Origin of the sequence: Vibrio sp. 1CM2L (assembly GCF_023161695.1) — a bacterium.
Taxonomy (GTDB): Bacteria; Pseudomonadota; Gammaproteobacteria; order Enterobacterales; family Vibrionaceae; genus Vibrio; species Vibrio coralliirubri.
This window is the reverse complement of record NZ_JALNTT010000004.1, coordinates 239,072-296,742: the sequence shown is the minus strand read 5'-3', so window position 1 is coordinate 296,742 and position 57,671 is coordinate 239,072. Positions and strand designations below refer to the sequence as shown.

Here is a 57,671-nt window from a genome sequence, read left to right as displayed (position 1 = left end):
CTTTCTGACTTACTCGGTTTTGCTCGCTATGCCATTGATGCAGCTTGGCAGAATCGCGACCATTTATCAGCGTGGCATGGTAGGTATTCAGAGTGCACAGACCATTCTTAATGCCAAAGTCCCGCAGCTTGATGAAGATAAGCTTACTGAATTAGATGTTGAATCGCTGAAGGGAAAAACGTTTTCCGTTCGCAACCTCAGCTTCAGCTATTCAGGTGAAGAACGCGTGATTCTCGATGACATTAGCTTTGATATTCCAGCAGGTAAGAAAGTGGGTGTGTTAGGCGGGATCGGAGCGGGTAAAACGACATTAGTGAACTGCTTAAATCATCACTTGGATGTTCCACAAGGTTCGGTTTTCCTTGGTGAAAGAGATGTCACTAGCTTCTCGCGCAGTGACTTGCGCCGTTACGTGAAAACCGTAACTCAGGACCCTTACCTGTTTTCAGCAACCGTCGAAGACAATATCCGCTTTGGTAGCCTAGATACCGATTTGGCAAAGAGTCAGGTTGATGAAGTGCTAGAGCTCAGCCAGCTGGCCAGTGATGTGACACGTTTTGAACACGGCGATCAAACCTTAGTCGGTGAGAAAGGGATCATGTTGTCTGGTGGCCAGAAGCAGCGTTTAAGTATTGCGCGCGCTTTATTGCAACCCACCGATCTGATCATCATGGATAACGTTCTATCGGCTGTCGACTATGAAACAGAACGTAAGATCTTGGAAGGCCTGTTTAAGCGTTTAGAAAATCAATCGGTTCTTGTGGTTTCACACCGCGTTAATGCCCTTGAATATATGGATGAAGTCATCGTGTTGAACGAAGGTAAAGTGATCGCGAAGGGCGACCACGCCACGTTATTGAAAACCTGTGATTATTATTACGATACATGGCAGCTACAGCAGAATGAAACGGAGGCAGCAGCATGTTAAAAGGTGTTGATCTCAAGTACCTCAAGCACTTTTTTAAGTTTGCTAAGAAATACAAAGGCTCTGCGATTCTGGGCATCGCTATGCTCCCTCTTTCTGTCATCACGAGCTTGTTGTTCCCTTGGCTGATCATTCAAGTGATCGATGTTCACCTGAGTCACGGGGATATGGATGGACTGCTCGAATACGTCTTCTATCTCGTTGCCGTGCTGGTGGCGAGTTATGTGGTGGATACCACCTATTCGTACAACCTGCGTAAAACCGGGCAATACACGATAACTGACATGCGCTCAGTGTTGTTTGCTCGCGTGCTCAAACTGCCGCGCAGCTATTTTGATAACACACCGATTGGGGTAACGCTCTCACGATTAACCAGTGACTTGGAAACCATCGGCGAGACGTTTGTTCAGTCGGTTGTCGGGCTAGTTAAAGACAGCATCAATACCATTGCTCTGTTGGTGATGATGTTCTTCATTGATTGGCGGTTAACGATGATTGTATTGATCATTATGCCACCTGTGATGTATTTGACGGTGTATGTGAGAAACCGACTTCGTGCTTTGTATAAGGTGACTCGTTCTTCGCTGGCTCGCGGTATTGGCTTTTTACAAGAAGTCTTATTTGGCATGAAAACCGTTCAGATGTACCGAGCGGAAGAGCAAGTCGAGCAACGCTACCAAGGCTATACCGATGAGTTTTTAAGAGCGCAGAAGAAGATCAATAAATACGATGCGATTTTGTTCTCGTTTATCTCCGGCATCACCTCTATCACCATCGCAATTATGATCTGGTATGGCTCGGAGCAAGTGATAGAAGGGGCGCTCACCTTGGGTGTGCTGATTGCGTTCATCAACACCTTAGAGAAAGTGTTTGTGCCGATCCGTGACTTTACTTCGCAGATCGCTTCTATTCAGAGTTCATTTGCAGCGTTTGACCATATTGAAGAGTTGTTTGTTGAGCCGACTGAAGAAGAAGGGCGCAACCTGCTGCCATCTAACAAGGTTGAAAAACAGCTCGAACAGTTTGTGAGCCTTGAGTTTAAGAACGTGAGCTTCCGTTACAAAGACGACTCTCCATATGTTTTAAAGAATGTCTCGTTTGTATTAGATAAAGGGCATCAAATCGCGCTTGTGGGTTCGACGGGTTCGGGCAAGTCGACGATTCTGCGTCTGATCTCTAAAACCTACCAAGACTATGAAGGCAGCATTTTGTTGAATGGAATAGAGCTGTCACAGATCTCAAGCGAAGACTCTGCTCATTTGTTCTCAATGATGATGCAAGACGTGCACTTATTTGAAGAGACCATCCAATTCAATATCGCGCTGGGCAAAACGCATCTATCTAGAACTGAGGTTGAACAGGCGGCGCGCTATGTTTATGCCGATAAGTTTATTGAACAATTGCCACAGGGTTATGACTTCCACTTGGAAAAAAACGGATCCAACTTGTCTGTAGGGCAAACGCAGCTCATCTCGTTCGCTAGAGCGGTTGCACAGGGTGGTCAATTGATGATGCTTGATGAGGCGACCAGTTCGGTAGATTCAATCACTGAAGACCTGATTCAAAAAGCAATGCAGCGCCTTTTTAAGGAAAAAACCGTGATTGCGATTGCACACCGTTTGAGTACCGTTCGTCACTCAGATACGATTTTGGTGTTGGAAAAGGGTGAAATTGTTGAGCAAGGTAATCATCAACAGCTGGTGGCGCACAATGGAATTTATGCTGGCTTGTTACAAGAATCGATTGTAGAAACGGGTGGTTCTCAAGCTACGGTAGCCTGATTGCCTCAAATCAGGCGGTTGCTTTCGAAAAGACGAATTGGTCTTGTCTATGCTTCACCAGTTTCTATTGTTTTCTAATATTCCCAATAGGTTAGGGAAATTAAACATATTTTTCGATTATTAATATGTTATGATCTCCCTACTACTAAAGGGGTGTCTTCGGGCATCGGGATGTATGCGAGCAAAACGTAAGTGCTTGTGTCAGTCACTTTCTGGCGAATATGGAATCGAAAATGTTGTTGGAAGAAGTTGTAGAAATTATCGAATTAACCGACTCAGACCATTTATCTCAAGCAATGGAACTGTTTAACGAGCATGGTTTTGTTGATGCTGAGTCTTTACCTTTTATGAATGTTGTTTTTGAAACAGCACCAGATCAACTTGCGAAGAAACTGTCGCAGATTGGTTTTAAAGGTTTAGTGCAAGTCGAAAAGAATGAAGATGCATCTGGCTTCACCATTATTGATGCTGACCGTGTTCTGCTAAAAGATTCTGCTTAGTTGAAAGGCTTTGCTTAGCTGCAAGATTCTTCTTAATGACAAGAATAAGATTCAGCTTAGTGAAAAGACTCTATCCAGTTCAGTAACACCCGTTATGATTATTTGAGGTTAACACAGTGACAACAGCAACCGTTTCATCAACAGAACAACACATTTCCAACGAACATGCGCTTTTAGGTGCATCGTTATTAGCGTCTCAAAAAGTTGAGTTGGCTCTGTTCAGTGTGATCTCTAAATTAGTTAAAGCCCTATCAAAAGAGCAGCAACAGTCATTAGGTTTGGATTTGGATACCTTTTTAAGGGAGAAGCCAAGTGAACAAGCCTCGACTCTGAGCCGCTACGAAAATACGTTTGGCGAGCAACTTCCTTTGAAGGCCAATGAACTCAACGATTTTATTTATCATCGAAACTTGGTCACTCGTGGATTTTGGCGTGTGACTGGGGCTGATGTTAAAGGCGGTGAGAAGCTTGCTAACCCAGAGCTTTATTTAAAAGAGTTCTTGGCCAAGTGTGAATACTGGCAAGTGATGATAGATACTCACAGCAAGTAATTAAATTGAAATAAGAAAGCCATAGCGAACATGCTATGGCTTTTTTGTTTGTGCAACCCGTCTTGAACTCTCTGAATCTAGAGCATCATCTTCAATACATAGTTCCTAGAGACAAAGTGATGTTTAAGTGCGGCACTGATATGAAGCACAATTAAACAGGCTAGGGCAATACAACTGGCACGATGTAAATAGAAAAAGAAGCCGTTGATTGCAGAGTCGGTAATTAGATTATTTACACTCACTAACCAAAATAAAGAGTACGGTTCTTTTAGCATTAAGTAGCCGGTACTGAAAACCATAAACATCACAAGATACATCAAAGAGTGTGCAAGCTTGGCAACGCATTTTTGCCCTTCAGGCACAGAAGTTGGCATGCTTGGCGATGAGCGAAAGTGGCTCCAGATATAACGAACCACAAGCAATGGTGTCGCAACGGTCGCCAATGACATGTTGAGCACTGACAGAAAAGAAAACAGCTCTGGATGACTGGTGACATAGTGCATCACATACCCTGCGATTGTTGCATAGATGATTACAGAAGCCATTACCCAGTGCAGTACACGGCTTACTAAATCGTATCGTGGATTATTCAAATTAACCTCGTTCTGATCGTTATTAATATAAGATTCATCTCGATGCAATAAATCAATTCTCGGTATATTCGCATCGCGAATTAATTATATAGAACAGTATTACGCGGTATTTTTATAATTTAGAAATTAATGATGTTGCTTCAGGTGTTTTATAATTATCAATGATGTTTTAGAGTGTTAATTCCAATATGGACATAGCAAACTTGTCGACTTCCTAGCTTGTATGCCTATTACGAGATACAGTTAGTCTAAAGATAAATATATAAGGAATGTATAATGCTTCGAATCTTATTGATTGCAGTTATCTCGGTGTTCAGCACGATGAGTTTTGCAAGCGAAGAGGTTAAGTACTCGGAACAAGAGTATTTGGATAGACCGCTGATGGAACGCTATATCTTGGATGAGTTGAAGCAGCTTCGAATGGAACAGCAGGATCTTGAAAGACGCTTGACCATTCAGATGACTGACCGGGAACTGACTGTGGCAGACAAGTCTCTGAATTACGCCAATGTAACCGTAACCTACTTCTTCTACATTATTGCCGGTGTTGCCTCCCTAATTGCACTGGTGGGTTGGCAATCGCTAAAAGAGTTGAAACACACCACTAAAGAGATGGCAGATCGACGACTCAATGACATTGCCCAAGACTATGAGAAGAAGTTTAACCTTCTTGAAAGGGATCTTAAGCGCAAGACTCGAATCATCTCAGAGAACAACCGAGAAATCGAAATCATCAATGAGATTCACAACTTGTGGTTGAGGGCTCAGAATGTTCAAACTGCCGAGCAAAAAATTGAAATCTACGATGAGATCTTAAAAGTCCGCCCGGGTGATTTGGAAGCACTAACTTACAAAGCTGATGCCGCAATGGACATGCAGGAATACCACTGGGCGATGAGCTTATGTAATCGCGTGTTAGAAGTGGACGATCAAAACGCTCACGCCTTGTACCAACGTGCTTGTGCTTACGCAAAGTTAGGTGCTGAAGGCCAAGCGATCGATGACTTAGAGCGCTCTATCGAAGCCAGTGGTTCAATGCGAGAGCTATTGGCTGATGAACCTGACTTTGAGATGCTGCGCGGCTTAGAACGCTTCGAAGCACTTCGTGAAGAATAATGCTAGATAAAGAGTAGTGTTAACTAAGATGGTGGGCCTTGCATGCCCACCATATTTTCACGCCTATCGCGCTGCGGTTTCTTACATTTCATTTATTTCTTTGAATTAATTGTTATGTTATAACACTTTCTAAGTTCCTCGTTATAACCGCTAAGTATTTTATGAAGTTCCTCCGTATTGGCCTGATCGTTATTGCTATCAGTGCATTTTCCCTTGCTGCTTTGCTCTCTTTTCACTCCGAACCAGCACCAGAAATCTCTATCAAAATAACACCTTATCAGGGCCCTCAAACGAATGATGAGGGAGCCATCGACTCGCAAGCGACTCCCAACTCTTTGGTTAAGGTCCATTATTTTGTGAAAGTTGGCGATACGCTAAGCAACATCTTTTCGTCATGGCAACTGCCTTATGGAACCGTTCAAAAGGTGATGGAAGCGGATCTGGAGTCTTTGAAACTCGACACAATAAAGCCTGGTGACCATCTAGAGTTGCTTTTGGATGGTGACTCTAAACAGCTTGTGGAGCTGGTTTATCACGAGAGTCTGGTTGAGCAAGCTGCCTTTACTCGAAACGATGATGGTAGCTTCACCTATAAATTCCACGAGATCCCAGGCGAATGGAAAGAAAAACTCTATGCGGGTAGTGTCCACGGTAGCTTTTCAACGTCAGCCTACAAAGCGGGGTTAACTACTAACCAGATAGCCAACATCACCCGCACACTAAAAGACAAAGTCAACTTCGCTCGAGAGCTGAGAGCTGGTGACAGCTTCAATGTACTGGTCAAAGAGCAGTACACGGATGATCACCTAACGGGCAAAACAGAAATTCAAGGTATCTCAATTCAATTAAGAAACCGAGAAGTGGCAGCTTTTCTAGCACCAGATGGTCTTTTTTATGACAGAGAAGGAAATAGTCTAGAGCAAGCCTTTGATCGATACCCAGTCGACAGAAAATTCCGAAGAATCACTTCTTCGTTCAATCCGACACGAAGACACCCAGTAACTGGGCGAATCTCACCGCACAATGGTACCGACTTTGCGACACCTGTTGGTTCACCTATCTACTCAACAGGTGATGGTCGTGTGGTGGCACTTCGTGACCACCCGTATGCTGGTAAATATTTGGTGATTGAACACAACAGCGTATATACGACGCGTTATCTTCACTTGAGCCGCTTCTTAGTTAAGAAAGGTCAGCAAATTAAGCGAGGTCAGAAAATTGCGTTATCGGGTGCTACTGGTCGTATTACTGGCCCGCACTTGCACTTTGAGGTATTGGTTCGTGGTCGCGCCGTCGATGCGATGAAGGCTAACTTACCAATGGCAAGCTCAATTATGCCTAAAGATAGAAAAGAGTTTTTGGCTCGAATTGCCTCTTTTGATGCCATGCGTTCTGAGCACACAGATCGCGCGAGTTAGAGATATTTAAATCTAACTTGGCAACGCATATAATCACGCCCCTTAGTTAGCGATTTAGCTAAGGGGCATTTTTAGAGAATCACACGATTAAGCGAATGAATCCGTTATTCGATGGATAGAGCTATTGAGCGATGGGTTTGCCACTGGCTAAGCAACCACCACCGCAGTGCCACTAGCAGACACCATCAACATGCCATTACCTGTACCCAAGACTTCATAATCGATGTCGACACCCACCACCGCGTTGGCACCTGCTTCAATCGCTTTCTGTTCTAACTCTTTGAATGCGTAGTTACGTGCTTTTTCCAGTTCTTTCTCGTAGGTGCCAGAACGCCCACCCACAAAGTCACGAATTCCTGAAAACATATCTTTGAAAACGTTCACCCCTAGAATGGCTTCCCCGGCAATAACTCCTTTGTAATCGACAATGCGCTTGCCTTCGACTGATTGTGTGGTGGTAATAATCATAATGGCCTCTTGTAAGCTTGCTGAGCTGTCACTCGCTTATTGATTGATAGTTTGGTCTTGTTCCTGAATGTCATCGTTCAGTGCTGTCTCTGAGCGTGTGAATTCATGTCTTAACCATGTTCTCAGTTTTAGCACACTTTCTTGTTTTAATTTGTTTTTCGGGCAAACAAAGTAAAAATCTTGGTGCGGGTTAGCAACCGGTTTACCCAATTCGACAAGCATCCCATGGCTGATGTCATCTTTCACAAACAAGCGATGCGTTACTAGTACGCCTAACGAACGAATTGCAGCTTGCACCGCTTGAATGGAGACATCGAACGTCAGATTGCTATGGAATGTGGGCATTGGGATTTGGTAATTGTCGCACCACACTTGCCAGTCGTGTTGTCGCCTGAGGTTAAAAACGCCAATGGTTGGGTTTTGTTTGACGAGTTGCTCAACGCTCAATCCGGCCTGGTTTTTTAATAGAGTAGGGCTGCACACCAAGACCAAATCATCGTCGCCCAGTTTCTCGCTGTAATATTGCTCCCATTCGTTGGGTTTGCCATGTACGAGCGCAACATCGACCCCTTCCTGCTCAATATCGAAAGGGCCTGTTAGCGTCGAAATACGGATATCAAGTGAGGGAGCGAAGGCTTGGAAGTCGGGAACTCGTGGGATCCACCAGTGCATCGCGAGCGAATTGACCATGTTGAGGGTAATGCGGTGGTCGTTAGGCGTTCTGGCAAGCTCTTCGGTCGCCTCTATCACTTGCTCTAGTGCGGGCGCGACTTTTCGGTAATATCGCTTACCTGCGGCATTCAGAACAACACGACGACCGACTCGTTGAAACAGAGGCTTGTTGACCAGTTGTTCTAACGACTTGATCGCTTGGCTTACCGCAGAGTGACTGACGTACAGCACCCGAGCGGCGTCGGTCATGCTGCCAGTCTCAGCGACAGCAATGAAAGCGTAAACGGATTTAAGCGGAACGAGTTTTTTCATTGGTAAGTTTTCCTTACAGTTATGGTTAATATTACTCGCTATTTTTCATTACGTCACGCCTCTAAAATAGATGTCATAGGAGGTGATAATTATGTCTGATATTACCAAGGCGACGACTTTCATGTTGTTGTCGACGTTCAGTTTGTCTTTAAGCGGCTTGATGGCAAAGTATCTATCTGAAGTGATGCCCACTTCGTTACTCAGTTTTGTGCGTTTTTTGTTACCCAGTCTGTTCTTATTTCTTTTTCTGACTTTTTACAAAATCAGCAAGCCGACACTAGAAATGTGGAAACCTTTGGTGATGCGGGCGATCTTTATGGTGGCGTGTCAGTGGTGTTTCCTTACTTCACTGCAAACCTTAACGCTGGTTGAAGGGGTTGTGTTGTTCAGTACGGGTCCTCTGTTTATTCCATTGTTAGAAAAATTAATATTTTCTACCAAGATTCATACAACGACGATCGTGTGTTTAGCTGTCACCTTTGTTGGCGTAGTGATGATGGCGGGGGATTGGTCGCAGTTTGAGTTGGGTTCGGAGTTCTTTAGACCTGCGCTTCTGCTTGGGCTTCTCGCTGGGGTATTTAATTCTGGCTCGCAAGTGAGCTTGTACCGAGCGTCTAAAACCAGCCTGACTCCAGCAGAGCTTAACGCGTGGACCTTTTTAGTTGCGGCAATCATTGTGATTCCAATGGTGGTGTTTACTTCAGTTTCTGCGGTTCCTGATGTTCTTGAAAGCGCTGAAAAAGGCTTCTTGTCGGTGTTGTTGTCTTTTGATGATTTACGCTGGATAGTTCTCGGAGCACTTGGTCTTGCATTGTTTACTATCAATACCCAAATCTTCCGTTCTAAGGCGTATAAGCTGGCAGACAGCGGTTCCCAGTTGGCACCACTGATTTTTACTAACATGCTGTTTAGCGCCTTATGGCAGGGTTTGTTCTTTGATGATGTGTTTTCTACTCAGCAGATGATTGGTATTAACCTGATTGTCGTGGCGAGCATCACCAACACGCTACTAGCGAAAAGACACAGCAAGACGAAAGCCAACCAGAAACCGCACACCACAGTGGCTGTAGCGACTGTAGTGGACGTTGCGGTATTGGACTCGGCAGCTAAAAGCTAACCATTGAGCTATGGCTTATCCTCTGAATGGTTAGCTTAAAACTTAGAACAATGAGCGTATGTACTCTTTTACTCGGTCGATGTGTTCGTGCGGGTCAATCTCGCAGCGTTGGTTCATTTCTAGGAATCGCTCAGCGTATTTGTCATAGATTTTGTTTTCCAAAAACAATAAATACAACTTGGGATCGATATGACCGCTGGTGGCCATGTTGGTCATGATGTTGAGTGATTCGCTTAAGAGTTTGCCTTTCTTATAAGGGCGATCACTAGAGGTCAGCGCTTCAAAGACATCAGCAATTGCCATTGCTCTGGACGGCAGTGGCAATTGGTCTTCGCTTAAGCCTCTTGGGTAGCCCTTACCGTCGATACGCTCGTGGTGTCCGCTAGCGATATCCGGAATGTTTTGAAGGTAAGGCGGGTAAGGCAGCTTGTTGAGCATGGTGAAGGTTTGGATAATATGATCGTTGATCATAAAACGTTCTTCATCGTTTAACGTACCACGGCGTACTTTCAAATTGTGCAGTTCACCTTGGTTGTATTTAACTTCTCCTGGCTTAAGTACAAATGCTTCTTGCCATACATCGGCAGGGTTAAATCCATTGTCCCAAGGTATTTTATGTTCCGGTTTGTCGGCAAGCAGAGGTTCCATGACAGGCAAACCCTCATCCTGACTTGTTGGCTCCGTTCTCTCTTTCTCAACCTCATCTTTTGGAGTGTTGAACCTCTCTTTTTCAGACCAAGACAAACCCAATTGATCATCCAGTGTGCGTTTCCATTGGCGTTTGGCTATTTGGTCTAAGCGTTTTAGCTGCTCTTTCGTCATAGATTCGCCACCAAGGTTACACTCCGCAACAAAGGCAAACTCCTCATCCAGTTCAGACAGGCTTTGTTCGAGTATTTTGAGTTGTTCTTCTTGTAGCGCACCGTTCGCTATGGCTTTCCAATAATCGGTTTCCGCTTGCTGTTTCAACAACTCAAAACGCATTCGCACTTCGTGGATTCGGTCGTAAATGGTTTCCAGTTTTGTTGCCTTGTCTACCACATATTCAGGCGTGGTCACCTTGCCGCAGTCATGAAGCCAAGCGGCGAGCATCAACTCTTCCCACTGTTTGCTATCTAATGAGAATTGCGGGTAATAGCGGTCATCATCTATGGTCGCTTGAGTTAGCCATTTGGTGAGTTCAGGCACTCGCTGGCAATGCCCGCCCGTGTAAGGTGACTTGGTATCAATCGCCGACGCAATCAGCTCGATAAAGGCATTAAGCATGTCTTTTTGTTGCTGCATTTGGTCGATGTTGTCTTTCGCTATTTCCGCAAAGCTGAGCAGCTCTCGTAAAAAGGCGTGCTTATCGGCCTGCATCTTGGTGATCGGTCTTTCATAGCCAATTGCCACAATCCCTACCAACAACTTTTCTCTGTTTAATAATGGAAACAGGTATAGGTCTGAATTGAAGATCGAATCTTGGTAATAGTTGAGAACATTGTCTTCTCTGTTCAAATGGATCGTCTCACCAGACTTAAGCTGACACAGCAACCAAGGGGTATGTTTGATGAAGTCATTGATGTCGGCTTTAAAAGGGAGAATGGCAAGGTTAGCCGCCGTATCAAAAACGTCTTTCTCTTTTGATTGAGTGAAGAGGACAATGGTTTCTGCTTTGGTAATTAAATAGCTTTGATGAGCTATGTTCTTGGCTAAGATCGAAAACTCCTGATTTCCGGCCGTGTCTCGAAGTAGGGTAATCAGATCATGAAGCGTGTGTTCCATGAGCTCAATCGAGTGGGCGAGGTTAGCCACTTCTTGAATCATGCTTTTGGGATAATGAGTACGCCTGAAGTCGAACCGAGCGATGTTGTCGGTGAGTTGCATCAGCGTATTGAGTGGCTGAGACAAGCGATTAGCAACAAACCATACGATAGCGAAACAGATGAACAGCATCCCAATCGCGACCGCAACTTGTTTATCTCGCATCGAGATAAGATCAGCGAGCAGCTCATTGTGTGGCGTCGCTTCTGCCAAGTATAAGGTGACATTTTGAGTCAGTTGAACTGGCGTTAGCGTTAATGCCCAAGTGTTTAAGTTGTACTCAACGTTTTTTAGATTGAGGTTAAACTTCTCTTCATCAGAGATAAGCGGCGCGATGACGGACGCTTTCAATGCTTCCATCTGTTCACGTTTGGGCACATTAAAGAAGCTTTGATCTTGCTCACTGCCAGAGAGTTTTCCCGTCGTTTGGTTATTCGTTTGCTCAGTTTTACTTGTGTCATCAGACTTGGGTATTGATAGCTCAAGTTGATGCTGACCGAGAAGATTAAAATGTTGATCGAACAAGGCGAGTCGGGTTTGCGGAGAATAAGCTAATTCACTGATCTGAGAAGAGAGCGAACTCAACGTAAAATCGGCACCAACCACATGCTTGCCATCGGCAGAACGCCTAGAGAGTGTAATACCATTGGTTTGCAGGAAATAGAACAGATAGGGCTCAGAGAGTTGTATTGAGCCGTCAGGCTTTGCGTTACGAAACCAAGGGCGAGTGGTGGGGTTGAACTTACTCTCTGCTTGTCGAGTACTGATCACTTGATGTGCGCCATCAAGGTAGGTAATAAAGTTTTCACCGTCTAGATTGGTGCTGCTGACCATCATGGTCGCTTTAGCGGGGGCGTTGTTTTCAGCTCGCTGTTTATTGGTGCTTAATGGACGAAAGATTCTGAAGTCACCATCTTCAGAACCATAAAATAGAGCGACCAAATTGGAGTTTTGCTTGAAGATGATATCGACCGAAGCCAGCCAAGAGTCTTTTTCGACAGCGGAAGTTTGATGAGCAACAAACGGGCTCACCGCCATCACATTTAAGGTTGTGATGACCGGGGCAATGGCTTGTTTAAATACTGATTCCAGCTTGTCGCGATGCTCATTACTGATCTCGCGCACTGTGCCTAACAACAGCTCTTGAGAGTGCCGATAACTTATCGAAATCAATACCGCACCGACAAGTGTTGTCAAAATTAGGAAAAGGCTAGTGATGTGGATACTCAGCGGATATCGTCTTCTTCTCATCTAACACTCCAGTTTGTAGACTGGTTTAAGTATTGACGAACTTGGGTAGGTTGCAAAAAATTGGCGCAATTACCGAGTGTGTGCGGTTCGACTTAGATAAGACCAAGCGCTGGCTGGCTCTGGTTAGCCACGTATTCCCGTGTCGTGTAAATGAACCAGTAATAAACCTTTATGTTTGGGTGCTAATTGTCACTTTCAGCTGATAAACTGGTCGAATTGTTGCCATTAGGCACTCATTTTCTGAAGCACTTCTTTCCTGAAAGAGATTCAGAGTTACTTTCTGAAAAACGTATTTTGACCGAGCGAAGAGGGCATTGATTCATGGAACTCAAAGTAGATACTCACACCCACACATACGCAAGTGGTCATGCTTACAGCACATTGATCGAAAACGCCAAGTCGGCAAAGCAAAATGGTTTAGCCATGTTTTGTACCACTGACCATTCAGAATCAATGCCGGGCGCTCCACACTATTGGTTCTTTAGTAACCAGCGTGTACTTCCTCGTTTTATCGAGGAGGTTGCCATCATCCGTGGTGTTGAATCGAACATCATGAACACGCAAGGTGAAATCGATATTCATCCGAGCGTTGATAAGAATCTGGATTGGGTGATTGCAAGCTTCCACGAGCCCGTTTTTCGCCCTTCGGATGTCGCTACCCATACAGAGGCTCTCGTGAATGTGATTAAGGGCGGTCGAATTGATGCGCTTGGTCACTTAGGCAATCCTAATTTTGATTTCGATTTTGAAGCCGTTATTCAATGTGCGGTTGATAACAACGTGGCGATTGAAATCAACAACACCACACTCAAAGGCAATAGCCGAGTTGGCAGTGTTGACCGTTGTTATGAGATTGCAAGAATAGCGAAAGCGAAGGGTGCATTTATTACAACAGGCAGCGATGCGCATTTCTGTTTAGATGTCGGTGGCTTGGATTTAGTCGCAGCATTGTTAGATGAAGTGGGTGTCGATTCGAGTAAAGTGATTACCCATTCGCCAAAGCAGTTCCTAGCCTTTTTAGCCTTGCGCGGTCGTAGTGAAATCCCAGAATATTCAGATCTTGTTTAAGAGAATGTCGGCGGGTTTGCATTTCGACACAATCAATTTTTGTGCCTGACAGATTTTTGTATACACTAGCCGAAAATAATAAAGTCGAAGTGCCACATTACTGTTGGCTCTAGCTTCAAAGACACCGCTTCACTTGGAGAAACAATGAAAACTCGCTCAATCCTTTTATCTGGCTTAATTGCTGCGTCAGTATTGTCTGGTAACGCATTTGCCAATGTAGACCTTAAGAAAAACATGCAAGAAATGAAGCTTGCGTTCAAACAAGCGGCAGAAGCTCAAAGTATTGAAGAGATGCAAAAGCCTATTGTTCGTTTAGATACGCTAGTGGCAGAGCTGAAAACGGGTGTTTACCCAGTCGAGAAAGAAGACAACTTCATGGAAGGCTTCAAAAAGATCAGTGCATCACTGGATAGCATTGAACAGAAGCTAGACCAAGGTGACTTAGCATCGGCACAGCAAGAACTTCGTACTATTGACGGCCTTCGTGAAGAGTACCATGAGAAGCGTAACCCAAGCATCTGGAGCAAGATCTTCGGTTAATTTGTTAATCATGAGTTTGCTAGATAGGTAACAAAGAGCAAAACCTCTAGATTCGATTTCTAAAACGCCGCCTTACATTCCCCTCCTTAGAGGAAGGTGTAAGGCGGCGTTTTTTATTGTCTCTTTTATTGAAAGCCTGCTGTAAAGAGTTGAGTATTACTTTCTTAGCTTTAGTGTTGTAACCAGTATTTAACGAAAAAGAGTGTGCGTTAGCTTCAATTTTTTAACTTGCTGTTAATCTTTACGTTTACCTAAATTCCAAGTCCCTCATAATAAGGGAAATTTATAAAGACTTGGAATAATGCGCCGAACCTCGTTCAACTTCTCCATGTTACTTGCAACAGCATTAAGCTGGGCGCTAGTGACATTAATGCCTGTTATCAATGCTCATGGTAATAGTGCGGGAGTATGGGCGTCGTTATGTACGGTCAATGGCTTTGAATTGGTTCAAATCGAAGAAGGTGAACCTAATACTCATAAAGGAAAGCCGTGTCCGTTTAGCCATTTTTCCACATTTCACCAAGATGAACTTCCCACTACACTACTGACAACTCGACTGAGTTCTATTGTCTCCGACAGCTACGCTTTTTTGGCTCTAAGCGAACGCTACACGAGGCAAGCCCCACGCGGCCCTCCCTTTGATATTGCTTAAACCTAACCCACTAAAATAATTAAAAGATTAAGTATTAAGTATTAAGTATTAAGTAAAGTTAAACATGCTCAAGTTACTTTCTGATTTTTCAGAAGGTAGGTTTGCGTGTGTCAAAGGAAATTATAATGTTGAGAAATGAATCTCAAACCCCTGCGAAAGCACAAGCAACTTCGCAGTCTAAAAGCAGTGCAACAACCGGTTCAGAAACCAATATAAAAAGCAAAGACCGCAATAAAACCCTCTATTTCCTCACATGGCGCTGGCACTTCTATGCTGGGCTATTCGTTATCCCGTTTATGTTAATGCTGAGCATTACAGGCTTGGTGATGCTGTTTGATGACGAAATCGAATTGGCTTTCCACCACGAAGCCATTGAGATTGTTGCATCGGGCGACCCGATTAAAGTGTCACAACAGTTAGCTGCAGTACAACTTCAATACCCACAAGGCTCGGTGACGCAGTTTGTTCCGAGCGAAGCGCCTGATCTCGCTAACCGCTTTTCGGTAGCACTTGAAGACGGCACATCGGTCTTCGCTACGGTAAATCAGTATACTGGCGAAGTGGTCGGAGAGATTCCGCGCAGCGACAGCCTGTACCAACTGGCGAATGATATTCACGGCACTTTGTTGATTGGTGATTGGGGTGATTACCTAATTGAAGTCGCAATAAGCTTGTCTATTCTGTTGCTCATCAGTGGTATTTACTTATGGTTACCGAGAGATAACGCGAGCCGTGCTGGTTTTCTTAAGCTTCGATTTGGTTCAGGAACGCGTATTTTAATGCGTGATCTGCATGCGAATATCGGTGGTACGCTATCGCTTATTCTGTTGTTATTTATTCTGTCTGGATTGGCATGGACAGGTTTTTGGGGCGGTAAGCTTGTTCAAGCATGGAGCACTTTCCCTGCTCAAATGTGGGATGATATTCCATTATCAGACAAAACTCATGCGTCTCTTAACCATGGCTCAGAAGAAGAGCTTCCTTGGAACTTGGAGCAAACACCACTGCCTTTGTCTCAAGATAAGCCAGCAGAACACATTCATCATGTGGAAGAGTCGACGGAACCTCACGACCATTCTAAGATGGGCGAAGATCGCTCTCAACATATGTTGTCAGCAAGCAACTTCGACATTGATGACGTAATTGCAAAAGCATACTCACTTGGCTTTACGCAATACAAGGTCAATTTCCCGCGTTCAGAAACGGGTGTTTACACGGTCACAGCCAATACAATGGGTGGCGATATCATCGATCCAACGCAGGATCGTACCACGCACCTCGACCAATATTCAGGTCGTATTCTGGGGGAAGTGACATGGCAAGATTATAACTTCGTTGCCAAGACGTTAGCTGTGGGTATTTCATTGCATCAAGGTGACATCAGCATCATCAACAAGCTTCTAAATGCCTTGTTTTGCTTGGCGTTTGTTGTTGTTTCTGTGACTGGCGGTGTGATGTGGTGGATGCGCAGACCTTCAGGTCAAAGAAAGCTTGGTACGCCACCGAAGTTCGGTGATGCAGGGCTTTGGAAGACAGGTTTAGTGACCGTGATAGTTATTTCAGTACTGTTTCCACTGGCGGGTGCGACGATCGTGACAGCAATGCTATTGGATTGGTTATTGTTTTCACGTGTCGAGAAATTCAAGACAGCATTGAGTTAATTGATATACAAACTGACCTTCTTTTGAGGAGGTCAGTTTCACATATCAGATGAGGGTCTCTGTTTGCTAAGAAGACGTTAGACTTGATAAAGCTCTAACGGAAGCCCGTCAGGATCGGCAAAAAAGGTAAATGCTTTACCTGTAAATTCATCAATTCGGATCGGTTCGACTTCGATTCCTTGTCCTTCCAAATAGCTTTTGACGTGTTGAACGTCATCCACACAAAAGGCTAAATGTCTCAGCCCTTGAGCTTCAGGGAAGCTCGGCCTTTCTGGTGCGTTAGGGAAGCTGAATAGTTCGATCTGAGCACCATTAGGTAGCGCTAAATCAAGTTTGTACGACTGGCGAGCCTCTCGATAGTTTTCGGCAATTATCTCGAGTTTCAAAATCTCAGTGTAAAAGTGTTTCGACGCGTCGTAGTTTGAACAGATTATGGCCGCGTGGTGTATTCCTTTCAGCATCAGTTTATTTCTCCTGCCAACTTGTCACCTAAGTGCTCCATGGCGTAATCAATGAACACACGCAGTCGAGCGGGCATGTACTTGGTTTGAGCAAACTGCATCGCAATCGCACCATGGTAATTACTCTTGATGGTCCAATCTTCCAACACTTGTACTACAGACCCTTCAGCTAACGCATCTTGAATCACGAAGTCATGGAAAATACCGACGCCGAGACCTTCTTTTACACCTTTTAGTCGCATCTGCGAGTGGTTAACTGCGTAACGCCCACTGACAGGTACCGTGTGAAATTCATCATCTTTAAGGAAGTCCCAAATGTGGTCTTTGTCTGTCTCTGCAAGGTATAAACAGTCGTGTTCAGACAGCTCGGTCGGGTGGTGAGGAATCCCTTTGGCATCTAAATAGTCAGGGCTTGCACACAACACGAGGTTTGTTTTTCCTAACTCTTTTAATACTAAGCTCTCGTCGGGCTTATCGGTCAGGCGGAAAGCAATATCGATGCCTTGACGTAAAATATCAATGTCGCCGTCAGCCGCTCTTAACTTAAGTTGGATTTCTGGATACTGATTTAAGAAAGGCACAATAAAAGGCTGCAGAACCGAATTCAAGAAGGCTTCAGGCGCCGCTACCGTTATCGAGCCTGCAGGTTCGGTATGGTCTGAGGTAGACAGTTCAACGGCTTGTTGAGCTGCGCTGATCATCACCACGCTCTGATCGTAAACCAATTGACCTGCTTGCGTGATGATAAGGGTACGAGTGGTTCGTTCAAACAGTTTCACCGACAGCGCTTTTTCCAAGCGAGTGATGAGCTTACTCAAGGCTGACGGTGTCACACCTAACTGTTTTGCTGCAGCCGTAAAACTACCTTCGTTAACCACCAAAATGAACGAGGCGAGATCCGGAAGCAGGGCGATGAGTTTTGGGTTAATCATAAGTATCCAGTTAAGCGAGTTTCAACGATGAACTTAATGGTAATTGTGAGCGATTTACTTTGATTTGTGAATCAATTTCATTAATTAAATGACGTGGCAAGGCGATGTTGAAGGCTTCATTTATTAACGAGCTTAAGTGAACTACACTGATAAAAAAGCTAGGTAAGTGACCGATGAATAAAGAGAATTTTTCAGAAGAGTTAAAAAGGCTCCGCGAAGCAACCTCAGTTTCTCAAGAAGAGTTTGCAGAGTTACTTTCCCATTCTCATCGAGCATTTTCCGGTGTTAATCAGGTGATGGTGAGTCAGTGGGAAAGGGCAAAGACACTGCCCAGTTTTGTTCGTCGTCTTGGTATCGCAAGCTTCTTTCAGGTGGAGTATGACTTTTCAGTGGAAGAGATGGTTCAAGTCAAAGCCGCAACCAAGAATATGGAACGTCCGTTTAGTGCCGAGATTGGTTACGACTATGAGGTCACCAGCGTAGAGTCATATAGCATGGGTTCGCTTCCTGCGAAAAGGCTTAAGTCGATTCAAGGAATGCATCTTAAAACTTATGGCAAAGACTTTATCGAGGTTGCTCAGTATCTCGGCGTGAGAAAAGAAGATATGCAGGTGCTTTGCTTCTTGTTCGAAGGCGTCATTATTGGGCATGTAGTTTACGACGGCTTCAGCAAAATGCTTTGCAGTGTTGGTGCGGTCAGCGTCGTGATCCGACGTAAGATCTTCGATTACATGGCGGATAATTTGGCAGGCACTGAATTTCGCTTTCCGACTCTTGACCCTGCAATGTCTCAGTTTCTTTATGATCTCTATTTAGAGCCGTACATGAGCAAACTCGGCATGCCATTTTTCAAGGCTGATATAAAGAAAGTGGTGAATAACCCGTTCTCTCAGAACATCCAAAACAAGCATGATATTTACTTTAAGTGTATTCGATATCACGATCTTAAGCAGAAAAAGAAAAGCGTCGAGTTTGTCTTAAGCTAATTCTGCTTGATTACTCACCCTTACATGACAAGTCTAAGGTCAGTCAAAGGCAGTGGCTTTGAATATAGAAAGCCCTGATAGCTATCAAAACCTAACTGGTGGACGAGCTGATGTGTATCCGTATCTTCAACACCTTCTGCCACGGTTTCAATTCCAGACTCTTTGCAGTACGCCAACGTGCGCTTAACCAAGTCTGAACGAGCAGGTTCTGCGCTATTAACAATTGATTTATCAAACTTCACTTCATCAACATTAAGGCTCATCACCTTATTCATATCCGAATGGCCAATACCAAAATCGTCGATTGAGATTTTAATGCCAAGAGATTGAAAGCGTTTAATCTGCTCACAAAGTTGGTCATCCAACTGATCGTTTTCGCTGAGTTCAAAAGTAAGCCGCGTTGCTTTGAACGACGTATTCCAAAGCAATTCACGGACCTTTTCCACGTTATCAGGGTTGGCCAACACCTTCTTGCTGATATTAACTGCCAAGTTCAAGTGAGGTGAGAGAGATTTTACCTCTGTTAGTGATTGCTCAAGAACACTAAAGAAGATCTCTTCTTCGTAACCCAATGCAAACGCACGATCAATAAACACACCTGGAGAGAAAATCCCTTCTTCTGGAATATCTAAACGAAACAGCGCTTCAACACCAGTCACTTTCTCGATACTAGGCTCAACCTTTGGCTGATAAAAGCAGGTGTGCCAGTCGTTTTCGAAGGCTTCTTGTATGATGTGGTCTGATAGGTTCATGTGTTTGGTTTCTCTTCTCATCGTGTTTCATTTGTATAGCGGCGTTGCTGGTGCGCATTCTGAGAGAAGCGGGCATTCATCACTATATCGTTTTGATATGAAAAATTGAGATTTGATATGAAAGCGAAATTAGACGGAAATTAAAGGTGATTTGGCGTTTAAAAGAGCAAGTGAAGGGCGTTAATGTGCCCTGTGTCACTGGGATGAACTATTATTCGTGCCTGTAATTCATTAATGTTTTTCCAACTAAAGGGATAATCGGAACGGGGATGTTCAACTAGAATATAGGCATAAGTTTTACAGTGTAAATGATCGTGTTGAGATCGTTTACATCCCTACATAAAGCGGCGCGCGATGCTGCTAAATAATAACTAGGAAGGAATGAGACAATGTCTTCTGCATTTTACCAACAGATTCAAACTCAAATCGAAGAAGTTAAAGAAGAAGGTCTTTACAAGTCTGAGCGCATTATTACTTCTGCACAAAAAGCAGCGGTTTCTATCTCGACTGGTGAAGAAGTACTAAACTTCTGTGCAAACAACTACTTAGGTCTTGCTAACCACCCAGCTCTTATCGAAGCAGCTAAAGATGGTATGGATCAGCACGGTTTTGGTATGGCTTCAGTACGTTTCATCTGTGGTACTCAAGATTCTCACAAAGAACTAGAGCAAAAGCTTTCTACGTTCCTAGGTAAAGAAGACACTATCCTTTACACATCTTGTTTTGATGCAAACGCTGGTTTATTCGAAACAATTCTAGGTAAAGAAGACGCAATCATCTCTGACGCACTAAACCACGCATCTATCATCGATGGCGTTCGTCTGTGTAAAGCAATGCGTTTCCGTTACTCGAACAACAACATGGAAGAGCTAGAGCAGCAACTTATCGCTGCTAAAGAAGCGGGCGCTCGTCACACACTAATCGTAACTGACGGTGTGTTCTCAATGGACGGCGTAGTGGCTAACCTTCCTGCTATCTGTGACCTTGCAGACAAGTACGACGCACTAGTAATGGTTGATGACTCTCACGCAGTGGGCTTCATGGGCGAAAACGGCGCGGGTACTCACGAGTTCCACAACGTTGTAGACCGTATCGATATCATCACTGGTACGCTAGGTAAAGCAATGGGTGGCGCTTCAGGCGGTTACACTTCTGGTAAGAAAGAAGTGATCGACTGGCTACGTCAGCGTTCTCGTCCATACCTATTCTCTAACTCTGTTGCACCTGCAATCGTATCTGCGTCTATCCGCGTTCTAGATCTTCTTGCGGAATCTGGCGACCTACGTACTCAACTATGGGAAAACTCTGCTCACTTCCGTACTCGCATGGAAGAAGCTGGCTTCACTATGGGCGGTGCAGATCACGCAATCATCCCAATCATGCTTGGTGATGCAAAAGTAGCGGCTGAATTCGCAGAACGCGCACTAGAGAAAGGCATCTACGTTGTAGGTTTCTCTTTCCCTGTAGTACCAAAAGGTCAAGCTCGTATCCGTACGCAAATGTCTGCTGCACACTCTCGTGAGCAACTAGACCGCGCAATCGATGCGTTCATTCAAGTTGGTAAAGACATGGGTATCATCTAATTTTAAAGGGATGCCACGAGCATCCTTTAATTAGATAGAGCAACACCCAGTAGAATATATAGATTTTTGATTCTCGCCTTACAGTTAGGCGAGATGAACTAGGTAACATTATGAAAATTAAAGCACTTTCTAAGCTTAAGCCTGAAGAAGGCATTTGGATGACCGAGGTTGAAAAACCTGAAATGGGTCATAATGATCTTCTTATCCGTATTAAGAAAACCGCAATTTGTGGTACTGACGTACATATCTACAACTGGGATGAGTGGTCACAAAACACAATCCCAGTACCTATGGTAGTAGGTCACGAATACGTGGGTGAAGTTATTGGCATAGGCCAAGAAGTTCGTGGTTTTGAAATCGGCGACCGTGTATCTGGCGAAGGCCATATCACATGTGGTCACTGTCGTAACTGTCGTGGCGGCCGTACTCACCTTTGTCGTAACACAACAGGTGTTGGTGTTAACCGCACTGGTGCGTTCTCTGAGTTCCTTGTGATCCCTGCGTTCAACGCATTTAAGATCCCTGCAGAAATCTCTGACGATCTAGCTTCAATCTTTGACCCGTTTGGTAACGCAGTACACACCGCGCTTTCTTTCGACCTAGTAGGCGAAGACGTGCTAATTACTGGCGCTGGCCCAATCGGTATCATGGCTGCAGCTGTTGCTAAGCACGTTGGTGCTCGTCACGTTGTAATCACTGATGTAAACGAATACCGCCTAGATCTTGCTAAGAAAATGGGTGTGACTCGTGCAGTAAACGTGATGGAAGAGAAGCTTGAAGACGTAATGTCTGATCTTGGCATGACTGAAGGCTTCGATGTAGGCCTAGAAATGTCTGGTAACCCATCTGCGTTCAACAGCATGCTGACTAACATGAACCACGGCGGTAAGATCTCTCTACTAGGTATTCCACCATCAGATATGGCAGTAGACTGGAACCAAGTAATCTTTAAAGGCTTGGTTATCAAAGGTATCTACGGTCGTGAGATGTTCGAAACTTGGTACAAGATGGCTTCATTGATTCAATCTGGCCTAGATCTAACACCAATCATTACTCACCACTACAAAGTGGACGACTTCCAGAAAGGCTTCGACATGATGCGCTCTGGTATGTCAGGTAAAGTAATTCTTGATTGGGAATAAGCCAAAGGAGTAAACACTCCCGAGCTTCCTGATTAATTGAAAATGCCTCAAAGCGATTTGGGGCATTTTTGTATCCAAATTCTACCTAGGATTAACTTACCTCTCTGTCACTTAATGGCCATTTTACTGCCTAGTAATCTCTAAAATACTCAATAAGCAGTTACATCTTATTGTTTTACTATTGAAGAGAGGGCTCATGGCTTGTAAACCACTTGCACTGATAATAACTGGACTATTATTAACGCCGAATTTTGCTAGCGCTAAGGGCGACATTTCGAAATCTGAAAGCGATCAAGCGGCAGAACAGGCAGCAAAGGAACTTGCAAACCCAAACACAGCTTACGCTAGCCTCAATCTAAAACTCCAGTATTCAGGTGGTTACAATGGTGGAGGGGATACTTTCGCAACCGTATTGCAGCCGACATTGCCATTCCCTATGGATAATGGTGACAAAGTGATCTTCCGCCCAGCTATCTCTTATGTACAGAACGATTTCCATGTGGACACACCAGCAGGCTCGCAGCATATGGATCAGTCTGGCGTTACAGACATCTCATTTGATTTAGCTTATGCGCCTAAAATGGAGGGCGGTACTATTGTCGCGCTCGGTCTCTTCGCTTCGTTGCCAACGGGCAATAGTGACTTAACGGCGGATCAATTTGCTGTCGGGCCAGAGTTTATGGTCGGGAAGGCGAGTAGCGAGCGAGTTGTCGGTATGTTTCCAAATCACTTGTATGGTGTTTCTGGAGACGGAGCCAACCATTCTGATACTCGAATCAACAAGACATCGACACAAGTGTTTTGGGTAGAGATATTAGGTGGTGGTTGGACGGTTGGCTCTGCGCCGACATTCACCTATGACTGGAATAAGGATCAGGCGGAAATTCCGTTAAACATCAGTGTTAGTAAAACAACGGTTCTGAATGGACGCCCTTGGAAATTTGGCATTGAAGCGAACTATTACCTTGAGAAAGACGAAAAAGTGCGTCCAGATTTTATGTTGAGCTTTAATATCAGCCCTGTGGTGGAAAATAAATTGGCGTCTTTATTTGACTAGTTGTATTTCCCTTATGATATTAAATAGGCTAAAGCTTGATATTAATTGGGATGGCTTTAGCCAATTAGCTGAATATGTCACTCCAACATATATTGAATGAAGCGTAGATAAAATAACCAAAGATGAGTGTTAAAAATAACCAAACACCAATGTCTTTTTTAAATTTATCAAGGATATTTCTCATTCTGTATATTCCTCGTAACTTAAACTCACTAAAAATTTGGTTTTCTACCAACCGGATTTGGTCTACATTTTCGGTTTTTAATAAACAGCGCTAATGGCGAGTTCGTGACAATCTCTTGCCTTGCTTCTTCTATCTCTTTGAGTTGTTTACAGTGAGCAAATTGAAACGGGTTACAGTAGCTTTTCTTGGTGTAGCCAAATACATTGGTGTGGTAGCAGATAAACCATTCGTCACTGCTAAAGCTAGATACAACGATGCCCATGTCGTAAAACTCTAACAACCCATTCGCGTCAATGTTTATGCTTTGCGCTCTGATTCGATAATCTAGGTACTGACCTTTAACTAGCTTTGTCGATTTTACTTTCCAATTCTTCATCTCTACTCCTAGAGGAAAATGTTCTTTGTGGGAGTGTTCGGTTCTTTGAGATAAGTCATTTGGGATAACTTCATTCTATAACCATTCATATATTTATTGTTATACGGTTTCGGAGTATGGCGACTTTCAATCTTGCAGGACTTGGCTTGTCGCCACACTTTCCTTTTCGTGGGGGTTCTATCTCTAAGTTTCGTTTTCTCTATGAGGGTAGATGCTAAACACATACGGCTTGCTACGCAATATGACAGATGTATGTATAAATTTAACCGATGTTAAATTTCTTTGAATGTTAACAATGCCAAGACAGTAGAAATATAGTAATTAATCGAGTGTAGTTTAGGAAGGAAGTAGAAATAGTTGTTTGGTAAGTTCTAATCATTAAATATAAGTATGAACTTAAAGTTTTAATTGCTGTTTCATTACCTCTTTATAACGCGCATAAAAAATCCGACATTGGCAAACCAATATCGGATTTAAAATTCAGCAGATTGTTGGCGCTAGTCGTATTAACCAGCAGCAACTTGCATGATGAGGCCACAGATGTAAGCGCCGTATGTACCGAGAGCGTAACCCAATACCGCCATTAGGATACCTACTGGTGCCAATGCTGGGTGGAATGCAGCCGCTACGATAGGTGCCGATGCAGCGCCGCCTACGTTAGCTTGGCTACCTACAGCCATAAAGAACAATGGTGCACGAATTAGCTTCGCCATCACAATCATCAGAAGGGCATGGATAGTTAACCATGTAATACCAATGAAGAAGTAACCTGGGTTGTCTAAGATAGCTGTCACATCCATTTGCATACCGATAGTTGCAACTAGGATGTAGATAAACGCTGAACCAACTTTAGACGCGCCGCTGTGCTCAAGGCTGCGTGTAGATTTGAAGCATGAAGCGATCAGCGCGAACGTTGTTACCATTACGATCAGCCAGAAGAAGCCGGATGTTAGGCTGTATTTCGCAAGTTCCGGCGCATTGGTTGAGATCCACGGTGCAATCATGTCACTGAATAAGTGAGCTAAACCCGTCAAACCGAAGGCAATTGCCGTGATTTTCATGAGATCGGTTGTGGTTGTTGGGCGAGCGTTCTCTTCTTGGTATTTAGAAACCGTCTCTTTTAGCTCTTCGATAGATGATGTGTCTGCTTTTAACCATGCATCAATTTTCTTCTGGCGACCTGCCATGATAAGTAACACGGCCATCCAAATGTTCGCACAGATAACATCAACCGTAATCATTGCGGAGAAGAGCTGATCATCAACCTCGAACACTTCTTTCATTGCTGCTTGGTTCGCACCGCCGCCGATCCAAGAACCAGCCACAGTTGTAAGGCCACGCCATACATCGCCAGATACGAGGTCAGGGTTAACTTGGTCGATAATTAAAATCGCCAAAGGGCCACCAATGATGATGCCGACAGTACCCGTTAGGAACATGATGACGGCTTTTGAGCCAAGGCCGAAGATTTTGCGTAAGTCAGCTGAGATGATCAGTAGAACGAGTGCGCTTGGTAATAGGTAGCGACTTGCAACAAAGTACAGCTTTGAGTTTGATGCGTCGATGATGCCTAGGCTGTTCAATAGAGAAGGAACAAAGTAACAGAGCAATAGACCCGGAACGAACGAGTAGAATTTTTTCAGTGCGCTATTTTGGCTACTTTCCGTGATAAAAACACCGCCAAGAATAACAGCTAACATGCCCATTATTACAGCATCATTAGTAATCATTATTATATCTCCTTTAAGGTGAGCGCAAAGGTCTCACTTTTTGAATTGCAGGACTATACCGACAACCGCCATTCGTTACAAATTGTAACGATAGACATACTTTGAAATGTTTATGTTAATTTTGATGGTTTGAATTTGTGAATGCTGTGCGTTATTTATTTGGTTGGTGAATGAATTTGTTAGGGTTTTTGCGGCGTATTTCGATATATGCAATGTAATTCAAGCCTTAGAGAGTGGTCGCTATGAATTGGGTGGGTGCTTGAATGGCAGGAATGAGTGCATATATAGCCGTGTTTATGGTGTGGTTTTTGCAGGGTTGGAATGTTTCAATAATGTAAAAATTGAATCCACTTTTGCTATGTGGTCAGAAATTAAAAATTTTAGCTAGATCACACAAATCTCTCGGATTACGAGTTTCAGCACTCGATACTTAAGCTCATTTGAGGTTTTGTAGGGGATAAATGAAAGAAAAAGCGGCTTAAATAGCCGCTTTTGATGGTTGAATTGCATGGTTATCTAGAGCTGAAGTCTAGATGCTGCTTAAGATTCTTCTTCCTCAAAGCCATCTGCATAGCCTTTCGGTGGTGGGGTCCAACCACGTTCAGAGCGAGAGTGTTTGTCTGAACGGTCTTTTTTCATATCTTCTTTCATTGCTTCTTCAAGGTGAATGAAGATTTGTCGGTAGTTGTTGTCGTAGCGTGGATTCTCTTCCGCTTCAGACCAAGCTTGGTAAAGCTTTTCAGACTTACGGTTCTCAACGCGTTGATACGTCGATTTTTGCTGCTCGACGAAGAATGGGTGATGACCCAAAGAGCGCAAGGCTTCAGCGCCCATTTCAAGAGCAGAATGGTAGGTCTCTGATTCCACAAAGTCTGCACCTGCTTCTCGTAAGCGGTAACTATGACCACGGTCGAATGCGCGGGCTAAGATTTTCACTTTAGGGTAGGTGTGTTTAACGTACTTCACTAACTCAACGCTTGAGTCTTGATTATCTATTGCTACTACTAGCATCGCGGCTTCTTCGATTCCGGCGGTATGCAATAAGTCGTGACGTGTCGCATCACCAAAGTAAGATTTGATATTGATAGAGCGCAGTAAGTCTACTTGGTTCGCTTGGTGATCCAGAACCACCGTATTGACATCGTTCGACACCAGCAAGCGGTTAACGATTTGACCGAATCGACCAATGCCCGCAATGATAACGGTACCCTTCTCTTCGATGGTATCTTCTTCGCGGTCGTTAGATTTTTGTTCGTAACGAGGAAGAATCACTTTATCAAATAGAATGAACAGCCCTGGTGTTAGGAACATTGAAAGTGCCACAACCAGCGACAATGTTTGGACGATGTCAGCAGGTAATACGTGGTTTTGAGCTGAGAAGCTCAGTAGTACAAAACCAAACTCACCGGCTTGTGCCAAGCTCAATGTAAACAGCCAACGGTCACTGTTTTTGATTTTGAAGATCAATGCCAACGTAAATAGCACCAAGGCTTTAAGAAGCATAACGCCAAGGGTGAGGCCAATGATCGAACCAAAGTCGTTGAATAGAACATCAAAGTTGATGCCAGCACCAACGGTAATGAAGAACAAGCCAAGTAGCAGCCCTTTAAACGGGTCGATATTAGACTCAAGCTCGTGGCGGAATTCACTGTTTGCTAAAACCACACCCGCAAGGAAGGTACCTAAAGCCGGTGATAGGCCGACTAGGCTCATCAGTGCAGCAATACCAATCACCAACATCAGTGCGGTTGCAGTAAAGATTTCACGCAGGCCTGAGCTTGCCACGAAGCGGAACAGTGGACGACTCAAGAAGTGTCCGCCGACCACAACAATCGCAATAGATGCTGTGATCACAAGGCCATAAGCCCAACCCGGTAGGCCAGCAACAAGGCTTAACTCTTCATGGTGATCAGAAGCCGAAGCGACCGCGCTTTGTGCAGCTTCGATTAATTCTGGCAAGGCTAGTAGAGGGATAAATGCCAACATAGGGATGACGGCAATATCTTGGAATAGTAGGACTGAGAAAGCGTTCTTTCCGCCTTCTGTTTTGGATAGCCCTTTTTCGTTAAAGGTTTGGAGTACAATCGCGGTAGATGACAGTGCGAAGATCAAACCGATAGTCAGCGCAATGGTCCAAGGCTGCCCAAAGAACAGGGCGATACCCATTACAATCGCGGTCGTGCCACCAACTTGTAGTCCACCCAGCCCCATAAGTCGGTTTCTCATTGCCCAAAGCATCTTAGGTTCAAGTTCAAGACCGACCAAGAACAGCATCATAACCACACCGAACTCGGCAAAGTGTTGAATAGTTGTGGTCTCTTCACCCACTAAGCCAATGATTGGGCCAATCACAACACCAGCAATGAGGTAACCTAATACAGAACCAAGACCAAGTCTTTTGGCAATAGGCACGGCAATAACTGCTGCGACTAAGTAGATAAACGCTTGTAGAAAATATCCCGTCATTATTTAACCTCTGCCATTAGTTCTTCTACGTAGTGGTTGAGTTTTTCTGCTTTGCTGGCTTTCTTGATATTGATCTTGCCAGCAACTAACGCCTCTAACAGCACTTTATAGCTATCGACATGCTCTTGAATGCGGTTTTCTTCCAACGCGGTACGCGAGCCAAATAACGCAAAGGGTGCAAGATAGTTCATTCCACACAAAGAAGCGGTTTGTTCGATTGGGTGAAGCAGTTCTCGAATCGTGAAATGGTTATAGCCATCACTTTGGTAGGCATCTTTTTTACCACCTGCAGTGATGCTGCATAACAAGTTTTTGCCCTGTAGTTCATTGCCATCGGCGCCGTAGGCGAAGCCGTATTCTAGGACGAGGTCTTGCCATTCTTTAAGAATTGCGGGTGTTGAGTACCAATATAGTGGGAACTGAAAAATGATGATGTCATGGTCCAACAGGCGTTTCTGTTCGCGATCGATATTGATCTTGAAGGTTGGGTATTCAGCATAAAGGTCGACACAGGTGACGCCTTCAATACGTTTGGCTTGCTCAAATAAGGGTTTGTTAGCTTCAGAGCGATGCTGAGAAGGGTGGGCGAATAGCACCAAGACTCGATTTTTCGACATATAGCCCTCTTTGTCCATTAACGAATAATATTTATTGGAATTATAGATATACAATAATAGAAGAATGGTTGAACAACAACGAATTAGCCCATACTTATCTAGTTAGAAGCGCGTGTTTTTAGGGACTTAATTATATAAAACACCCGTCAATTTGAGTATTTCCGGCACACGCAGCCGGTGACTGAGTAAAACTAATTATTCGCTAATAATAAAAGCGAATAGGTGTACTTTATGTCACCGTTGAAGGCTAACGTAAATAATTCAATCACCCTACATAGAACGACAATGAATAAAGGAAAAGGTATGAGCACGGACTTGCGTCAACAATGTAATTTGCTGCTTTCTGGTCACTTCGATCCAACACCAGCCCAAACCTTCGCACAAATGGCTGAATGGTGCGAAACACATGATGTGTCGCACGACACCTACGGTGATGGCGAGTTTATCGAGAGCTTTGAAAACAAGGTCGCAGAACTGCTTGGTTATGAAGCCGCCGTGTTTGTGATTACCGGCACTATGAACCAACCCACAGCATTAGAAATTGCGTGCCAAGAGAAAAGAAACTCGGTAGTAGCGATGCATGAGTCGAGTCATATCATTCGCCATGAACGCCAAGGGTATCAGCTCCAAAATCGTTTCAACGTGCTTCCAGTCGGCAACGTATTTCGCACTTGGAATGTTGATGACTTAAAGGCGTGGCCTGATGAGATCGCAGCCGCCCTGTATGAGTTGCCGATGCGCGAAATTGGTGGTCAATTGCCAGAGTGGGAAGAGCTTGAAGCTATAAAGCAATACTGCAAAGAACAATCGATTCATCTTCATATGGATGGTGCGCGTTTGTGGGAATGTGGCGCGTATTACCAAATGCCATACAGCGAAATTGCTAAGGGTTTTGATAGTGCCTATGTTTCGCTTTATAAGGGGCTGAACGGCCTCGGTGGTTCACTGTTACTGGGCGATAAAGCCTTTGTCGCGAAAGCATCGGCGTGGATGAAGCGCCAAGGTGGTAATGTTTATCACCGAACGCCTTATGTGGTTTCAGCAGCAATGCAGTTTGATGAGCGATTAGAACTGATGCCTGCTTTATACGAACGCACCAAACAGGTTTATCAAATACTACAAGATTACCCTCAGTTCACGGTTAACCCGCAGCAACCGCAGGTCAACATGCTTCACCTCTATTTACCTGTGAGCTACGAAGACGGCATTATCGTGAGAGATAACATCGCGAAGAAACACAAGGTTTGGATAGGAAACCCAGCGATCAGCGAACTGCCAAACCAATGTAAAATTGAATGGTATGTAGGGGATAACTTGCTGAATCTGCCTGATCATGAGCTGATCGACATTCTTGATTTTATTAACGAAGAGCTGATTTGATTAACGAAGAGTTGAGTTGATTACAGAAGAATGGACCTAATGGAAATGGATACAGGAAATCGGTCCGGTATCCATTTATGCAGCTAGGATGACAGGCTCTGTTACATATACTGGTTGATGTACACATCGACTAAGAACATGAACACTGGAACCGTGCTGAGAAGTCCGAAGAAGACGATTGGCACCCAGTTTTTGATTTTCTTTTTAGGTTGCTCAGTGTTATTCATAAATTCGGCCTTAAATTAGTTGTCGTGTCTGTTTAGCTTTATGGTACTAAAAATCTAAGTGTATGGTATCAAATAAATGGGTTTAGCCCTATGTAGATTTAGAGAACCGTGGTGTATATCAATCACATAAAATGTAAGTGATTCATAAACGGTTCATAAAGGTTCAACAATAATGAACCTATTAGAACAAGCATTGCCTTACTCGGCATATCAAATATACAGCATTCAAAGATTTGGAGAATACAGAATGAAAACAATAGGAAACATCATTTGGTTTCTGTTCGGTGGCGTATTTATGGGACTAGCTTGGTGGTTCTTCGGACTGCTCGCATTCCTAACAATCGTGGGTATTCCATGGGGTAGAGCGTGTTTTGTGATGGGTAACTTCTCATTCTTCCCATTTGGTCAGGAAGCGATTTCGCGTGACGAGCTAACCAATGAAATGGATATCGGTACGAGCCCGCTAGGTGTGATTGGTAACGTTATTTGGTTCTTATTTGCGGGAATCTGGCTTGCAATTGGTCACATCATGTCAGCTGTGGCGTGTTTCATTACTATCATCGGTATTCCGTTCGCGATTCAACACCTTAAGCTAGCGGTTATCTCACTAGCGCCAATCGGTAAGACGGTTGTCGATAAACGTGAAGCAGAAGCGGCGCGAGTAAGAAATTACAAAGGTTAAGATTACACTCCCAGCCTGATTGAACTGAAAAGCACATCGCATGATGTGCTTTTTTTGTGCCTCTGTTCTTATCTCTCGATACTTATCTCACAAACACTAACTAGATATTATTGAGCTACACATTGTTGAACAGGACTTCAAGCCGCAGGGTGATGTTGGCTTCTTCGGTATGTTTCTCATAGGGTTCTCGTTCCCATTGATAACGAGGGATGAGTTCGTAGAACAGCCACTCTTTCCATACGTTTTGTCGGTAGGTAACCGAAACCTGAGCGTATTCGTAATGATTATGAGGCTCATCCGTTGCATTAATCGTGGCGCTATATTGAAGTGCTTGGTCTTGAGCAAGGTAGTGATACAAGGTTAATCCCGTACCATAGTTCCAACCTTTAAGGTCGTCGTTATACCCCGCAAAGCTTGACCATCGAGCCAAGAAATCATCACTCAAAGAAAGATCAAAATCGATGTCAGTGATTTCGCCAGTCTCTTGTTTTTCCTGATATACCCGTTGGGTAAGCCTGAATACCGCGTCGGTGGTGAGAGGGTAGGTAAATCGGTAGCGAGCTTCAATGCGCGGCCGCAATGTTGCCTTAATATTGAAGCTGCTATAACCCTTGGCATAGGCGTCGTAACGCAGGCCTAATGCACTTTCCAACTCATCGGAATCATTTGGAAAAAAATCCAAGAAATCTTCATCACTGACTGATTCGTAGATCAACTTTAGGCGTTTACTCACAAAAGGAAGATGAAGACGCGCATTGAGCTTGGTCGAGTAGTCGAGCTCTCCACCTTCAGAATAAATAAAATCGTTATACCAACGTACAGAAGTGCCAGCTCTGGCATCTTCAGTTATTCGGTCATCTACAAAGAAGCTATCGAACCAGAGTGCGGGTTGGCAAAACTTACTGTTCAGGAAATGGTAAGCCTTTTCGACAGGGGCGTCTTCTAACGGCTGACTGTGGCACTCATTTTGTTCCTCTGCCTGAACGGAGTATGAAATGAGTGACGCCAATAATGAGGTGCTAGCTATCCTACGACTCAATGGAACCTGTTTGTTATTCTATATATCAATAGTTTGACTATAACCAAGCGATTGCAACAATGCGACTTTTTAGTGATTAGATAGGAGGCAAAGATTTGAAGGGGACTGGACAGATAAAAGAAAACGGACTCAGAAGGTGAGCCCGTTTGTTTTAGCTATAAGAAGTGACTTGGTTCTAGGTTACATTGCCGCTTCGAAGATTGCTGAGATCTCTTCGTGTGTTGCTTGTTTAGGGTTAGTGAAACCACAAGCATCTTTCAGTGCGTTATCAGACAGGGTTGGGATGTCTTCTAGTTTCGCACCAAGTTGCGCGATACCCGTTGGGATGTTCACGTCGTTTGCAAGTTGAACAATCGCGTTGATCGCAGCTTCTGCGCCTTGTTCAGCTGTCATGCCTTCAACATTCACACCCATTGCTTTTGCCACATCACGTAGACGCTCAGGGCAAACTTGCGCGTTGTAGCGTTGAACGTGTGGAAGCAAGATAGCGTTACATACACCGTGTGGAAGATCGTAGAAACCACCCAGTTGGTGCGCCATTGCGTGAACATAGCCAAGAGAAGCGTTGTTGAATGCCATACCCGCCATGAACTGTGCGTAAGCCATTTGCTCGCGAGCTTCAATGTCTTCGCCGTGCGTTACTGCTGTTCTTAGGTGCGCTTGCACAAGTTCGATTGCTTTAATTGCTACAGCGTCTGTAATTGGCGTTGCTGCGATTGAAACGTAAGCTTCGATTGCGTGCGTTAACGCATCCATACCAGTTGCAGCAGTTAATGACGCAGGTTTAGCAAGCATCAACTCAGGATCGTTTACTGAGATAAGCGGTGTTGTGTGCTTATCAACGATAGCCATCTTAATGTGACGAGCTTCGTCAGTAATGATACAGAAACGAGTCATTTCAGATGCTGTACCAGCTGTGGTATTGATAGCGATCAATGGCATCATTGGCTTTTCAGATTGGTCTACGCCTTCGTACACCCTTACACTTTTATTGTTTAAATTGGTGTGAGACATTAGTTACCATAAGGTTTTCTCAACTTTCACACATTTTAAAGAAAAATCACAAAAAAAGTGAGAATTATAAATTTACGATTCACACTTTTTGGTGCCAACAATAATAGGTGAGAGTTGAATCTATGTGAGTTTTTAGGCTTAAAGAACGCTCTCGAATAGACCAAGTAATCTAACCCATTTGTACAGAAGATTTTTGGATCTCTTCCGTTGTTTTTTCCCGAATTTCTTTTGCGAATCACACAATAACTTAATACTGATTGAGTTTCATAACAGACAACAGCATCATAAGCTGAGTGCATATACGTAAAAATTCTGACTATAAAGCGTCAGCTACCTCTCATATAACGGAGTATGAATGAACGATATCGTTGTTAAGGAAGACGTTAACCTTCCCGCATTGCCAAATACTGTTTTACCAGCTATTGATGAACTAACTACGGCACTTGGTATACCTAGAAGTGTATTAGCAAGCCAAGAAGAAATTGAATATGCGTGGAAAGACCTACCTAGAGAGTTACGTGAAATACCAGCTGATTTAAGAGGAGAGTTAGTCGCACGCATGTGCGTAGCTGTCAGTACTGGTTTATTTGACGGTGCTATGAACTACATATGGAATGCTGCAATTTTACAGCTGCGCCAAAAGATTAGAAACTTTGGCCTAGCTGTTGTTGCACAAATCCAACAAAGCGATTTTGAAGAAAAACATCTTCTTGAACTACAAGATAGTAAGCTATTAGATCTTTGCTTAAAGCTCAATATCATAGATGAAGATGGCTTTTTCTTTTTAGATCAATGTAGGGATGTAAGAAATAATTTCTCTGCTGCACATCCTACAATGGGTACTGTCAATGACCGTGAGTTTACAACTTTCCTAAACAGATGTGTGCGTTACGCTTTAGCAGATTCATCTTCGCCAAGAGGAGTCGATATTGGAGCGTATATCTCTGCGGTTAAAGGCCCTAGGTTTAATGACCACCAATGCCAAATTTGGATTCAAAGGTTAATTGCAACACATGACGCACAGAGGCAGATGCTAGTAAATATGGTTCACGGTGTATATTGTGATCCAGCAACAGCTGAGCCAGCAAGATTAAATGCTTTAGATATTTGTGGCGGCTTAAGCGGTAGTTTTACGGCAACAATAAAATCAGATTTAATCAATAGCCATTCAGACTACATTGCCAAAGGTTTCGAAGATAAACATACGGCATCTCTACAGTTTTTTGAAAAACTGGGGTTACTAGGTTTACTTAATGAGTCTGAACAACATGTTGTTTTCTCAAGAGCAATTGATAGGCTCTGGAATGCGCACAATGGAATGAATAATTTTTACAATGAGCCACCATTTGCTGAAAGGCTATTAGAAGTCTCACAGCAAGGAGCTATTCCAGAAACAATTCAAGATCATTTCGTGCAAACCGTAGTCTCTTGTCGAATTGGAAATGGCTATGGTATATCTAATGCGGCCATTTCGTATTACAACGATATAATTCGAAGCTTTTCTCCTCGTGAGGTTGCAACTCTGATTAGGTCAGCCATCACTCGAAGCACAATTATTGGCCGTCGTGTATCTAGTCATGGCAATTGTAGAAGAAATCTAAAAAGTGTACTTGAGCTAATTGATGCTGCATCTATCCCAAATGGTGTTAAAGCTGATTACGACAGGTTGGTTAGATAGTTATCTAACAAGTACTCAAATTTCAAGATGATTTTTCTAATTTTAAAAAAGTGATTTAGTGTATTTAACCTAAATCACTTTTATCCAAAACCTTCATAGGATGAATTTTTACACGTGGCACTTACTAACTCAAAAGTGCCCCAAAACGTGTTTAGGTAGCAGTAAACCTTCATTAGAATAGTTTAGTCAGCAAGTTGCTTCCCAAATTATCCAACAGGCAGCTAAGTCATAACAGAGCAAGCTGTTTTCCTATTTGTTCAGCCGCTTGGTGCACAATTTCTCATAGCCTCTTGTCAAACTGATCTGGCAAGTCTCTGACTCATACTCTTACCTCACAAACTTAGTTTTATTATCTTTGAATTGCTAAATTCACAGATTAGAATGATGAAATTATTAAGAAACAAAGCATATATTTGTTTTTATTTGTGATGTCAGAGAAGTAACGCCTTCAATAGAATCTTATTTAACTTGAGGATCAGTCAGCCGAGTCAATACTGACGCGGTTGTTATTAGTACTGTCAGGACATAAACATGTGGTCAGATAAAGAATCTAAGATCGATTTTTTAAATTTCAATGAGATTGCTGAATCAATCAAAGATCTCATTACAGAGAAAGAGTTAATGCCAATATCTATTGGCGTATTTGGTGATTGGGGTGCTGGTAAGTCAACAATTTTAGAGTTGACCGCTAAAGCGCTTGAGAGGGAAGAACAAGAGTACATCCAGATTCATTTTGATGCATGGACATTTCAGGGATACGACGATGCAAAAGCTGCACTGTTGGAGACTATAGCAGCACAATTGGTTGAAGCTGCCGCTGAGGATGAAAAGCTACTTGAAAAGGCACTTGATTTTGCTAAGCGCATCGACAAAGTAAGGTTTATGGGGCTTATGGCTGAAGGTGCTGCTGCTATTTCTGGAATGCCGACATTCGGGGCAATTCAGAACTTTTTTGGTTGGGCTGGGGATGCCTTTGATGAAGATGATGATTTGGATTTCGAAGCAGTTCAGAAAGATGTTAAAGCAATAGGTCAGGTTGGTAAAAAGGCTAAAGGACTTGTAAAAGCTAAGAAGAAACTCTCTCCTCCAAAAGAAATTAGAGAGTTTAGAAAATCCTATATATCGTTGCTAAAGGCTTTTGATAAACCTGTTATTGTTTATGTTGATAACTTAGATAGATGTTTACCTGAGAATACGATATCCACACTAGAAGCAATTAGATTGTTTTTGTTCATGCCAAATACTGCATTTGTTGTTGCGGCTGACCCGGATATGATTCGCTTGGCAATTCCTCATTTCCATAAGGGAGCTTCTGTACGTCACCAAACTGACTATCTAGATAAACTGATTCAAATCCCTGTACATGTTCCAAAGCCCGGTTTTGCTGAGGTTAGAGCCTATCTGATAATGCTAATTGCCCAAGACAGAGGTATTCCAATAAAAGAGTTCGACCGCTTGAGGCTAGGGTTGGAAGAATCACTCAGGTTTTCTTGGAAACAGGGACAGATTTCGGTAGATGATTTACTAGAAAGGTGTGAGCTTGATGACGCAGAGCTTAGAGAAGAGTTTAAGATAGCAGAACAGATGGCTCCAATATTGGCAGAGTCTGCGAACATAAACGGCAACCCAAGAATCGTAAAGCGCTTACTTAATCAAGTTAAGATGAGGAAAAAAACTGCACATCGTAGAGGTATGCAGCTAGATGAGCGAACAATAACTAAGCTAGTGATTTTTGAACGCTGCATGGGTATTCAAGCAACAAATAGGCTGTATGAACTCATTGATTCAGAGAGTGGTAAACCAGAACTCATTGAAGAACTCGAACGAACAGATAAAGAGTTTGATATCGAAAGGCTACCTGATGAATGGAAGAAAGAAGTTCATTTCCTAGAAAAATGGGCTCGATTAAAACCTTTGTTTACAGGTGTAGATCTAACAGCGGCAGCATACTTGAGTAGACAAAATATCCCGATGGGCTCTGTTAATAGCGTCATGTCAGGCGCAGCACAAAAAATGCTCGAAGGATTGTTGAAACAGAAAACTAGATCCAGTAAAGCGAGCTCTGAACTGATTGAGCTTACAGCTAGTGAAGAGTACATATCTGTGATGGATAGCCTCATCGAAGAGTTGCGTAAAGTTGAAGAATGGGGCCTAAAAACCTCCGGAATATATGGAGCAAGGCAATTGGCAGCACATGATGATAGGTGTAAGGCTAATTTTTTAGCTTTCGTGAAGAAAGCTCCCAAAAAACGATGGCTAGAATCATTGATTAAAGAACTAGAGGCAACTAAATAATGGGAACTTCAGCATCAAGTACCGGACCTAATAATAAGAGCCCGTTGTTACCACCATGGGCAGAGCAAGGCGGTTCAGTGGAAGTTGGTTCTGATAATGGAGCTGACGTTAGCGTACCACCACAGGAAGTTGATAATGGAAAAGTACAAGAGCAGATTCCGGGCTCAGTTCCTAATATTCCGTCACCAAATCGACTGACAGGGGCAAGAAGGGCATTCGGGGATTACGCAAAGTCAGGAAGTGACAGCTCTAATTTGAGAGGTTCTCTTAAGAAATACTCTAGAAGCTCCGGTGGAGGTTCTGGAGTGAGCCGCAGGCTAGCGAGCGGTATCACTGCTGGCTCCGGTCTATTGGGGATGATGCAAGGTGACAGCGTTAGGTATAACGATAGAACCCTTTCTCTATCTGAGTTAAATGGATTAACTACTGACCAAGCTATAGACCGTATTAGCGATCATCTAACACCTGATAACGGTGATGCTGAATCTGTGCGTTTAGCAATAGATTTTGCATTAGCGGAAGTATTGCCTGATGAAGAAAAGTTTGATGAGTCCATGTTTACAGATGATGTGGTAACAGAAGCTATATCTTGCTATTTAACTGATCTGATTTTTCAGGATGTTGTTGATGGAATGGGCAAGGCTTGGTTTCATGCTGAACACCCTAGTAAACATCACAAAATGGAAGAAGAGTTAAGGGATCTAATAAAAGTGATAACTCAATCTAAAGTAGAAAAGATCACGGGTGATAATGGAGGGCATTTATCGCAGGCTAATATCACTAAAATTCAAATTGACGCGATATCGCAGACTGTAGATGAATGGGAGTCTTTTAATGATTAATTTCTATTTTAACCATAATCCTTCTTTGCTTCCCGAGTATTCCGAGACTTGCCACCCAGTGCAACTCTTCGGTACGCACCCACACGATAGCTCTAAGCACAGTAGAGCTTCGGGCAGCTTACTAAAGAAATTACGTGAGCTTGGGGTTAGTATTGATGCGGATGCTTTAGATTTGATAACCATAGCTAGTGCCGTGACTGCTGCTGAGACATTTGAACTTCGAGGTAATGCGGCAGATGCGTGGTCAAGGGTTATGCACTTGCATATTCCGGTTATTAACGAAAAATTATGGGGAAATTTATCGGAGCGTCTTAGTTCTATCTTGAGCTTCTTAACTGGTGACCAGTGGAAGTTTACGTTTACGAAAACTTTGCTTGAGGTGCCTAAACCTATTGTTAGTAACAAATCAAAAGCAAGGTTGAATAGCTTCAAAGGACTAAACTCAGTTTGTCTTTTCTCTGGTGGGTTAGATAGTGCTGTTGGCGCTATAGATATACTAAATGGTAAATCTAATTATAAACCGCTTTTGCTTAGTCATGCTTACCGTGGAGATGGTGTTAAACAAGAGAACATCAAGAAGCTTTTAAAGTCTAAGTATGGTGAGCTTTCTTATAGTATTTCACCTAGTTTAATGGCTGGATTGAAAGGTAAAACTGATGTCACGATGCGTGGAAGAAGCTTTAACTTTTTAGCTATGGCTGTGTTGGGGATTTCTGCTCTGAGAAATGCTAACGAAGATAGTAGTATTTCTACAATTATTGTTCCCGAGAATGGGTATATTTCAATCAACCCTCCACTCACAAGGCGACGAATTGGCAGCCACAGTACACGGACTACTCACCCATATTTCTTGAATCGTCTTGAAGAACTCTTAAAAGATGCTGGATTTAACGTGACATTTGTTAATCCATACCAATTTCAAACAAAGGGTGAAATGCTAAAGGAATGTGTTGATCAAGTTGCAATTGCTAAGGCCATTCCGTTGAGCGTGTCCTGTAGTCATTGGCATCGAAAACATATGCAGTGTGGTCATTGTGTTCCTTGCCTAATTAGACGTTCATCTGTCCATCATGCAGGGTTCACACAAGATGCACCATACGTCAGTAAGAACTTAAAATTTGTTCATAACGATAAAGATACTAGAGATGATTTGCATGCGGTGCAGACTGCAATTATTAGGCTTAATAAATCTCAAGACTACAAGGGATGGATTAGACAAAGTGGCTCGTTACCGAATGAACAAACTACAAGAGAAAAATTAGAGTCTACAATTAGACGTGGACTCAAAGAAGTAGAAACGTTTCTTGAGGAGAATAAAATATAATGATGGATATGCATTGCCATGTCGATCTTTACCCCGATTATGACATGGTTTTAAAAGACATCAGTGATACTGGTTGCTATCTATTATCCGTTACGACAGTACCTTCGGCTTTCAAAGGTACTGTTAATTTAACGCGTGATATTAAAAACTGTCGGACGGCACTTGGATTGCATCCCCAGTTAGCTCATCAGAGAAAAAACGAGCTTGCCCTGTTTGATACATTGATAGAAGAAACACGGTATATTGGAGAGATTGGACTTGATGGTTCAAAGGGCTATAAAGAACATTTTAACGACCAGTTGATTGTTTTTAATCATATTCTTCAAAAATGTGAATCTCAAAAAGATAAAATATTAACTATTCATAGCCTGAATGCAGTTGACGCAGTTTTAGAATGCTTAAGAGAGCACCCCAAAGCGGGCACTCCTATTCTTCATTGGTTTCTTGCAACAAAAAGACAAGCATTGAAAGCAATCGATCTTGGTTGTTATTTTTCTATAGGACCAGCCATGTTGTTCTCGATAAGAGCGAAGAATGTCATTTCTTGGCTACCAAGAGATCGAATTTTATTGGAAACAGATGGTCCATTTGCCAAGGTGAAAGGGAAAATTCTATATCCATCCGATGCGGCCAGTGTTATTCCGTATTTGGCAAAGGTGTGGGGTATTTCTCCTGATGAAGTAAGAGATATACTCAAAGCTAATTTGAAAGGCCTTGTTAGTTAGGCTCGCTTACTTGGTTTTAACTTATTCAGCTTATCCGAAGACACAATGTGGTAGCTGACTCAAACTCGTTTATGTCCAGAGGCTTCATAGACCTGAAGTTTTACTCGTGGCACTTATCTCAAAAAGTGCCAGCTAGCTCAGATCTGTCCCATTGCGTGTTTAACTTGTGGTTCTTAAAGCATGATTCAGATTACATGATCTAGAGTGCTTTGTTCCCCCAAGTCAAACAATAAAATTATTTTGCCATGATCAATTATCGTACTGTTCAGTATCATACTATCCAGTGCGATAATTGAGATTTGGGCAACAAGCTGTTTCGTGCCCCTTTCCGCCTTAACGTAACTACTCAGTGGCAGATCGTGCCACTTAAATCGCAGCGTCAGAGATACCATGACGGAAAACTCCAAAAAGTAGCATCATCGACTTTCAATGCAAAGAGATGTCGGTGCATTATTATTCAATAATGTTGCTTGTAAGCCTACTACGATATTTCTTAAGGGTTGCAGAAAGAATTGAACTGATGTAACGTCACATCGCGCATACTAGAGGCGTTCTTGGATTTCAAAGTTGCTCAGTTCAACGCTAGACATCAAAATTTGTTTTTTAATCGGTTAGGACATCACAACCTACAAGTACCTTGCACACCAAGAAGCAAGGGAATAAATTGTCAGGGTTAATTATGTCTAAATTAAGCGAAAAAATTAAGAAGCAAGCAAAGTCAAATCACCGCAAAAACAGATCACTAAAGCTGACAGAGCATCAAAACAGAATAGCTATAAGCCATGGCTATGCTAGCTTTAAAGCATTACTAAAATCTGAAAAACATTCAGAGATTGAAGCTAGAAAAACATTTGCTCTCAAAGGTAATTCGCAGTCAAAAATTGAATATCCCTCAGTAGGGAAGGGTATAGATGTTTTTGTTAGAGAAGATGGCTTAAGGGGGTTACGAGCAACAAGGGCTTTTAAAGCGTCAGAATTAATCATAGTTGATGAACTATTAATTGGGTATAACATCACACGATCTCCCCTTCGACAACAAAATACGGCATGGGCAATGACAGGATTGTTCTTGCAGCCATCAGGTAGGGGAATCCTTGAAACAATAATTGATAGATATCACCTACGAGATAGCCACCAACCTCGCCTAGATAAGGTTGATAATCATATTATTGATTTAATTCGTAAACAAATGAATCAAGAATCTGAGTACATAAAATATATATACTCAATAGTCACAACTTATCATGCCACTTTTGCTTGTACCAATCTTGCTAATAGTGAATCAGAGTTTACATATTTATCCGCTTCGATGATATTTATGAACCATAGTTGTGATGCAAACGCATCTATTGAACCAACAGTAAAGTTAAACTCTACCGTAAGAGATGGTATTAGCATCTCCAATCCTAGAATTATGGCATTAAAAGATATACAAGAAGGCGAAGAAATAACGTGGAATTATGATGAAAGATTTATTGGTCTTAATCTTAAAGATAGAAGAAAAAAATTAAAGGAAATATATGGCTTTGATTGCAAATGTAGCAGGTGTTATAAAGAGAGGTTTTTAAATAATAAGTAACGATTGTTCTTTATTGACTGAATAATGTTTCACACAATAGTTCTGCCTACAAGTTAAACAAAAAATTGGAAAACAAGTCAAGCGTACCGCGATTGGAAGTAATTGGCAGAAATTGAACGCTATCCCTTGGCTGTTAGTTAAAGCGGTGCTTTTCCGTTGACAGGTAACGGAAAAGCACCGCCTTTACCTTACGACATATTGAGGGCGTAGTTAGATAGGCCTGCCTGTACGATTAGGTTACATCGCGATCTAGGAACCGACAGGTTGAGTCTAGTTTAACCCAACTAACAAAAATCAGAGTGCATACCAATGCAAAATTATCTGGTAAAAATGTAATGCTAGCACTTTTAAAGTTAGAGAGCTGATGCTTGTTTATGTCCAGTCCCTTGTAAATCGACCATCGCCGATAACAGTGGTCTTTGACTTTTGGGATACGTGAGGTTATCTGAAAGGGCGAGCGTGGGATATTTACCCTAACAAGTTTTGTCCAGAGACGTGTTATGCCGCCATGCTTTGGGACAAAAGCTTGCTGGTATCATGACGTGGTTGGCCGATAGTGAAGAGTTTGGAACGTGGCACGACATACATCATAACTATGTTGCATGTACATATCTGAATGACGGGTACTATGTGCAATTAAGGCTCGACTCGACTATAACGTTTCAACAGTAATCGATTGAATCAGGAGTAGAGTTATGGAGTTGCCTAATTTAGAAGAATTTCGAATGGTTGGAGTTGTATTTCCGCTGGTAGACCCGTCTGAGTTGCCACCCAAATGGGAGCGGGTTTTTGATGAATTTATGCGAGGACAGTCAGTGCCACACCCAGTTTATGTTTATGCTCACGACTGGAATTCATTTTGTGTTCGAGTCAAGCAAGGTGATATTAAAATAGACTGATGTCCACGCGTGGACACCAGTGGATACAAAGATGTACTGACTCATACACGATCTAACACCTTTGGTGCTGAAGCGTGACCTAGTCGTACAGGGCTGCCTCTTATGTCACCAAAATCGGTTTGGGACAAGAACGCCTTAGTGCCACGACTCTAAAACGTTTGTGCCCCATTATTGCTGAGCTCATTATTATCTATCCGTTCGCTAATCATTATTTGACCAACTTTTCCTAATGTAGGTATGGTGTATAGGACTTATCACATAAATTTAGGCGGAGTTTAAGGTGAATAAAGAAACCAAAAAGAATTTTGATAAAGTATTTCAGGCTGCGTTAGCACTGTTTGGTAGTGAAGAAGCTGCTAATCACTGGCTTAAGCACCCAGTTCGAGGACTTGGTAACAAACGACCAATTGATTTGCTTTCGACAGCCGAAGATACCAAGGCTGTACTCAATTTGATTGGCCGTTTAGAGCATGGAGTGTTTTCGTGAGCTTTGTTGCTACAAGCTTTTGCCCCATTATGTGTTTCGTTCTACAGAGCGAATATCGTGAGCCAAATGTTTTGCGATACAAAAACTAATGCCTTTAGAACATTGAAAGCGACCTAAATAATTAACGTATGCACAGGATTAAAGAGTGTGGTCAAAAACCTCTCGAAAACAGGATCGTTTACAATTCTGATACTTCTCGTTTCGTCGGCATAGGATAGAATTGTTCCAACTTATCAATGCATTACAATCTGAGCGCAACAGCGACAATGGTAATGAGTCAATGTAATATTTCGATTTTCATTGGATTAAGTGTTGTAGCTCAAAACTTTACGTTATAGAAACAATAGGTTGTACTTAGTTTTGTATTATGAGTACCAGACTCACGTGGGGTGGCATACTGTTAAAGTGTTGATTTTTAGGAGGATATGTGGATAAATTTCGTTTCCTTAATCATTTCCTTGAAACAATGGAATTGAGGGGAGAAGTTGCGTCATTGGTTTTCATTAATGTGAATACTGAATTCGTGACTGATTTTAATAAAAGATACAAGACTAAGCATACTTTAGAAGAGTTTGTGAAACTTGTAGATGTATGTAAAGCTCACGAATGGGTTAAATGCACTGCGGGAGGTCGAGGTCCGCATGGTAACTTAGTTATAACTAGCAAAGGGGTCGCTGCAATTAGATCTAAGAACGAGTCAGATCGAAGAAAGTCAGAACGTAGTGCAATCAAAAAGCTCTCTGATTGCATAGAAGATCATAAAGGGCTATTTGTAGTATTCGGTTTTATAATTGCTTTAGCAACTTTTTACCTTAAGATTAATGGGACTAAATGATGACGATTGAACTCGAACCTATTGCTGTTAGCTGTCTATTTTGTGATTCTACTTTAGTTTGCGATGATGAAAAAACGTATCAGGAGAATGATCTACTTGAATGTCCAAATTGTTCGGAACATAACTTGTTTGGTGAAGTTATGGGAATTGCTACTGAAAAAGCAAAAAAGGCAGCCACTGAGTATGCACTGAATAGCATCAGCAAGTCTTTGAATTTTAAAATGTAGTTACAAGCCTACAAACTGTTTAAGAGTGATTTGCAATTTACTATATTGATGAAATCACTAACTCACTTTTTGCCTAGATACGAATTATAGGGAATGAAACGCGAAAATGCCTCATTCCTAGTTGGCGACAGCTAACGTCATCAGTCTCATGTCGATAGATTTTCTAATGCAAATTGTGAGGTCTGTAGAAATCCCCTTTGTGCCGCATTTTGTCTATCTCACTTTATTCGTACACCACGATATCATCATAAAAACATATATTTATACTGAGAGTTGGCATTCACTAGGTGTATGAAAAATCCCCAAGTGGGGTGTTTAAATACCCCATTTGGGGATCTAATAAATTGTCAGGCAATCAATGAACTAGGAATTACGATGAAAGCTTTATTTATTGGCGCTGGAGCAACCTATGACTGCGGAATGCCTCTTGTCTGGGAGTTGACTGCTGAAATAAGGCGTTGGTTAACTCCTGAAAAACTAATATCATTTAATGAAAACTGGAAGTCTCAAGGTGGTGGCTGGCATCAAGATGTTGTCTCATGTGTTGTATCTCTATTGAAAAATGAGAGTTTACATTATGAGAACATCATTGGGGCAATAGAGGTAGAGTGCTCTAGGGAACTAGATCAACGTAAGAGTGAGAATTATTATGCCGCGCTTGGCTTTCTGCTTCAGGCTGTATATGGCTTGCTAATGGAGCGCCAAGTGAAAAATACGGAATACGCATTAGCCGCGCTTGAGGACTTTTCTTCAATAAAAGAAATAGCCAAAAATAACAAACCGCTTTGGGTTTTCTCCCTAAACCATGATTGCATTATTGAAATGTTGGCGCTCAAATCTGGTATTCCATTAAAGTCAGGCTTTAATGAGGAAGTTGATATCCGGATGAAAAATGCTGACGGATCAATATACAACTTCCCCTTTGAAAAATTAAGTCGAAAATCCATAGAGGAAAATCGATATGATTTTTTTCGAAGTGGTGAATTCGGTATTAACCTTATAAAGCTTCATGGGTCATTAGATATATTTGGTCAGAATGATGAGCTTAACTACCTGAAAATAAAACCCGTCAAAGGTAAGGCAGACTCTCTATCCTCACAGATTCAATTGTTAAATCAAATTAATCAAGATATTGCAGTTCGAGATGGGGTTGTATGCACGAATGAAAATATCTATGAAGATGAAAGTGGAGAAATTCAGTTTCTGCGGAAAAGCCTATTATCTGGGGCTTACAAGTTCACGAACAAACTAAGCCAAATAGCGCCACCAGAGTTTCTATCCCTCTTCAAAGGTAACTTGAATTATGCTAATGAGCTTATTTGCATAGGCTATAGCTTTGGGGACAAGCATATTGACGATCAGATAGCGAACTGGCTCGCTTTCTCAGCAGCTAGAAAGCTGAGTATTGTTAACCCTGGTGTCAATAGTTGTCCTGAGAGAATGAAACATCTATCTGGTCAGGTATTATGCAATCCGATTGGTGCAGCTGACTTCTTTACCCAAATCAGCGATAAGAAGCCGACTGTACTTCAAGCCATGCGACGAAAAGCTAGATCTTTAGCTCGTGATAAAATTAAACGAGAGCTGACAGAAAATACCTAATAAGAGACAAGACAGATTCCCAACGCTTGGCATTTTAGGTGCTATCGTTGGGTTTTTGTTTAAGGCGGTGATGTTTGGCTTTGTGGGGTGCACCAGCCATAATCAGGCATGAACAATTCTAATATGATTATGATAAAATTGATCTTTTTACAGATAGCATAAGAGAATGACGAAATATCTTTGTACCGATGCATATTATAACGATGATTCAGCGATAAAGACTGGCTTTGCTTTAGCCTTCAAAATCGCAAAAGAGACCGATGGCGAGATTGATATTGTCTTAGCCAAATTAGATAGTTTCAAAGTGCAATTAAAATCTCTTATTGGAACACAAAATAAGCGGGAGCTTGATGTGAAAAGGAAATGTAACTTTAGAGGCGTAGATATTAAGTTGTACTCTCAAGCAACGATTAAGAAGCTATCCTCTTCGAGTACGATGCTTCTTGTATGCACATCCGATAACATTACAAAATCATTAGAATTTATTAGCATTGATAGCTGTGTTGTTGTACCTCTTCAAGATTCTAATGCAAAATTTTGGCAAAGCTATACGCGAGCGAAATAGGTCGTTCGCTGGTCAGTGCGCCATACAAACAGTTAAAGTGGGATTCAGCACGCGTGTCATTTTTGATATGCGTTTGGTTTCGTTGTTGAAGTGCTATACGGCGGCTTGGTCAGGGTTTAGCTGTTACCGAGCAGGGCTACGATGAGCAAGAAGTGAAAAAGTATGGCATTACTTGGCTAAGTTTGGCTACCAGTCAGCACGAGTATGCAAGCGTTTAAGGCTTTAAGATACTTTTGCTAATCTGAGATAAGCGACTTACCAGATTCCGCATAACTCGTTTCTGTCCAGAAATGAGTTGCGATACCAGCAGACCGACTTGCTCAATTTAGTCGTGAAAAACAAACGAACGTGTGAGGTCGAGTATAAGCCATCACACCTTACTCCATGAAATACCAACTATGCCACTACAAAGGCTACTTTTTGCGTTCTGCAATTTCATAGACTCGTTCACCAAACTCCTCTTGAAGATCATACACGCGAAACATCAGGGACTTATTAAGTGTTTCAAGTTCTTTATTTATATTCTTAACATCATTTAACTCTTTGCGGTATTTATCCTTGAGTTCTTTTTCTCGTTCGAGTTCCGTTCTGAGCTTGTCAATCTGACTAATATCCCCTTGTTTTGAAATTTCTTTTTGGTGTGATTGAGAGTTGTCTAACTCTCTGTTGTAATTTTCAATTGCAGGGTTAGCAATCTCTTTAATGAACGTCTTGAACTTATGAATGTAGCTTTGAGCAAATCCTGCTTCTCGGTTGATTTTATTTAGTGTCAGGCGACCTGATGCCTTTACTCTCTCTGGCTTACTATCTAACAGGCGATCCAAAGCCGATTGGAATTTATCTACTGCTGCTGAACTCATAACCATTACCCTTTATTAACTCTAATTCACACAAATCTATTCAAAATGATTTCGTCTTTAAACTGCGTATAAGGAATCTCATGCCTATTAAGTGTCAGTTCTTCAACTTGGATCTTCTGTTTTAGCCCAGCCAAGATGGAACTTTTTAATGGGTCACCTGTATTGAGTGCTGTGAACTTTGCAATCAAGCGATCTCTTTGTTTTGCTATAATTTTTGCACCTTTGTCGGTGACAACTTTATGTTCACACTCTTTAATTTCGGCTCGGAAAGGTTGGGTGCCACAAACGCGGTCACACGATGCGTTAGTGCAGTAAGCACCACTTGGAAGTTGAATGATATGGAGGTTTCCATTTCTGATGTTATCTTCAATTTCGGCACGAGTCATGATGATACTGCCTCCGCTTTCGAGCGCTTTTATGCGGTCTTGCATAATCTTTTCGCCTCTGGCACCGCTCAAATGTACACTTCTATTAATGATGTCATCATACTCATCAATCCCAATATCAATTTCAACCTCCTTTAGACCCATGAGCATTTCATCGTCCATCAAAATGTCATTCATTTTCGCAAGCACAGCATTGTTAGTGTAGTAGTCTGCCATATTGATGTTTTGGTGCTTGTACTGGAATTTAATCCCCGAAGCAGTGCCAAAGCCATAGCGTACAAAGAACACAGCAAATGTTCGTCTGAAATCATGAGAACTCAATTCTTCGTATGTGTTGCCAACTTCCAGTTCGCCTTCTCTTGTAGGGTTCAGCATATCAAACTCATCAACATCTTCCTGAGTTGCACTATAGTTCAGGCTGTTGATGAATTTTCTCATGTGCTGAATAATCGAAATCAGATAGTTATCGGATCTTTGCGTTGATGCATTCACTACCAAAAAGGCTGACTTTAATTGCCTTCTCATGTGTTTAATCTTATTTGGCGTTTCACCTTGCGCTTCTCTTTCATCAACTTCTTTGTGATAGAGCGAGCGTGTTGACTCCATCATGTCATAAGCTAAATCTAATGCAGCTTCAGCAACAGGGTGTGACTGCCATGTGACCGTTTTAGGTTTTGAGTTATAGCCCTTAGTTGTTTGGCCTTCAAGCAGGACAACAGATTTACCATTTACCGTTTTTTTCTTAACGCTTCTTTTATTGAAAGATAAAGCCTCACCAATCCGCACACCAGAAAACCCCTGAATAACTATCAAGCAACTAGTTGATATTTCAGCTAAGCCGCTGCCCATCAAATCCACCTCAAAATCAGGAATACCGTGGGGAATCCTCTTAATAGCATTTCTGATCCTTTTTTCTATAGCATCATCTGTCATACTTATATTTTTGCGAGTTATTGGCATACCAATAACCCTTTCACCGTTTTTAATTCGCTTCTTTATGTCGTAAGCCTCCCCCAAAACCCTTGAAATCTCATGGCGATGCTCATGATACTTTTCGACTATTCGAAGAGCGTTGCTCATCAAGTGTTGGTACAACATGTGAGGCATGGCTACATGTTGCCTAGTTGGTTTTGAGCTGGCGCACTTCCAGACTTCGGCGGCATCAATATACGAAGTCATCACACCTATTATGGTAAGTTTATTCAGTGCAGTAAGAACGGCATTTAAAGCACCTTTCGAGTTCTGTTGTTTTTTAAGTCTCCGAGTAAATGACTTCCACTTCCTGCGGTCGGACAAATCAGTCCATTTTGTACCCTCCAAACAGTCAGCAACCCTCTGTAAGCCAGCTTTTAGACTAGACATATTGCTTACAGAGAGAGGCAAGGTTTCCTCTTCTTTTGAGTGGTGATACATCTTGTATAGAGCATCCTGAATTCCCTTTACGTACTCAGGGTTGGTCGCTTCAAATCTGATTTTTAAACTTTGGCTTATACCTATAATGTGAGACGTAGAGAAGTCCCACTCTTCAACGTGATAGGGCTTATCATCAGAGTTCAGACTATCCAATCCATTAATCAAGAATGCGGTCTTAGATTTTTGGAATGGTATCGCAGGAATAACATTTTCTTGTTCTCTTTGCGTATTACCACTCATTAAAATGCCTCCAGTAAATCAACTAGGCTACATCCATCGCAGTAAAGCGGATGAGGGGCTTCTTTTTGCTTGTCTGATGCCATAGCATAGTTGTTAGGAGACACCTCGCTAAATCGTCTTAGAATAGATTCTATGGTGCTACACAACTTATGAAACTTCTCCGTAGGCATACTATTAATAGCTGGGTAATCTTTCATTTCTTTTAGCGTGTCGTTGAAGGACATCATTAACCAAATATCCTCAACCTCAGCAACCAGTCTGTGATGCTCACATTCAAAGCAACTCAAAAAGTCCGTACAGGTTGCCTCCGTTGACTGCTCAATCCCCATTTTTTTGAGGTTTTTCTTTACTGTATTTGCTACACCTTTAGTAGAGTCTTTACAGCGAGTTCCCACGGGCGTTTGTTTGTCATTTTCTCTCTCCTGTTTGCGTAATCTATTGTAGTCATAGTCGCTAAGGATATCTGCGTGGTTAAATTTCGCCTGATTTGCTGACTCATGAATATCCGTACCATTTTTTACAAAGTCATACATGGCTTCACTGGATGCAGCCAAGCCACTCCTGTGGTCGTTTTCGTTACCGTCTGAGTAGCTAGCGCAAATGGCTTGAACAGAATTGTTGGCAGATATTGACACTTTCCAAATATCTTGTGTCACCTTCATTAGTACGTCGATTTTGGTTTGACGAAGTGCCGATGGAGTAATGTGTGCAAGTCCCATTAAAGCAGTGTAGGTATTAATTTGACGCTGAGGCGAGCGCTGACCTGACTCAATAAACCCATTTGTATCTCCTGATTCACTGAAAATAGGAAACAACCAATCGGTGCCTTTATCTTTCTGAAGTTTTCTCGAAATCTCTAACCATTGATGAAAGAACTCTTGAGCCTTTTTATGGAAGCCAATAGAAGTATCAAGTTTGAGATAGTTGGCACGCGCTTTCTCAAGGTCAAAGTACACCCTACCATTATGCTTGGACTCAAACCTAAGATCCTCAAACCTAAGATTTAGAATTGGAGTAGTGTTTTGACCAGTAAAACAGAATGTTAGCATTACAGCCAATCTAGAAAAGTGACTGTAAAAAGGGCTGAAACCATTAATGCGCTTTGGCTTTAGAGCTAACTTAAAAGATACTTTATTACGACTTTTAAGCTGTTTAGACCAACCATTTTTTTCTGCTGTCTGGTTGAATAACTCTTCATCCCAGAGCGGATGCACATCAGGTAATGTTCCTTCATCAACATGCTTTTTAAACTTCCCAAATGCCGAAATGAACAGTCTAACTAGAGGTTTGAATTCTCCAACGGGATCGATACCTTTATATGAGTCGGTCTCCCTCTTGATACCTTTTATCGATTTTAATTTCTTAGCTTCGATCTCGCGATTCTTCTTCCTAAGAAAGAAACTCAGCATTTTTTTTACAGCAGCCCATGACGATAGCTTTTGCTCACCTTTTCTGCACATCTCTTGGTGATAAGTCATGTATGCTGTGTATAAATCAGGATGAAAGTAGTCACTACCAATCGATGTGAAATCGTTGACATCAAGCCATCGAACATACCTTCTTAATTGTTCGAAGTGACCTTTTCTAGTGGAGTTGTAGTCTGGCTTAAGAATACGGTACACATCGTGAACAAAGTCCTCCCTGCTAGCCGGGGTGTATTCAACACCATTTATTTTTTCCCCTGATTGCGAATAGTTAGGAACATATTTGAAATTAAGCTGTTCAAAGTGAGCTGTACTCCCAACTGCTTTCAATTTCATATCAGCCAAACGGAGTGGCTCAACCGCTGCTTCTGGCCGCCCATAAAAATCACCATCAACAAAAGCGGGTTTCCTACGACTCATGCTGATTTAACCTCTCGAAGCCAGTGTTATCTTCTAGCTCACCATCTTCTGTCATTTCTTGAAATACACCGAGATAATCCATGATGTCTTCCCAAATCTCATCGCCAGTAGGTTGATCTTCGGCAATCTGCAAATAGAGCAGGGTGGTTGCAATATCTTCATGACCAAGGAACGCAGATACTATTGATAACGCCTTATCTGAAGTCATTTTTTTTAACAGCATCCGAAAGGTAGAGACAGCAAAGGTGGATCGTAGGTTGTGAACAACCGCATCAATATCGTTGTGCAGATTCCTCCCTGCCGTTTTTCTAATCTCATTCCATCGAGTATTGATTTCTTCGAGTTTTTTAAAGAATGGTATACCTGAGTTGCTGATAAACAGATATTTCTTATTTTCATCAATACCATCAATACCGTCAAAGTAAGCTGTGTTACCAGCGTCTCTCTCAGTCTTGCATTTCTTTTTAAATTTCTCTAAGCGTTTTTGGTATCGCGGAGATTGGCTGTAGCTATACAGCTCAGACATTAAAGAATTAGTAATAATCGTGCGTCGAGATTTATTGTGATAACCACCTTTAGGGTCTTTGACTAGAGAGCCATACTGATCACCAACCCCAAGCCTTAACATTGTTTTGGTCATATCAGGACAGATGACTTGCCCTAAGTGCAAACTCGCTCCCTCTTCCTTTCTAAGCCCTGTGTATCGATAAATTCGGAATAATAAGCAGAACTCTTCAGGTAAACTCACCCATTTTTCCGTACGATTTACGTTCTTAATTACTCTTTTGGTGGTAATGAGAATATTCTTTGCTTCTTTCCACTCGGCATTTGTTAGAGGTTTTAGGTCACGCCTAGCATTTGGCAAGCTGCCGCCGTTGTTTCTTTGTGATTTGGGAAAGTTCAATCTTAGGTCAGTTGACTGCACTTGTTTGAGCCTATGTGCTTTCATATGTGTGCCGCTATTTTCAATGTCGATACTAAATATCTCGAACTCAAATGGCGGGTTGTTGAATTCCATACCTTTTCTGATGTGGTACTTGTAAAAGCCAACAACTTCACGCATGTATGCAGAAGCAGTTGTTCTAGCTAAACCTGTCCCGTCTATTACTCCATTTTTTACAGACGCATGATACATGTAAGTGGCTCGTAGGTTTTTCCTAATGCCAAACTTGTCCCAAGATGGGCGCGGAGGGTCTGTAAATGGGTCGTAATCGTCGTTATTGAACTTTCGATCCCATGCTGCTTGAGTATCCAAGATGAAGGAAAAGTAGTGGGTCAGCGCCTTAGAGGTTTGCTGAGACTCTTCCTTGTCGTCTTCAATGTGTTTTGAAAGGATATATTGATTTGCGTAGTCCAATGGTTCGTATGAAATCAGCTTACCCTTCTTGACGATAGGGTTGCCGCCATTACCATTCCTTACGACTATTTTTTGGTAACCAACCATGTTTAAGAAGATTACTTTCTTGATGTGGGCATGAGTTTCTTTGTCCTCAGAAAAACGACACTGAGGCTCACCGTTGTCATCGATATAAACTAATGGCTTCCTATATGTGAAGTCTTTAATTGTTGTTGTTTTAATTTCATAAATAATCTCAGGCATTTATTTACATCTACCAGTCTATCCCTAACCTGATATCTACAATATCACATGTTCTCATCAATGAAATACGTATGGTTATGTTGTTTATATAAAGACAAAAAAAAACCTTGCTTATGTGGCAAGGTTCTCACTTTTTCTCTTTTTTTAAATCGTAGGGTTCGTCATTTCGATTGAAATCGTGTGGGTGTTCGTAATCTGCAATCTTGCCGCCGTTAGAAGCAACCAGAGCGATACCTTTTGCACATACTGTGGCTTTTTGCTTTAGACGCCTACCATGCTAAAAAGTTAGGTAGAAAAATTAGACACAATAATGAGCAACTAGTATAGTAAAAATCAAAACTAAAGTCCTTAGCTATATTGGCAGCGCAGCCTCGCTGGCCGAGGATGAAGGACGAGCACTGCAAGCGGAGCGAATCGGCGTCAGTTACTTGCTCGGTATTAATGGAGATAGCATATATTATGGCCCGAAAGAAAAGTCTAGTACCTGCTGATTTCGCTGATGGTGATTTTTGTCGGGTTTTAGTGACAGTAGAGAAGAAACCTAAAGTCGAATTCGTAATTGATGAGGAAACAGGGGATGTGAAGCCTCGCATCAAACAGCGCAAAAACCCAGCCTTAATAACCATTCCAATTCTTATAGATCCAAACGGCTTAAATGTCGTTCCAGCGAATCTATTTATGCGCTTCAAAGCAAACAGCACCAACGACCTCCAAACTCTCGATTCGAAAATGAGGGCGCTAAAGTCGTTTTATCGTTTTCTATGGAGAGAGCGTCTGACGATATATGACGTAACAGATGACCCTGAAAACGGAGTTGTGTACCTATATCGGGATCATCTTCTTGATAACATCAAGAAGGAAGAACGTGATGAGAATGACAATGTAACAATCGTAGGAACGTACTCTCCTAGTACTGCAACGGGATATGTCAACACTATCGTTAGGTATTTCGAGTTTCTACATGTTGAACGCATTGTTCGTTTTACTAAAGATTATTGCCCCTTCGAATACACAACTAAACCAGTAAGGAAGAGAAAGCGAAGCCTCGATCACGACATGCTAGGTCATCTTAAAAAAGGTGATGAAATGATTTACGTTGAAACAACCGAACTAACAAAGCCATTTGGAAGCGTTCAACCATTGGAAACCGCTCATAAGCTATCACCGATGCTGGAAGATGAGAAACAGGCTTTCTATGACAATCTTGAATACGAAGATACTAATTTCCAAAGGCACAGTGAAATTAAAGATTTGATGCTCTACACAGCAACAGAGACAGGATTAAGAGTTGAAGAGTTAGTTACCTTTCCTGAAACTGTAGTGAGAGCACCACGACCTCACGAAGAATATGTTAGTGCAACTATTAGTGAACTCCGTAATGGTTGCATGACAAAATTCAATAAAGAGCGAACAATTAAAATACCGCGAAAGCTCATGATTATTCTTAATCAGTATCGGACAAGTAAAGCTCGTGAAACACATATTCAAAAAGGACTCCTCAAGCATAACGCCCTGTTTGTTAACCCCTCCAATGGGTTGATTTTTGACACAAACACAATTCAGAAACATCTTGGTTCAATCCGCCGCATCATTATTGATAATCTTGAAGAGCAAGATAGTGATGATGAATGGTACTTCACGATGCATGACTTGCGTGCAACATTTGCAACGCACTGGCTCTATGAGCAACACAAAAAGACTGGGAAGATATTTGATGTTTTGCTAGATGAGCTGAAAACGGTAATGGGTCATAAAGATAGCACCACAACTCAAAAATATATCAAATATATGAAGACTGAAGAATATTGGCTTGCGTTTGCACAGCGGAAAAATCAGTACCTAACACAAGTCACTGGGAATCTAACAGCAGTCAAAGGGAGCTAGAAATATGGCTAAAAGCCCATTGGCGGGGATGAAAAGAGTCGCTAAAAAGAGAGAGGTGACAAAAAAGACCGTCACTGAACTCAACCTATCATTTGATTTGAAGCAAAAGCTTCAGAACCAGATAGCCTTTAACTTACGTGATTGGTGTCACCTACAATGCGACCCAAAAAATACCATCGCTAAACGTAGCCGCATGGAACAGGTGCGAAAGATTCGAAAGTGGGTTGATAGACAACTTAAAAACCAAATATCTCACGATACCATTTACACGACTCTTAACCATTTGCAGCGCTATATGGTTTTTTGCGATACAAAAGAATTCGATCCATTCAGTAAAGCTGGTTATTTGTCTTACTGCGGAAATAACGGGGAATTAAGACGACTAGTTGATCTGGCAAATGAGCCTAAAACATACATTTTTCAGTACCATGACGGTGAAGAAATCGGACTGAAAGAGACCAAGGCATCCCATATCAAGATTCATGTAGATAAAGGTTTGAAGGCGGCTGGATTTAACGTATCAGCCTATCAGGCCACTCTTCATGGATTCGAAAATGGAGACAGAACACCGACCACCAAACCATACTCCCCACAAGAATGGCGGTTAATGCTTCGTCGAGCAACATACTGCTACAACTCATTAGCAACTCAGTTAATTACATATAGAGATGCGAACCCTGACGCTCCCCCTCCCTCGTCTCTTAAAGCCGTTGTTGATGAAGTAGATGGTAAAGAAATTACGGTCACTATTTCTGGAGATAACGGGGCAGCTAGTCCTTTTGATCAATGTATGTTCATGGGGTATCTATTGTTTGCTTATTACACAGCATTCAATACATCCACTATTTTAGATATACGTTTCCCAATTCGTAAAGTTGAACAAACAAAAGCAGGGCGCACGCAAAAATACGTGAAAGTCAAAGGCTATAAAGGTCGGGCAGCTAAGGATGTCCATGCGTTGTTTGCATCACAACCAGATGAGAGCAAGCACAGTGAAGCTACAGATGAGGGTGATGCTGGATTTATAGTTGCAGATATTAGTAAGCGCGACAAAAATGGCATCCAAGATGGCTTAACCTATATAGAGACAATGAAGCTGTTTTCCCGTGCATACAATAATGATAAACATGGTAGGTTATTCTACAGCTTGGATAAAGATGGTAATAAAAGAAGTATAGATCGTGGTGGTGCATCGATGTATACCGCTCAACGACTTGCTATTTTAAGTGATAGCCGCACTAATTTAATTGATCATGTTATTCAATGCTACACCGATATGATCGATAAACACCAGATGAACAAGTTTTCAACGTTCACATCAGAAGCAGGCTTTACGTCTGTAAGTAAGACTGTCGTACCTTTTGCAGCAACCTGTATAAAGCGTCGAACTATACCTCTAATTTACGTGGCGCTTACTTGTCTTACGGACGTACAACTCAAGAATATCCTAATGCCTTTACACTACTCGGACAAAGATGGTGAAGGCGATATCACCGTTAGCTTCTCCTATCTCGACGGGTCATCAGGGAGCTTTAAGATCGGCGCTAAGTACCAAGCGTTCTTGGAGTCAATTGAGAGCTATGCACAGCGTTACAACGTCTTACCCAAAGGCCGAAAAAGTGTCACAAGACCTCCATACCTTATCCCTTTAGGGAGCAAAGGTAAAACCTTTCAATGGGATGAGGATTTATGTCCCCTTATCATTCAGATGGCTCTACGCGAGTACGGAATTAGACAGGGAGATTATTTTTTAAACCTCAATGCTTCGCGGATACGCGCAACCCACAGCGATCTGGAATATAAACCTGAAGATAACGGTTTTTCTGCCAGAGTAATCTTACAACATGCCATTGAAACTCAGGAAAGAAAGTATGCAAATGGGCATCCCCTCGAAAATACCAGAATGGGTTCACAGGGTCTCCAAGCGCTAATACATATTTCAAAAGGGATGACACGCAATGAAGCCACAAATAAAGTTAAACAAGAACTTAAAATCCCTGTGCTCGCTTATGATAAGTATATTGAACGTAATACACCTACGAACCCAAATGGTGTCGCATGCGAAGGTAAACCTGATTTTATCGAATCCAAGGATAAGGATTGGCACTATGCTGCTCGAAAGTGGGCAGAAAAAGAGGGGGTGATTAAAGAAGGTCAGGATATCACTTGCTACCAGTATGATCTTTGCGTGTTCTGTAAAAGCGCCCAGCTAGTTGATGACCCTCATTCAATCTACAAGCTTCTGAGCTTTTTAGAAGCCATGAGTGATGCCATTGATACATACCCTGATAAGGCAGATTTCATCGAGTCCAAGATAAACAGGTTTAAGCTACAATTGGACAACCTTCCATCCGAAACCCTTAATAAAGCTGAAGAGATGCTTTGTCAAAAGAAACGATACTTTTTATTTCAATCTCCAGATTCTGTTAGACAATATCTAAGCTAGTAGGTGAAATATGTTGAAGTTTGATCATGCCAATGAGACTGAAGCCTTCTACAGTCATCAGAAATCAATTGAAGGGGAGACTGATTACCTTCAAGATGTTTTATTACCTGCACTATTGCGCGGTGACTGGAATGAGCTAGATAAGTTGATTATCTACCAAGATAGCAAAACCACAATTTACTTTGGTGAAGACTGCTGGGACTACAGAAAAACAGAGTTAAGAGATGTACGATTCTCTTTCAAGATTGAATCAGAGGAAGATACCGCTGTTAATATTATGCGGTTCAAAAGAGATGATCTAACCCTGAAAAACCAAATCAAATGCGTAGTTTTGGCAAGGATGTATTTCACTACTGAAAAAGTCAAAATGGACAGTATTCGAAATCACCTTTGGCCTCTCTTAAATCACGCAAAATCCATGCTTGACCGAAACATAGACAGCTTTGAAGCATTAACCATTGACTCATTGAAAGACTTGATTGACGATGGTATGGATTTTTCTGACGCATTTGCCTTATCATCGTTAAATTCGATGTTCAATGCTCAAGAAGTGCTACCTTTCTGTGTTAATTATACTCAGCTTACACGCAAGCTCTTAAAACTCGATGAGTTAAAGCACGAGCAGCATTGCGTTATTCCACCCCGCATATATTTCGCTGCTCTCAATGACTTCAGTACAGATATCGAAGCAGCTTATGCCAATAGGGACGAGATAGAGAAAGCAGTAGAGCACATGGTGACGTGTGAACAAAAAGCTCTTAAAGAATCAATATATAAAATTAGGCATGGCGAAGCTTTCAGCGTTCATCTTTCTCTTAAAAGCAACGTCGAGTTTTTTGAAGCACTAGAAGCAAAAGGTGTCGAAATTGCTGATGGAGGGACTG

General features: G+C 42.3%; 48 protein-coding genes and 1 pseudogene (2 of these 49 running past the window's edge). 31 read left to right on the top strand and 18 right to left on the bottom strand.

Annotation, left to right across the window (positions count from 1 at the left end; translation table 11 throughout):
* From MSG34_RS16145 to MSG34_RS16130, 4 genes are all read left to right on the top strand, one after another.
* A protein-coding gene (locus MSG34_RS16145; RefSeq protein WP_248338498.1) for an ABC transporter ATP-binding protein crosses the window boundary here: on the top strand, positions 1-928 show its 3' portion. 836 nt of this gene lie to the left of the window's left edge; 928 of the gene's 1,764 nt are visible here — the last part of the coding sequence; its start codon lies off the left edge, out of view; its stop codon occupies positions 926-928.
* On the top strand, positions 922-2,706 hold the full coding sequence (locus tag MSG34_RS16140; protein ID WP_248338495.1) for an ABC transporter ATP-binding protein: 1,785 nt from the start codon (positions 922-924) through the stop codon (positions 2,704-2,706). Before MSG34_RS16145 ends, MSG34_RS16140 begins: the two co-directional genes overlap by 7 nt.
* 233 nt (positions 2,707-2,939) lie before the next feature.
* Entirely contained in the window at positions 2,940-3,206 is a 267-nt protein-coding gene (locus MSG34_RS16135) for a hypothetical protein (protein WP_017059525.1), read from the top strand.
* A gap of 116 nt (positions 3,207-3,322) precedes the next feature.
* Positions 3,323-3,757: a hypothetical protein gene (locus tag MSG34_RS16130; RefSeq protein WP_050633121.1), complete on the top strand. Its 435-nt coding sequence runs from the start codon at positions 3,323-3,325 to the stop codon at positions 3,755-3,757.
* Positions 3,758-3,834: 77 nt separating this feature from the next.
* Here MSG34_RS16130 and MSG34_RS16125 read toward each other — a convergent pair whose 3' ends face one another.
* Complete coding sequence (locus MSG34_RS16125; protein WP_082151303.1) at positions 3,835-4,350, bottom strand: cytochrome b/b6 domain-containing protein; 516 nt, start codon at positions 4,348-4,350, stop codon at positions 3,835-3,837.
* 276 nt (positions 4,351-4,626) lie between these two features.
* On the opposite strand from MSG34_RS16125, the gene MSG34_RS16120 reads away from it, so the two are divergent.
* Positions 4,627-5,466 carry an alkyl sulfatase dimerization domain-containing protein gene (locus MSG34_RS16120; RefSeq protein WP_050621682.1) on the top strand — a complete coding sequence of 280 codons (840 nt, stop codon included), beginning with the start codon at positions 4,627-4,629 and terminating at the stop codon, positions 5,464-5,466.
* Positions 5,467-5,627: 161 nt separating this feature from the next.
* Positions 5,628-6,884, top strand: a complete 1,257-nt coding sequence (locus MSG34_RS16115; protein WP_248338493.1) for a peptidoglycan DD-metalloendopeptidase family protein — start codon at positions 5,628-5,630, stop codon at positions 6,882-6,884.
* A 147-nt stretch (positions 6,885-7,031) separates the two neighbouring features.
* Here the strand turns inward: MSG34_RS16115 and MSG34_RS16110 are convergent, their stop codons facing one another.
* Complete coding sequence (locus MSG34_RS16110; protein ID WP_004730185.1) at positions 7,032-7,352, bottom strand: heavy metal-binding domain-containing protein; 321 nt, start codon at positions 7,350-7,352, stop codon at positions 7,032-7,034.
* 36 nt (positions 7,353-7,388) lie between these two features.
* Positions 7,389-8,336 (bottom strand): LysR substrate-binding domain-containing protein, encoded by a 948-nt coding sequence (locus tag MSG34_RS16105; protein ID WP_061038439.1) that lies wholly within the window; start codon positions 8,334-8,336, stop codon positions 7,389-7,391.
* A 91-nt stretch (positions 8,337-8,427) separates the two neighbouring features.
* Between MSG34_RS16105 and MSG34_RS16100 the strand changes: the two genes are divergently transcribed.
* On the top strand, positions 8,428-9,453 hold the full coding sequence (locus MSG34_RS16100) for an EamA family transporter (protein WP_248338491.1): 1,026 nt from the start codon (positions 8,428-8,430) through the stop codon (positions 9,451-9,453).
* A gap of 42 nt (positions 9,454-9,495) precedes the next feature.
* Here MSG34_RS16100 and MSG34_RS16095 read toward each other — a convergent pair whose 3' ends face one another.
* Entirely contained in the window at positions 9,496-12,507 is a 3,012-nt protein-coding gene (locus tag MSG34_RS16095; protein WP_248338489.1) for an HD domain-containing phosphohydrolase, read from the bottom strand.
* Between the two features lie 321 nt (positions 12,508-12,828).
* Here MSG34_RS16095 and MSG34_RS16090 point away from each other — a divergent pair, with 321 nt between their 5' ends.
* The 4 genes from MSG34_RS16090 to MSG34_RS16075 all read left to right on the top strand — a co-directional run bounded on the left by MSG34_RS16090 (position 12,829) and on the right by MSG34_RS16075 (position 16,428).
* On the top strand, positions 12,829-13,575 hold the full coding sequence (locus tag MSG34_RS16090) for a phosphatase (RefSeq protein WP_050633115.1): 747 nt from the start codon (positions 12,829-12,831) through the stop codon (positions 13,573-13,575).
* Between the two features lie 144 nt (positions 13,576-13,719).
* Entirely contained in the window at positions 13,720-14,115 is a 396-nt protein-coding gene (locus MSG34_RS16085) for a cytochrome b562 (protein ID WP_017059534.1), read from the top strand.
* A 301-nt stretch (positions 14,116-14,416) separates the two neighbouring features.
* Positions 14,417-14,767: a hypothetical protein gene (locus MSG34_RS16080; RefSeq protein ID WP_019825747.1), complete on the top strand. Its 351-nt coding sequence runs from the start codon at positions 14,417-14,419 to the stop codon at positions 14,765-14,767.
* Between the two features lie 125 nt (positions 14,768-14,892).
* Entirely contained in the window at positions 14,893-16,428 is a 1,536-nt protein-coding gene (locus MSG34_RS16075) for a PepSY domain-containing protein (protein ID WP_248338487.1), read from the top strand.
* A gap of 77 nt (positions 16,429-16,505) precedes the next feature.
* Here MSG34_RS16075 and MSG34_RS16070 read toward each other — a convergent pair whose 3' ends face one another.
* Positions 16,506-16,889 (bottom strand): VOC family protein, encoded by a 384-nt coding sequence (locus MSG34_RS16070; protein WP_248338485.1) that lies wholly within the window; start codon positions 16,887-16,889, stop codon positions 16,506-16,508.
* Positions 16,889-17,821, bottom strand: a complete 933-nt coding sequence (locus MSG34_RS16065; protein ID WP_248338483.1) for a LysR family transcriptional regulator — start codon at positions 17,819-17,821, stop codon at positions 16,889-16,891. Before MSG34_RS16065 ends, MSG34_RS16070 begins: the two co-directional genes overlap by 1 nt.
* A gap of 173 nt (positions 17,822-17,994) precedes the next feature.
* On the opposite strand from MSG34_RS16065, the gene MSG34_RS16060 reads away from it, so the two are divergent.
* Positions 17,995-18,807 carry a helix-turn-helix transcriptional regulator gene (locus MSG34_RS16060; protein WP_248338481.1) on the top strand — a complete coding sequence of 271 codons (813 nt, stop codon included), beginning with the start codon at positions 17,995-17,997 and terminating at the stop codon, positions 18,805-18,807.
* Between the two features lie 20 nt (positions 18,808-18,827).
* Here the strand turns inward: MSG34_RS16060 and MSG34_RS16055 are convergent, their stop codons facing one another.
* Positions 18,828-19,580 (bottom strand): EAL domain-containing protein, encoded by a 753-nt coding sequence (locus tag MSG34_RS16055; RefSeq protein ID WP_248338479.1) that lies wholly within the window; start codon positions 19,578-19,580, stop codon positions 18,828-18,830.
* Between the two features lie 368 nt (positions 19,581-19,948).
* Between MSG34_RS16055 and MSG34_RS16050 the strand changes: the two genes are divergently transcribed.
* From MSG34_RS16050 to MSG34_RS16040, 3 genes are all read left to right on the top strand, one after another.
* Complete coding sequence (locus tag MSG34_RS16050; protein ID WP_017064793.1) at positions 19,949-21,142, top strand: glycine C-acetyltransferase; 1,194 nt, start codon at positions 19,949-19,951, stop codon at positions 21,140-21,142.
* Positions 21,143-21,252: 110 nt separating this feature from the next.
* Positions 21,253-22,284 (top strand): L-threonine 3-dehydrogenase, encoded by a 1,032-nt coding sequence (tdh, locus tag MSG34_RS16045; protein WP_248338477.1) that lies wholly within the window; start codon positions 21,253-21,255, stop codon positions 22,282-22,284.
* 196 nt (positions 22,285-22,480) lie between these two features.
* Positions 22,481-23,341 (top strand): hypothetical protein, encoded by an 861-nt coding sequence (locus MSG34_RS16040; RefSeq protein ID WP_248338475.1) that lies wholly within the window; start codon positions 22,481-22,483, stop codon positions 23,339-23,341.
* A gap of 212 nt (positions 23,342-23,553) precedes the next feature.
* Here the strand turns inward: MSG34_RS16040 and MSG34_RS16035 are convergent, their stop codons facing one another.
* The 4 genes from MSG34_RS16035 to MSG34_RS16020 all read right to left on the bottom strand — a co-directional run bounded on the left by MSG34_RS16035 (position 23,554) and on the right by MSG34_RS16020 (position 28,714).
* Positions 23,554-23,901, bottom strand: coding sequence for a hypothetical protein (locus tag MSG34_RS16035; RefSeq protein WP_048608772.1), 348 nt, complete (start codon positions 23,899-23,901; stop codon positions 23,554-23,556).
* Between the two features lie 506 nt (positions 23,902-24,407).
* Positions 24,408-25,631, bottom strand: a complete 1,224-nt coding sequence (locus MSG34_RS16030) for a DUF819 family protein (RefSeq protein WP_046223963.1) — start codon at positions 25,629-25,631, stop codon at positions 24,408-24,410.
* Between the two features lie 540 nt (positions 25,632-26,171).
* Positions 26,172-28,097, bottom strand: coding sequence for a monovalent cation:proton antiporter-2 (CPA2) family protein (locus tag MSG34_RS16025; RefSeq protein ID WP_248338472.1), 1,926 nt, complete (start codon positions 28,095-28,097; stop codon positions 26,172-26,174).
* Positions 28,097-28,714, bottom strand: coding sequence for an NAD(P)H-dependent oxidoreductase (locus tag MSG34_RS16020; RefSeq protein ID WP_248338470.1), 618 nt, complete (start codon positions 28,712-28,714; stop codon positions 28,097-28,099). Before MSG34_RS16020 ends, MSG34_RS16025 begins: the two co-directional genes overlap by 1 nt.
* A gap of 303 nt (positions 28,715-29,017) precedes the next feature.
* Here MSG34_RS16020 and MSG34_RS16015 point away from each other — a divergent pair, with 303 nt between their 5' ends.
* On the top strand, positions 29,018-30,094 hold the full coding sequence (locus tag MSG34_RS16015; RefSeq protein ID WP_248338468.1) for a beta-eliminating lyase-related protein: 1,077 nt from the start codon (positions 29,018-29,020) through the stop codon (positions 30,092-30,094).
* A gap of 101 nt (positions 30,095-30,195) precedes the next feature.
* Here the strand turns inward: MSG34_RS16015 and MSG34_RS24210 are convergent, their stop codons facing one another.
* Positions 30,196-30,321 carry a hypothetical protein gene (locus MSG34_RS24210; protein WP_017075772.1) on the bottom strand — a complete coding sequence of 42 codons (126 nt, stop codon included), beginning with the start codon at positions 30,319-30,321 and terminating at the stop codon, positions 30,196-30,198.
* 247 nt (positions 30,322-30,568) lie between these two features.
* Here MSG34_RS24210 and MSG34_RS16010 point away from each other — a divergent pair, with 247 nt between their 5' ends.
* Entirely contained in the window at positions 30,569-31,003 is a 435-nt protein-coding gene (locus MSG34_RS16010) for a YccF domain-containing protein (RefSeq protein ID WP_004730224.1), read from the top strand.
* A gap of 115 nt (positions 31,004-31,118) precedes the next feature.
* Here the strand turns inward: MSG34_RS16010 and MSG34_RS16005 are convergent, their stop codons facing one another.
* Both MSG34_RS16005 and MSG34_RS16000 read right to left on the bottom strand, forming a co-directional pair.
* Positions 31,119-32,042: a hypothetical protein gene (locus MSG34_RS16005; RefSeq protein ID WP_248338466.1), complete on the bottom strand. Its 924-nt coding sequence runs from the start codon at positions 32,040-32,042 to the stop codon at positions 31,119-31,121.
* Between the two features lie 180 nt (positions 32,043-32,222).
* A pseudogene (locus tag MSG34_RS16000) lies at positions 32,223-33,017 on the bottom strand (iron-containing alcohol dehydrogenase); the annotation flags it as partial.
* A gap of 394 nt (positions 33,018-33,411) precedes the next feature.
* On the opposite strand from MSG34_RS16000, the gene MSG34_RS15995 reads away from it, so the two are divergent.
* From MSG34_RS15995 to MSG34_RS15940, 11 genes are all read left to right on the top strand, one after another.
* Positions 33,412-34,734: a hypothetical protein gene (locus MSG34_RS15995; RefSeq protein ID WP_102559316.1), complete on the top strand. Its 1,323-nt coding sequence runs from the start codon at positions 33,412-33,414 to the stop codon at positions 34,732-34,734.
* Positions 34,735-35,265: 531 nt separating this feature from the next.
* Positions 35,266-37,029, top strand: a complete 1,764-nt coding sequence (locus MSG34_RS15990) for a P-loop NTPase fold protein (RefSeq protein WP_248338464.1) — start codon at positions 35,266-35,268, stop codon at positions 37,027-37,029.
* Positions 37,029-37,871 (top strand): hypothetical protein, encoded by an 843-nt coding sequence (locus MSG34_RS15985; protein WP_082315265.1) that lies wholly within the window; start codon positions 37,029-37,031, stop codon positions 37,869-37,871. Before MSG34_RS15990 ends, MSG34_RS15985 begins: the two co-directional genes overlap by 1 nt.
* Positions 37,864-39,195, top strand: coding sequence for a Qat anti-phage system QueC-like protein QatC (gene qatC, locus MSG34_RS15980; RefSeq protein ID WP_102559318.1), 1,332 nt, complete (start codon positions 37,864-37,866; stop codon positions 39,193-39,195). Before MSG34_RS15985 ends, qatC begins: the two co-directional genes overlap by 8 nt.
* Positions 39,195-39,920 carry a Qat anti-phage system TatD family nuclease QatD gene (gene qatD / locus MSG34_RS15975; RefSeq protein ID WP_248338462.1) on the top strand — a complete coding sequence of 242 codons (726 nt, stop codon included), beginning with the start codon at positions 39,195-39,197 and terminating at the stop codon, positions 39,918-39,920. Before qatC ends, qatD begins: the two co-directional genes overlap by 1 nt.
* Before the next feature lie 679 nt (positions 39,921-40,599).
* Positions 40,600-41,499: an SET domain-containing methyltransferase gene (locus MSG34_RS15970; protein WP_248338460.1), complete on the top strand. Its 900-nt coding sequence runs from the start codon at positions 40,600-40,602 to the stop codon at positions 41,497-41,499.
* Between the two features lie 1,179 nt (positions 41,500-42,678).
* Positions 42,679-42,885 carry an antitoxin Xre/MbcA/ParS toxin-binding domain-containing protein gene (locus tag MSG34_RS15960; protein WP_102558659.1) on the top strand — a complete coding sequence of 69 codons (207 nt, stop codon included), beginning with the start codon at positions 42,679-42,681 and terminating at the stop codon, positions 42,883-42,885.
* 427 nt (positions 42,886-43,312) lie between these two features.
* The gene (locus tag MSG34_RS15955) at positions 43,313-43,720 is read left to right on the top strand and encodes a hypothetical protein (RefSeq protein WP_248338456.1); all 408 of its coding nucleotides are present in this window, start codon (positions 43,313-43,315) and stop codon (positions 43,718-43,720) included.
* Positions 43,717-43,947, top strand: coding sequence for a hypothetical protein (locus tag MSG34_RS15950; RefSeq protein WP_248338454.1), 231 nt, complete (start codon positions 43,717-43,719; stop codon positions 43,945-43,947). The genes MSG34_RS15955 and MSG34_RS15950 overlap by 4 nt, the downstream gene beginning before the upstream one ends.
* A gap of 375 nt (positions 43,948-44,322) precedes the next feature.
* The gene (locus MSG34_RS15945) at positions 44,323-45,549 is read left to right on the top strand and encodes a hypothetical protein (RefSeq protein WP_248338452.1); all 1,227 of its coding nucleotides are present in this window, start codon (positions 44,323-44,325) and stop codon (positions 45,547-45,549) included.
* A gap of 166 nt (positions 45,550-45,715) precedes the next feature.
* On the top strand, positions 45,716-46,114 hold the full coding sequence (locus MSG34_RS15940) for a hypothetical protein (protein WP_248338450.1): 399 nt from the start codon (positions 45,716-45,718) through the stop codon (positions 46,112-46,114).
* Between the two features lie 413 nt (positions 46,115-46,527).
* Here MSG34_RS15940 and MSG34_RS15935 read toward each other — a convergent pair whose 3' ends face one another.
* From MSG34_RS15935 to MSG34_RS15920, 4 genes are read right to left on the bottom strand one after another with little or no spacing between them, the layout of a single operon-like run.
* Positions 46,528-46,974: a hypothetical protein gene (locus MSG34_RS15935; RefSeq protein WP_102561487.1), complete on the bottom strand. Its 447-nt coding sequence runs from the start codon at positions 46,972-46,974 to the stop codon at positions 46,528-46,530.
* A 26-nt stretch (positions 46,975-47,000) separates the two neighbouring features.
* Complete coding sequence (locus MSG34_RS15930; RefSeq protein WP_248338448.1) at positions 47,001-49,013, bottom strand: hypothetical protein; 2,013 nt, start codon at positions 49,011-49,013, stop codon at positions 47,001-47,003.
* Positions 49,013-50,857 carry a hypothetical protein gene (locus MSG34_RS15925; RefSeq protein WP_248338446.1) on the bottom strand — a complete coding sequence of 615 codons (1,845 nt, stop codon included), beginning with the start codon at positions 50,855-50,857 and terminating at the stop codon, positions 49,013-49,015. Before MSG34_RS15925 ends, MSG34_RS15930 begins: the two co-directional genes overlap by 1 nt.
* Positions 50,847-52,457: a site-specific integrase gene (locus MSG34_RS15920; RefSeq protein WP_248338444.1), complete on the bottom strand. Its 1,611-nt coding sequence runs from the start codon at positions 52,455-52,457 to the stop codon at positions 50,847-50,849. Before MSG34_RS15920 ends, MSG34_RS15925 begins: the two co-directional genes overlap by 11 nt.
* Before the next feature lie 459 nt (positions 52,458-52,916).
* Between MSG34_RS15920 and MSG34_RS15915 the strand changes: the two genes are divergently transcribed.
* The 3 genes in view from MSG34_RS15915 to MSG34_RS15905 are tightly spaced (at most 10 nt apart) and all read left to right on the top strand, a layout consistent with a single transcriptional unit that may run on beyond the window.
* Positions 52,917-54,341, top strand: coding sequence for a site-specific integrase (locus MSG34_RS15915; protein WP_136984379.1), 1,425 nt, complete (start codon positions 52,917-52,919; stop codon positions 54,339-54,341).
* Between the two features lie 4 nt (positions 54,342-54,345).
* Complete coding sequence (locus tag MSG34_RS15910; protein WP_248338442.1) at positions 54,346-56,787, top strand: hypothetical protein; 2,442 nt, start codon at positions 54,346-54,348, stop codon at positions 56,785-56,787.
* A gap of 10 nt (positions 56,788-56,797) precedes the next feature.
* Positions 56,798-57,671, top strand: the start of a protein-coding gene (locus MSG34_RS15905) for an integrase (protein WP_248338440.1). The gene runs 1,325 nt beyond the window's last position; only the first 874 of its 2,199 coding nucleotides appear in the window; the start codon lies at positions 56,798-56,800; its stop codon lies off the right edge, out of view.

Excerpts from the sequence above, each read along its gene's own strand:
- MSG34_RS15930 (WP_248338448.1), bottom strand. The coding sequence starts at position 49,013 with ATGAGTGGTAATACGCAAAGAGAACAAGAAAATGTTATTCCTGCGATA.
- MSG34_RS16060 (WP_248338481.1), top strand. The coding sequence starts at position 17,995 with ATGAATAAAGAGAATTTTTCAGAAGAGTTAAAAAGGCTCCGCGAAGCA.
- MSG34_RS16035 (WP_048608772.1), bottom strand. The coding sequence starts at position 23,901 with ATGAAGAATTGGAAAGTAAAATCGACAAAGCTAGTTAAAGGTCAGTAC.
- MSG34_RS16040 (WP_248338475.1), top strand. The coding sequence starts at position 22,481 with ATGGCTTGTAAACCACTTGCACTGATAATAACTGGACTATTATTAACG.
- MSG34_RS16055 (WP_248338479.1), bottom strand. The coding sequence starts at position 19,580 with ATGAGAAGAGAAACCAAACACATGAACCTATCAGACCACATCATACAA.
- MSG34_RS16080 (WP_019825747.1), top strand. The coding sequence starts at position 14,417 with ATGCGCCGAACCTCGTTCAACTTCTCCATGTTACTTGCAACAGCATTA.
- MSG34_RS16075 (WP_248338487.1), top strand. The coding sequence starts at position 14,893 with ATGTTGAGAAATGAATCTCAAACCCCTGCGAAAGCACAAGCAACTTCG.
- MSG34_RS15915 (WP_136984379.1), top strand. The coding sequence starts at position 52,917 with ATGGCCCGAAAGAAAAGTCTAGTACCTGCTGATTTCGCTGATGGTGAT.
- MSG34_RS16065 (WP_248338483.1), bottom strand. The coding sequence starts at position 17,821 with ATGATTAACCCAAAACTCATCGCCCTGCTTCCGGATCTCGCCTCGTTC.
- MSG34_RS15920 (WP_248338444.1), bottom strand. The coding sequence starts at position 52,457 with ATGCCTGAGATTATTTATGAAATTAAAACAACAACAATTAAAGACTTC.
- MSG34_RS16110 (WP_004730185.1), bottom strand. The coding sequence starts at position 7,352 with ATGATTATTACCACCACACAATCAGTCGAAGGCAAGCGCATTGTCGAT.
- MSG34_RS16010 (WP_004730224.1), top strand. The coding sequence starts at position 30,569 with ATGAAAACAATAGGAAACATCATTTGGTTTCTGTTCGGTGGCGTATTT.
- MSG34_RS15940 (WP_248338450.1), top strand. The coding sequence starts at position 45,716 with ATGACGAAATATCTTTGTACCGATGCATATTATAACGATGATTCAGCG.
- MSG34_RS16015 (WP_248338468.1), top strand. The coding sequence starts at position 29,018 with ATGAGCACGGACTTGCGTCAACAATGTAATTTGCTGCTTTCTGGTCAC.
- qatD (WP_248338462.1), top strand. The coding sequence starts at position 39,195 with ATGATGGATATGCATTGCCATGTCGATCTTTACCCCGATTATGACATG.
- MSG34_RS16100 (WP_248338491.1), top strand. The coding sequence starts at position 8,428 with ATGTCTGATATTACCAAGGCGACGACTTTCATGTTGTTGTCGACGTTC.
- tdh (WP_248338477.1), top strand. The coding sequence starts at position 21,253 with ATGAAAATTAAAGCACTTTCTAAGCTTAAGCCTGAAGAAGGCATTTGG.
- MSG34_RS15910 (WP_248338442.1), top strand. The coding sequence starts at position 54,346 with ATGGCTAAAAGCCCATTGGCGGGGATGAAAAGAGTCGCTAAAAAGAGA.
- MSG34_RS15995 (WP_102559316.1), top strand. The coding sequence starts at position 33,412 with ATGAACGATATCGTTGTTAAGGAAGACGTTAACCTTCCCGCATTGCCA.
- MSG34_RS16070 (WP_248338485.1), bottom strand. The coding sequence starts at position 16,889 with ATGCTGAAAGGAATACACCACGCGGCCATAATCTGTTCAAACTACGAC.
- MSG34_RS16050 (WP_017064793.1), top strand. The coding sequence starts at position 19,949 with ATGTCTTCTGCATTTTACCAACAGATTCAAACTCAAATCGAAGAAGTT.
- MSG34_RS15925 (WP_248338446.1), bottom strand. The coding sequence starts at position 50,857 with ATGAGTCGTAGGAAACCCGCTTTTGTTGATGGTGATTTTTATGGGCGG.
- MSG34_RS15970 (WP_248338460.1), top strand. The coding sequence starts at position 40,600 with ATGTCTAAATTAAGCGAAAAAATTAAGAAGCAAGCAAAGTCAAATCAC.
- MSG34_RS16140 (WP_248338495.1), top strand. The coding sequence starts at position 922 with ATGTTAAAAGGTGTTGATCTCAAGTACCTCAAGCACTTTTTTAAGTTT.
- MSG34_RS16095 (WP_248338489.1), bottom strand. The coding sequence starts at position 12,507 with ATGAGAAGAAGACGATATCCGCTGAGTATCCACATCACTAGCCTTTTC.
- MSG34_RS16020 (WP_248338470.1), bottom strand. The coding sequence starts at position 28,714 with ATGTCGAAAAATCGAGTCTTGGTGCTATTCGCCCACCCTTCTCAGCAT.
- MSG34_RS15945 (WP_248338452.1), top strand. The coding sequence starts at position 44,323 with ATGAAAGCTTTATTTATTGGCGCTGGAGCAACCTATGACTGCGGAATG.
- MSG34_RS16115 (WP_248338493.1), top strand. The coding sequence starts at position 5,628 with ATGAAGTTCCTCCGTATTGGCCTGATCGTTATTGCTATCAGTGCATTT.
- MSG34_RS24210 (WP_017075772.1), bottom strand. The coding sequence starts at position 30,321 with ATGAATAACACTGAGCAACCTAAAAAGAAAATCAAAAACTGGGTGCCA.
- MSG34_RS15985 (WP_082315265.1), top strand. The coding sequence starts at position 37,029 with ATGGGAACTTCAGCATCAAGTACCGGACCTAATAATAAGAGCCCGTTG.
- MSG34_RS16105 (WP_061038439.1), bottom strand. The coding sequence starts at position 8,336 with ATGAAAAAACTCGTTCCGCTTAAATCCGTTTACGCTTTCATTGCTGTC.
- MSG34_RS16120 (WP_050621682.1), top strand. The coding sequence starts at position 4,627 with ATGCTTCGAATCTTATTGATTGCAGTTATCTCGGTGTTCAGCACGATG.
- MSG34_RS16090 (WP_050633115.1), top strand. The coding sequence starts at position 12,829 with ATGGAACTCAAAGTAGATACTCACACCCACACATACGCAAGTGGTCAT.
- MSG34_RS15950 (WP_248338454.1), top strand. The coding sequence starts at position 43,717 with ATGATGACGATTGAACTCGAACCTATTGCTGTTAGCTGTCTATTTTGT.
- qatC (WP_102559318.1), top strand. The coding sequence starts at position 37,864 with ATGATTAATTTCTATTTTAACCATAATCCTTCTTTGCTTCCCGAGTAT.
- MSG34_RS16025 (WP_248338472.1), bottom strand. The coding sequence starts at position 28,097 with ATGACGGGATATTTTCTACAAGCGTTTATCTACTTAGTCGCAGCAGTT.
- MSG34_RS15990 (WP_248338464.1), top strand. The coding sequence starts at position 35,266 with ATGTGGTCAGATAAAGAATCTAAGATCGATTTTTTAAATTTCAATGAG.
- MSG34_RS16030 (WP_046223963.1), bottom strand. The coding sequence starts at position 25,631 with ATGATTACTAATGATGCTGTAATAATGGGCATGTTAGCTGTTATTCTT.
- MSG34_RS15935 (WP_102561487.1), bottom strand. The coding sequence starts at position 46,974 with ATGAGTTCAGCAGCAGTAGATAAATTCCAATCGGCTTTGGATCGCCTG.
- MSG34_RS16135 (WP_017059525.1), top strand. The coding sequence starts at position 2,940 with ATGTTGTTGGAAGAAGTTGTAGAAATTATCGAATTAACCGACTCAGAC.
- MSG34_RS16085 (WP_017059534.1), top strand. The coding sequence starts at position 13,720 with ATGAAAACTCGCTCAATCCTTTTATCTGGCTTAATTGCTGCGTCAGTA.